Genomic DNA, 56961 nt, shown 5'->3' on the forward strand with positions numbered 1-56961 from the left:
CGCTGGCCGGCGTCTCCCCCGGCCCGGCCGCCAGTCCCGGGGGCGGCCTGGGGAACATCGCGGCGCTGGCCGCGGTGGCGCCCGGCGCCGACGGCTCCACCGGTGGTGACCGCATCGTCATCTCCCCCGGCACCTTCGGCCGGCTCAACGCGCTGGGCCGTAGGGTGGTGCTCACGCACGAACTCACCCACGTCGCCACCGGCGGCGCCCGGGACGGCACCACCCCGATCTGGCTGGTCGAGGGGCTCGCCGACTACGTCGGCTACCGGAACGTACGGATCGGCGTGCGGACCGCCGCCGGCGAACTGCGCCGGGAGGTACGGGCCGGCCGGACACCCGCCCGGCTGCCCGGTCCCGCCGACTTCGCCGGCGACTCCGGCCGGCAGGCCCGCGCGTACGAGGAGGCCTGGCTGGCCTGCCGGATGGTGGCCGACCGGTACGGCGAGGCCGCGCTGCTCCGGCTGTACCGCACGGCCGGCACCCGCTCCGAGGCGGCGGCGTTGCACGCGGAACTCGGCCTCACCCCGGCCCGCTTCACCGCCCTCTGGCGGGCCTACCTCGAAAGGGAACTCTCGTGACCTCTCCTTCGGGCCCTCCAGGCGCTCCACCGAGCGAGCCCGTCCCCCAGGGACGCCCGCGGACGGCGGCCGCGATCACGGCGGTGGCGCTGTTCGCCGGGCTGGCCCTGGTGCTGGGGCTGACCACGCCCTGGAGCCCGCTGCCCGGCGAGCCCCCCGGAGGTCCGGTGCCGGTCGATCCCGCGCTGGACTTCTCCTCCGCCGAGATCGCCCGGTCCCAGGCGTTCGACGCCGCGATCACGCCGCCCGCGTACGCGGGGCTGCTGACCGGGCTGGTGGTGGTGCTCGCCCTGGGCCTGACCCCGCTGGGCGCCCGCCTGATCGACCTGGTGACCCGGCCGGTGGGTCGCCGGCGGGCCACGGTGCTGCGGGTCGGCCTGGCCGCCATGGTGCTGACCGCCGTGCTGCGGCTGGCCGGGCTGCCCTTCGACCTGTGGGCCGAGACGGTGCTGCGGCGGCACGGCCTTTCCGTGCAGACCTGGCCCGCCTGGGCGGCCGACCAGTTCAGGTCGCTGGTGCTGACCTGGGTCATCTGGGTCCTGGCGCTGGCCCTGCTGTACCCGCTGGTCCGGCGGTTCCCCCGGTACTGGTGGACGGGTGCCGCCGCGGGCGGCTTTGCGCTGGTGGTGACCGTCTCGTTCGCCTATCCGGTGGTCGTCGAACCGGTGTTCAACTCGTTCACCTCGATGCCCGCCGGGCAGCTCCGTACGGACCTGCTGAAACTGGCCGAGCGGGACGGGGTGCCCGTCCAGGACGTGCTGGTCGCCGACGCCTCCCGGCGGACCACCGCGCTGAACGCCTATGTCTCCGGGTTCGGTTCGACCCGGCGCATCGTGGTGTACGACACGCTGCTGGAGTCGAGCCCGCCCGCCCGGGTCGAGTCCATCGTCGCCCACGAGCTCGGCCACGCCGAACGCCAGGACGTGCTGTACGGCACCTTGACTGGGGCGTTGGGCGTGGCCGGCGCGGTCTGCCTGCTCTACCTGCTGCTCACCTCGCCCCGGCTGCTGCGCCGGTCGGCGGCGGGCTCCCCCGGCGACCCCCGGTCCGTGGCCCTGCTGATCGCTCTGGTGTCGGTCCTCACCCAGCTCGGCGGCCCGGCGCAGACCCTGGTCAGCCGGCGGATCGAGGCCCGGGCGGACGTGCACGCCCTGGAGCTGACCCGTGACCCGGCGACCTTCGCCGCGATGCAACGGGAACTGTCGGTGCGCAACCTCTCGGACCTGGCCCCGGGACGGCTGGAGTACCTGCTGTGGTCCACCCACCCCAGCGGGCCGGAGCGGCTGGCGCTGGCACGCACCTGGGCCCGGCTGCGGGGAGTCCCCGAGCCGGACCCGCTGTACCGCCGGTGATCAGGGCGACGGGCTCGCCGCGCCGGCCTCCGGATGCGGCGTCGCCGAGGCGCTGCGCGAGGGCGCGGCCGGGGCGGGGGCCGGCAGCGGCGCCGGAACGGCCCCGCCCGGGCCGACCAGCAGCGTCTGCTTGAGCGCGCTGCCCCGCACCCACTTGTGCCACGGCAGCTGCCAGAAGCCCCAGCCGTTGTTCGGCTCCAGTTCCCGGGAGGTGCCGGTCACCTTGTACGGGTCGCCGCGCTGGCTGAAGTGGTAGAACCACTTGGCGTCGGCCGGGCTCATGTTGACGCAGCCGTGGCTGACGTTGCTACTGCCCTGCGAGCCCAGCGACCAGGGCGCGCTGTGGGTGTACTCGCCGCTGTTGGAGATGCGGACGGTCCAGTAGACGTCCTCGCGGTAGTAGTCGGGGCAGCCGGGCGGGCAGCCGACCGTGGCCGAGTCCATGACGACGTGGTAGGCCTTCTCCATCGTCAGGTGGTTGCCGTTGGTGGTGGTGTACTTGCGGATGCCGCCCTTGCCCATACTGATCTTGAAGGTGCGGAGCCGCTTCCCGTCCTTCCAGACCACCATGCGGTGGCTGTCCTCGCTGGCGATGCTGCTCTGGTGGGCGCCGATCTGGAAGTCGGCCTTCAGGTCCTCGCCGCCGTACACGCCCTTGGCCGCCTGTACCCCGCTCAGGTGGCCCACGAACCGGACCTTGGTGCCCGGCCGCCAGTGCCGGTCGGTACGGAAGACCAGGTGCTGGTCGTCGAACCAGTGCCAGGCTCCCCGCACCGGGGCCGACGAGCGGATCTCCATCGCCCGCTCGACCGCGGCCCGGTCGGTGACCTCGGTCTCGAAGCGCAGGATGATCGGCATCCCGACGCCGACCTTCTCCCGGTCGAACGGCCCCTCGATCCTGGCTTCCAGCGTCTTCTCCGGCTTCAACGTCGTGAACGTGCTGACCACGCTCCGGGTCTTGCCGTCGCGGCCGACCCCGGAGGCGGTGACCAGGTACCGGGCGCCCGGATCGAGCGTCCACCGCGACCGCCACCGGGTCCGGTCGGCGCTCATCATGCCGTCGACCACCTTGTTCCCGGTCCGGACGATGACGTTCTGGATCGTTCCGTCGACCGCCCGCACCTCGATCGGGCTGTCGGGCCGCACCCCGCCCGCAGCGTGCGCCGGGGTGACGGTCAGCTTGAGCGGATGCTTGGCCGCCTCCTCCTTGGAACCCGGGCCACCCGTACAGCCCGCCGCCAGTACCAGGCAGATCGCCGTCGCCCCGATCGCCTGACCCCGCCGCCCCGCCGGCGTGTAGACGCTGAACCGCACCGTCGACCTCCCCCAGGTCTTTGATGAGAGCGCGCCAGGCGGCAACCGCGCAGGCGAGCTTGTCACAGGTCGAGAGCAGACCGTTACTGATCTCACCCTTCCCCGGTTCAGGCATCGACTACCAGGGATTTCTCTCCGGGCGGTCCAATTATGAAGGGGCCGGCGCCCGCAGTTCGCGAACGCCGACCCCTTGGGCTGTGTCTTTGCCGTTTAGTGCTGCGTCTCCTGGTAGTAGTCGGAGTTGCCGCGGTAGTACTCGAACACCAGCCCGATCGAGCTCATCAGGACCAGCGCACCACCGGTCAGCGCCAGCCACCACTGGCTGAACGCCATCCCGAACGTGACCAGCGCGGCGGACCCGGCGAGGTAGAGCGGCCACCAGCTGTGCGGGCTGAAGAAGCCGAGCTCGCCCGCCGACTCGGCGATCTCGCCGGTCTTGTTGTCCTCAGGCAGCGGACCGCCGTTGTGCTTCTCCACCCGGCGGATGGTGAAGTGGATGTAGAAGGCGATCAGCAGGGCCAGCCCGGTGGACAGGGCCAGCGCCGTGGTGCCGACCCATTCCTTGGACCACAGCCAGTAGACGACGTCGACCGCGAGGAAGAACACCGCACAGCCGTAGAACATGAACGCCTGGACGCGCATGGCTCAGCCCTTCGACTCGACGATTTCGCGCTTGGCCCCGACGTGCGGGTGGTGCAGGTCGAACGCGGGCCGCTCGGAGCGGATCCGCGGGATCGACGTGAAGTTGTGCCGCGGCGGCGGGCAGGAGGTGGCCCACTCCAGCGAACCCCCGTAACCCCAGGGGTCGTCCACGGTGACCTTCCTGCCGCGCTTGGCGGTGATGTAGACGTTGTAGAAGAACGGCAGCATCGAGACCGCCAGCAGCAGCGACGACAGCGACGAGAACACGTTCAGCGCGGTGAACTGGTCCGGGTAGTCGGCGTACCGCCGGGGCATGCCCTCGGCGCCCAGCCAGTGCTGCACCAGGAAGGTGCCGTGGAAGCCGAGGAACAGCATCCAGAAGTGCACCTTGCCCAGGGTGTCGTTGAGCATCTTGCCGGTCATCTTCGGCCACCAGTAGTAGAAGCCCGCGAACATCGCGAACACCACGGTGCCGAACACCACGTAGTGGAAGTGCGCCACCACGAAGTAGGAGTCGCTGAGATGGAAGTCCATCGGCGGCGAGGCCAGGATGACGCCGGTCAGCCCGCCGAACAGGAACGTCACCAGGAAGCCCAGCGACCACAGCATCGGCGACTCGAACGTCAGTTGCCCTCGCCAGATCGTGCCGACCCAGTTGAAGAACTTCACCCCTGTGGGTACCGCGATCAGGAATGTCATGAATGCGAAGAACGGTAGGAGTACCTGTCCTGTCACGAACATGTGGTGCGCCCAGACCGTGACCGAGAGCCCGGCGATGGCGATGGTGGCGCCGACCAGGCCGACGTAGCCGAAGACCGGCTTGCGGCTGAACACCGGGAAGATCTCCGTCACGATGCCGAAGAAGGGCAACGCGATGATGTAGACCTCTGGATGCCCGAAGAACCAGAACAGGTGCTGCCAGAGCAATGCCCCGCCGTGCTCGGCGGCGAAGACGTGCGTGCCGAACTTGCGGTCGGCGGCCAGCGCCAGCAGCGCGGCGGCCAGCACCGGGAAGGCCAGCAGCACCAGGATGCTGGTGAGCAGGATGTTCCAGGTGAAGATGGGCATCCGGAACATGGTCATGCCGGGGGCGCGCATGCACAGGATGGTCGTGATGAAGTTGACGCCGCCCATGATGGTGCCGAAGCCCGACATCGCCAGGCCCAGCACCCACAGGTCGCCGCCCACGCCCGGCGAGCGCACCGAGTCCGACAGCGGGGCGTAGGCGAACCAGCCGAAGCTGGCCGCGCCGCCCGGGGTGAGGAAGCCGCTGATCACGATCAGGCTGCCGAACAGGAACAGCCAGAACGCCAGCATGTTCATCCGGGGGAACGCCACGTCGGGCGCGCCGATCTGCAACGGCATGATCACGTTGGCGAAGCCCGCGAACAGGGGCGTCGCGAACATCAGCAGCATGATCGTGCCATGCATGGTGAACATCTGGTTGTACTGCTCGTTGCTGATGAACTGCAGCCCCGGCTCGAACAGCTCCAGCCGGATCACCAGCGCCATCACGCCGCCGAACAGGAAGAACACGAACGAGGTGATCAGATAGAGGTAACCGATCACCTTGTGGTCGGTGGACGAGAGCCAGTTGGCGATCAAACGCCCCTTGCTCGTCCGGATCGCCGTCTCCCCGGCGATCGGGGGGTGGCTGAGCGTGGTCACTGGGCTCCCCCAGCCTGCTTGAGCTTGTTGATTTCCTGTTGGTACTGATCCCAGTCGACGACCTTGAGCTGGAAGAGCATCCGGCTGTGGTCGACGCCGCACAGCTCGGCGCAGCGCCCCTCGTAGGTGCCCTTCTTGGTCGCCGTCACCTCGAACTCGTTGACGTAACCCGGCATGACGTCCTTCTTGTACAGGAGGGCCGGGACCCAGAACGAGTGGATCACGTCGTTGGCCACCAGCCGGAAGCGCACCTTCTTGTTCACCGGAATGACCACGGTGGGCTTGACGGCGGCGTTGGGGTCGACCGGCGTGCCGACGTTGCTGGCCAGCGTGCGGTACTGGTCCTTCCCGGTCTGCTCCTGGTAGTTGAACTGCCAGGACCACTGGAAGCCGACGACCTCGATGGTCGCGTCGGGACGCTCACTGAGGTGCTCGACGTAGTTCTGGTCGCGGGCGGTGAAGTAGAACAGCACCGCGATGATGACGAACGGCACCGCCGTGTACAGCATCTCGATCGGCAGGTTGTACCGCACCTGCGGCGGCAGGTCGTCGGAGCGCTTGCGGTGGAACAGCACCGCCCAGATGATCAGCCCCCAGACGACGGCGCCGACGGCGAACGCGGCGATCCAGGAGCCCTGCCAGAGCGTGAGCATGCGTTCCGCCTGCTCACTGATCGGCTCGGGCATGCCAAGACGGGATGCCTCACCGCTGCACGCGGTGGCGGCCAGCGCCGTCAACGCCAGCGCGGCGGCGCCCTTCCACGCACGGCGTCCGCGCACGGGGGTACGCCGCTCCCTAGGGCGGGTCGGACTCACGGAATGCCTTCCCCAACGAATGAAGCCCGGCAAACCGGGCGGTAAGGATCAGTTGTCACACGTGTCCTGGACACATTAGCGCTAGGTCGGGCCACACCCCGGTTGGGGTGCCGGTTAGGGTGCGATTGTGGCGCGATTCGATACCCCGGACGGCTACTTCGACGCCGCCTCGTCCGAGCCGCCGCACCCGGCCGGGCGCACCGCGTTGCTCGACGCGCTGGAGACCGGCTGGGCCGATCCCGCCCGGCTGTACGGCGCCGCGCGCACCGCGCGGCTGACGCTCGACGGCGCCCGCGCTCAGGTCGCCGAGGTGCTGGGCGTGCGGCCCGACGAGGTCTCCTTCACCGGTTCCGGCACCCAGGCGGTGCATCTGGCGGTGCTGGGCGGCCTGCGTGCCCGCTGGCGCACCGGCCGGCATCTGGTGGTGAGCGCCGTGGAGCACTCCAGCGTGTTGCATGCCGCCGAACTACACGAACTCGACGGCGGCACGGTGACCACCGTCGGGGTGGACCGGGCGGGCCGGGTCGATCCGGCCGAGTTCGCCGCGGCGCTGCGTCCCGACACCGCGCTGGCCTGCCTGCAGTCGGCCAACCACGAGGTGGGCACCGTCCAGCCGGTCGAGGAGGTGGCCGCGCACTGCCGCGCGACGGGCGTGCCGCTGTTCGTCGACGCCGCCCAGTCCGCGGGCCGGGCCGACCTGCCCGGGGGGTGGTCGCTGCTGGCCGCCAGCGCGCACAAGTGGGGCGGCCCGCCGGGCGTCGGGACACTGGTGATCCGCAAGAACACCCGGTGGCGCTCGCCGCTGCCCGCCGACGAGCGGGAGGGCCGGCGGGTGCCCGGCTTCGAGAACGTGCCGGGGGCGGTGGGCGCCGCGGCCGCGCTGGCGGCGTTCCGCGCCGAGATGGCCGAGGAGGGGCCGCGGCTGGCGGCCCTGGTCGAGGAGATCCGCGCCCGGCTGCCGCACCTCGTCCCCGACGTGCAGGTCGTCGGCGATCCCGTCCGGCGACTCCCCCACCTGGTGACGTTCTCCTGCCTGTACGTGGCAGGCGAGGCGCTGCTCACCGAACTCGACCGGCTGGGTTTCGCGGTCTCCTCCGGTAGCTCGTGCACGGCCGATACGCTGCGACCCAGTCATGTACTGGAGGCGATGGGAGTGATTACCCACGGAAACGTCCGGGTATCGCTGCCGCGTGGGGCGAAATCGACCGATGTACAGCGATTTCTCGCCGTGCTTCCCGAAGCCGTCGCCCGTCTACGCCGCAGCGCCGGCATCAACGCCTGAGGAGGCAGCGCCGATGAGCCCCCGACCCGCCCCCCGTTCCTCCTGCCGGTCCGTGGCGAAGGCAGGCGTGTGATGGGTTTCCTGCGCCGCACCCGCAAGGCCGTCCCGGCCCCCGCCCCGGTGCCCGCCCCCGCTCCGGACCCCGAGTGGCCACCGGCCTACCTGGTCCTGGACGCGCTCGGCCGCAAGTGCCCGATCCCGATCATCATGGTGGCCGAACGGATCCGCGAGGTGCCGGTCGGCGAGGTCATCGCGGTCAAGGCCGACGACGTGGCGGCCCGCACCGACATCCCCGCCTGGTGCCGGATGAAATCGCAGGACTTCGTCCGGGAGGAACCGTTGCTGCACGGCTGGGCCTTCCACATCCGCCGGAACTACTGAGCCCGGCGGCGCACCGCCGGGCCCAGCGAGCGTCCGGTCAGGCCAGGTGCGGCCTGGCCTCCTCGGCGGCGACCTCGCCGTACGCGGTCCCGAGCCGGGCGCGGAAGCCCTTGGCGGTGAACGTGTACTCCTGCCCGCCGGCACTCTCCAGCACGTAGACCGCGAGCAGGTTGCCGATCTGGGCGGCGCGCTCCAGCGACAGGCCCCAGCCGGTGGCCGCCAGGAACCCGGACCGGAAGGCGTCACCGACACCGGTCGGGTCGACCTTCTCCGCCACCGGGGCCGCCGGGACGTGCAGGCCCGGCTCGCCCGCGCGGTCGATGCGCACCCCCTTGGCGCCGAGGGTGGTCACCCGGGTGCCGACCCGGGACAGGATCTCCTCGTCGGACCAGCCGGTCTTCTGCTCGGCCAGCGCCTTCTCGTACTCGTTGGTGAACAGGTAGGCGGCACCGTCGATCAGATGCCGGACCTCCTCGCCCTCCATCCGGGCGAGCTGCTGGGACGGGTCGGCGGCGAACGGGATGCCCCGCTCCCGGCACTCCTCGGTGTGCCGGGACATCGCCTCGGGGTCGTTGGGGCTGATCAGGACCAGGTCGAGGCCGCCGACCCGGTCGGCGATCGGCTGCAGCTCGATGGACCGGGCCTCGCTCATCGCCCCGGTGTAGAACGACGCGATCTGGTTGTGGTCGTCGTCGGTGGTGCACAGGAACCGCGCGGTGTGGTGCAGCTCCGAGACGTGCACCGACTGCGTGTCGACGCCGTGCCGGTCGAGCCAGGAGCGGTAGTCGGCGAAGTCGTCGCCCACCGAGCCGATCAGGATCGGGTTCAGTCCGAGGCGGCCCATGCCGAAGCAGATGTTGCCGGCGACGCCGCCCCGGCGGATCTCCAGCTCGTCTACCAGGAAGGACAGCGACACGCGATGCAGCTGGTCGGGGATGAGCTGGTCGGCAAACTTGCCCGGGAAGGTCATCAGGTGGTCGGTCGCGATGGAACCGGTCACGGCGATGCGCACGGCGTCGCACTCCTCGTCTGTGGCGTCCGGCTGTGTGCCGGCGGTCTCGCCCCGCTCGGGCGGGGGGCTCGAAAAGCCTACAGACCCTGACTCGAAGATCGAACGTGCTCAGCCGGGAGCACCGGGCGGGCGGCGGGACGAACGCTCGCCCCGCCGCCCGCCCGGCGTGCTCTGCCCCTGGGGGGGGCGGGCTCAGTTGAAGGAGTCGCCGCAGGCGCAGGAGCCCGTCGCGTTGGGGTTGTCGATCGTGAAGCCCTGCTTCTCGATCGTGTCGACGAAGTCGATGGTGGCGCCGCCGAGGTAGGGGGCGCTCATCCGGTCGACCCGGACGTGCAGCCCGCCGAAGTCCTGGATCTGGTCGCCGTCCATCTCGCGCTCGTCGAAGAAGAGCTGGTAGATCAGACCCGAGCAGCCGCCCGGCTGCACGGCGACCCGCAGCGCCAGGTCGTCGCGCCCCTCCTGCTCCAGCAGGGCCTTGGCCTTGGCAGCCGCGCCGTCGGTCAGAACGACCCCCGTGGTGGTCTCCTGCTTGGTCTCGCCCGAAACCGTCATGTGTTCAGCTCCCGGTTCAGCTCGCCGCCGTCGCGGCGACCGTCGCGTTCTCTCTGGACGGTGCGGCCCGAGGACAGTCGCTTCCTCATCCGACCCTGCCCGCCTCTTCCGTAGGACAACGTACCTCGGGCCGGCCCCATTCCTGCCACCCGGCGTTTTCCTCCGGCACCCCCGCGGGATCGGGCCATCGCACGGGTGTGCGATTATTAGTCGTCAGAGCGACGATAAGTACCGTCGCCGGAGGGAGACTCCCGTGACCACCACCCCAGACATCGGACAGCGCCTCCCCCTGCTCTTCCTGGGCAACGAGGCCGACCCGGCGAGCGAGCGAGGCGTCTCCTGCCCGGGCGAGTTGCCCCCGGCCTCGGACCCGCGGCTGGTGGAACGCGCCACCGCGGCCAAGGCCGCCCTGGGTGACCGCGTCTTCGTCCTGGGCCACCACTACCAGCGCGACGAGGTGATCCGGTTCGCCGACGTGACCGGCGACTCGTTCAAGCTCGCCCAGCAGGCGGCGGCCCGCCCGGAGGCGCCCTACATCGTCTTCTGCGGCGTTCACTTCATGGCGGAGTCGGCCGACATCCTGACCGCGGCCCACCAGCAGGTGATCCTGCCCGACCTGGCCGCGGGCTGCTCGATGGCCGACATGGCCACCTTCGACCAGGTCGAGGAGACCTGGGAGGCGCTGGAGGACGCCGGGATCGCCGCCGACGTGGTCCCCGTCACCTACATGAACTCCTCGGCCGACATCAAGGGGTTCGTCGGCCGGCACGGCGGCACCGTCTGCACCTCCTCCAACGCCCGGCGGGCGCTGGAGTGGGCCTTCTCCCGCGGCTCGAAAGTGCTGTTCCTGCCCGACCAGCACCTGGGCCGCAACACCGCGGTCCTGGAGATGGGCCTGTCGCTGGGCGACTGCGTCGTCTACAACCCACACCGCCCCAACGGCGGGTTGACCCGGCGGGAACTGGCCGACGCGAAGATGATCCTGTGGCGCGGCCACTGCTCGGTGCACGGCCGGTTCACCAAGGAGTCGGTCGACGACGTCCGGGCGCGGGTGCCCGGGGTGAACGTGCTGGTCCACCCCGAATGCAAGCACGAGGTGGTGACCGCCGCCGACCACATCGGGTCGACCGAGTACATCATCAAGAAACTCGACGCGGCGCCCGCGGGCTCGTCCTGGGCGGTCGGCACCGAACTGAACCTGGTGCGGCGGCTGGCCGCAGCCCACCCCGACAAGAACGTGATGTTCCTCGACAAGACGGTGTGCTACTGCTCCACGATGAACCGGATCGACCTGCCGCACCTGGTCCGGTCGCTCGAGACGCTGGCCGCCGGCGAGGTCGTCAACCGGATCCAGGTCGACGAGGAAACCGCGCACTACGCCCGCGCGGCCCTCGACCAGATGCTCGCGCTGCCCTGACCCGGTGCTCCGGAGCCGTCCATCGAGCGGGCCCGCTCGATGGACGGCACAGGCCGCCCAGCGTCGGCTCGGCCCTGCCGGCCGAACCTCCTCGCTCGCTACGCGGACCGCTCGTCCCGCACGGGCCGCTCCGCTCCCTCATCGACTCGGCCCTGCCGGCCACCGACCGAGCTTCCTCGCTCAGTCGGGGATCAGGCCCGTGTCGCCCAGCATCGCCCGGACCTCGTCCATCGCGGAGTCGGCGGGCGGCAGGATCAGCTCGGACGGCTCCAGGCTCTCGGCCGACAGCGGTCGGCCCGCCTTGCGCACGTTGTCGAGCAGCGAGTGCAGCGCCACGCGGAACCGCGGCTCGTCGTCCGCCTCGATCGCCGACTCCAGCTCCCCGTCCAGGGTGTTCAGCGCCGACAGGTCCTCGGCGGCGACGTCGAGCTGCCCCTCCCCCATGATCCGGACGATCACTGGGCACCCCCGGGTTGCTGCGGCCACTGGGCCTGCTGCTGGGGCTGGGACTGCTGCGGCCGGGCCTGCGGAGCGCCCGGGTCGAGTTCCTTGGGCGCGGGACCCTGGCCCAGCTCGGCCTTGAGCCGCTCCAGTTCGAGATCGACCCCGGGCCCGGCGCCCATCCGGTCGAGTTCGGCCTGAATGTCGTCGCGCGGACCGGAGAAGTCCTCCAGCGCACCCGAGGCCAGCAACTCGTCGATGGCGCCGGCGCGCGCCTTCATGTTCTCGGTCTTCTCCTCGGCGCGCTGGATCGCCAGGCCGACGTCGCCCATCTCCTCGGAGATGCCAGTGAACGCCTCGTTGATCTTGGTCTGCGCCTCGGCCGCCGTGTAGGTGGCCTTGATGGTCTCCTTGCGGGTGCGGAAGGCATCGACCTTGGCCTGGAGCCGCTGCGAGGCCAGGGTCAGCTTCTCCTCCTCGCCCTGGAGCTGGGCGTACTGCGCGCGCAGGTCGGTCAGCTGGGAATCCAGCCCGGCCCGGCGGGTCAGCGCCTCGCGGGCCAGGTCCTCGCGGCCGACCTGCAACGCCTTCTTGCCCTGCTCGGTGAGCTTGTTCTGCTGCTGTTCGAGCTGCTGGATCTGCAACTCCAGGCGCTTGCGCGAGGTCGCGACATCGGCCACGCCCCGACGCACCTTCTGCAGCATCTCAAGCTGTCGCTGGTAGGAGTAGTCAAGGGTCTCCCGAGGATCTTCCATCCTGTCCAGGGCCCTGTTCGCCTTGGACTTGAAGATCATCGACATTCGCTTCATCACGCTCATCGCGCGTGGCCGGTCCCTTCGTGAAGTGCTCGCTGACCACGGATGCTCATCCCACCCCACCGAACCCCCAGTGGGGTGTTATCACCCTACGCGTTAACGCACGAAGCAGCCACGACGTTGCATCCGGCCCGAAGGAGGACCCGCCGCGCCGGCCCCGGCTCCGGGCGCCGGGGCCGCGAGCGCACCCACAAAAAGGGTCCACCCGGTTTCCTCCACCAGAATGCAACGGCGAGCGCCCGCCCCCTCGAAGGGCAGATATGAGACAGGAAATGATTCTGTAATCTTCACTGTCACGCATGATCGACCCACCGTTCCGCCATTCGCTCTGCGTAACGCATCCCGCACCGTGACGTACATCACACCGTCATCGGCCCGGCGCGAGGAGCTATGCGGCGCCTTCACCGGACACCGTTCATCTCCCATGACCATATATTCATTCCCGTCGCGCCCACCAAAAATTCCGGCCCCGCGTCAACCGGATTCGACTCTTCCCGGCTTTTCATGAGCCGCTCCGCACGGCGGATTCAGTGGCCGCCCGCGGGCTCGGCGATCTCCTCCGCCAGCCGCAGCGCGTTCAGCGCCAGCGTGATCTCGACCAGATCGGCCGGGCGGGCGAGCAACCGGCCGGTGAGCTGCTCGATTCGGCGCAGCCGGTTGAGCACGGTGTTGCGATGGCAGTACAGCCGGCGCGCCACCTCCGCCGTCGAACCGTCGAGTTCCAGCCAGCAGGCGAGCGTCTCGATCAGGGTGTCGCGGAGCCCCGGTTCGAGGCCGGCGAACGAGCCGAAGACCTCCCGGTGCAGGTGGTGGGCGATGTCCGGCTGGGAGACGACCAGCGCGCCGGGCAGCCGCCGGTCGAGCCGGGCGACCTCCGCGCCCGCCGCGGTGCATGTGCGCAGCGCCAGTTCCGCCAGCCAGCGTGCCCGGCCGACGTCGGCGAGGTCGCCGACCACCGGACTGATCCCCGCGTTCCCCTGGATCCGCCCGCCGATCGCCGCGGCCAGCTCGTCAAGGCCGGCGCCGCCCATGCTGACCAGGCCCACCGTGCCGTCGGCACGCACCCGCCAGATGAACCGCAGACCGGTACCGGCATGCGGCAGGGACGGAGCGGGCCGGACGGGCACGTCCTCCGCCAGCACGACCACCGCGTAGCGGCCCTGCGCGGGCAGCCCCAGGACCGTCATCGCGGCGGCCGGCAGACCACCGTCGCCCCGCCCCTCCAGCAACGCGTCGAGCACGGCGTTCACCCGCTCCTCGCTGCGGCGCAGCAGGTCGTACTCGGTGCGGTGGTAGGCCTCGGTGGCCGCCGTCGACTGCTGGTCGATCGCCTCCCACGTCTGGGCGGCGTACCGCACCAGCGCCGGGACGTGCTCGGGGTCCTCCGCGCTGACGATCTCGACCACGCTCTGCCAGAACACGTAGCCGCCCACCCGGTACAGCCGCAGCAGCCAGTCGAGCGGCAGCCCCTGCTCGGCGCGCCACTGCCCCACCGCCTCGGCCCACCGCAGGTCGGCGCGCCCGTTGTCGGGGTCGAGGATCGACTGGATCCCGCGCTCCAGGCCGGACCGGCACGCCTGCCAGAGGTCCCGGCGGAGCCTGGCCGAGCACTCCCGCTCCTCGTCGTCGAGGATCTCCGCGACCAGCCGGTCGGTGACCTCCGGAAGGCGGGTGGAAAGCCTCCGCACCGCCCTTCTCATGACCTCTTTGTCTGCCCTGTCGTGCGCGAGTTCTCGGACCGTCACGGCGACCTCCGGGATCCTGCGGGGGGAGTAATGCTGCCACCGCGGCGGGGACCGTGACCAGACGGCCATTACAACTCCGTACCGGAACTGTGCCCTCTCCCAATCGAGGGGGCAGTCCATTACGATTGCGCCCTCAATCGTGATCGACATCTAGACCTACGTGGGCTCATCATGTTGAGGTGTGCCACCGATCACACTCGGGACGGCCGCCTTCGAGTAAGGAGACATGATGCGACGCGCCCTCGGCATAGCCCTGATCGCATTCGGCGTGTTCCTCATCAGTTTCGCCGCGCTCCTCAAGTTCTACGCGGCTCCGAAACTGGTCACGGCACCGAAGAACTACTATTCCAAGAGCACCCTCCAGGCGGAGAACGCCACCTACTTCGACGCGCGGGCCCTGCAACCGCGGACCGGGGTCACGCTCACCACCACGATCACCACCCGGGGTGACGTGCGCGCGGCCAAGGACGACATGGTGGTCTACGACACCTTCGTCGTCGTGGAGGACCTGGCCAACCAGGGCACGGTCGACTTCCGCTCCCTGCGCACCGGCATCAACCGCACCGACTTCACGATCCTGCGCTGCTGCACCCCCCAGGACAGCAGCCACCGGCCCGGCGGGCGCCTGAACTGGCCGATCGGCGGTATCGAGAAGACCACCTACAGGATCTTCGACCCGGTCACCCGGCTGGACTGGCCGGCCGTCTACTCCGGCGAGGCCGAGGTCAACGGGGTCAAGACCTACCGCTTCGTGATGCGGATCACCGACACCCCGCTGCTGCAGATGCCGGGGCTGCCGGGCGGCATGTTCGGCCTGGGCGAGGGCTCGGTGACCGCCAACCGCGTCTACCGGTCCGAGAACACCTACTACGTCGACCCCCGCAGCGGCATCATCGTCAACCAGGAGCAGAAGACCCAGACCACGCTGCGCACCCTGGACGGCCGCGGCCAGTTGGTCGTCGCCGACATGAACCTGAAGTCGGCGCCGACCACCCGGCAGGAAGCCGTCGACAGGGCGAACTCGACCGCCCGGGAGATCTCCATGGTCAAGACGGTCGGCCCGCTGCTGCTCCTCCTCGTCGGGGTCGCGGCGCTGGCGGGCGGGCTGCTGCTGGCCGCGGGCCCGCGCGGGACCCGGCGCCGCCGGATCGACGACGTGGACACGGCCAAGGCCGCGCCCGCCCGGTGACCCCGTACCGTCCGGACCGCCCGGTCCCGTCGCGGGGCCGGGCGGCGCGGTCCGGACGGTACCCTGATTCCGTGTTCCGACGTCGCGCACAGTCCCCCGCCGAGCAGGCCGCCGAAGTCATCGTCAAGCCCGGCGGCAAGGGCCGTCCCACGCCCAAGCGCAGCGAAGCCGAGAAGCGCCGCCGCCAGCCCATCACCGCCCCCCGGGACCGCAAGCAGGCGTACCGCCAGGTCCGCGAGCGGCAGGCCCGGGAGCGGGAGAAGCGGCGCGAGGGCATGTCCCGCGGCGACGAGAAGTACCTCCTCAAGCGCGACCAGGGCCCGGTGCGCAAGTTCGCCCGCGACTACGTCGATGCCCGGCGCACGTTCGGCTCGTACCTGATGTGGTCGATGTTCGTCATCGTGGCGGTCAGCTTCCTGCCCTTCATCTTCACCAGGCTGCTCGTGCTGTTCCTGCCGCCGGTGCTGCTGGGCAGCGTGCTCGTCGAGGGCCTGCTCATCTCCCGGCGGGTCAAGAAGCTCGCCGCCGAGCGGTTCCCGGGCGAGGACCACAAGGGCGTGGGCCTGTACGCGGCCATGCGCGCCATGCAGATCCGCCGGCTCCGCATGCCCGCCCCGCAGGTGCCCCTGGGCGGTGACAAAAGCGCCTGACCTCTACCGTTAGGGTCGAGATCATGGAATTTCGTCACCTGGGCCGTAGCGGTCTCAAGATCAGCGAGATCTCGTACGGCAACTGGCTCACCCACGGCTCCCAGATCGAGGCGGACGCCGCCCGCGCCTGCGTGCACGCGGCCCTCGACGAGGGCATCACCACGTTCGACACCGCCGACGTCTACGCCGGGACACGAGCCGAGGCGGTGCTGGGCGACGCTCTGAAGGGGCAGCGCCGCGAGGGTCTGGAGATCTTCACCAAGGTCTTCTGGCCGACCGGGCCCGGCCCCAACGACCGGGGTCTGTCGCGCAAGCACATCTTCGAGTCGATCCACGGTTCGCTGCGCCGGCTGGGCACCGACTACGTCGACCTCTACCAGGCGCACCGCTTCGACTACTCCACGCCGCTGGAGGAGACCCTGCGGGCCTTCGACGACCTGGTCCGCCAGGGCAAGGTCCTCTACATCGGGGTCTCGGAGTGGCGGGCCGAGGAGATCGCCCGGGCGCTGGAGATCGCCGAGCAGATGGGCTTCGACCGGATCGTCTCCAGCCAGCCGCAGTACTCCATGCTCTGGCGGGTGATCGAGCCCGAGGTGGTGCCCCTGTGCGAGAAGGAGGGCATCGGCCAGATCGTCTGGTCGCCGATCGCCCAGGGCGTGCTGACCGGCAAGTACCAGCCGGGGCAGCCGCCGCCGGCGGGCTCGCGCGCCACCGACGAGAAGGGCGGGGCCAACTTCGTCAAGCGCTTCCTCAACGACGACCTGCTCACCCGGGTGCAGCAGCTCAAGCCGATCGCGGACGAGGCGGGGCTGACCATGGCCCAGCTCGCGGTGGCGTGGGTGCTGCAGAACCCCAACGTCTCGTCCGCGATCGTGGGCGCGAGCCGGCCCGAGCAGGTGCACGACAACGTCAAGGCGGCGGGGGTCAAGCTCGACGCCGAGCTGATGCGGCGCATCGACGAGGTGCTCGGCGACTCCGTCGTCCGCGACCCGGCCGAGACGACCAGCCCGCGCAGCCGTCCCTGATCAGCCGGCGGGATGCAGGCTCATCGGGCCGTACACGGCCACGCCGTCCTGGAGCAGCGTCACCTGGTCGGCCCCGCCCTCGAGCAGCTCCCGCCAGTTCTCGCCCAGCCACGTCTCGGCGTCGGCCTGGGTGGTGAACGTCTCGTCTGGCAGGCCCCCCTGCTCGGCCAACGTCCCGTCCGCCTTCTCCAGGCGCCAGCTCCACGGCATGCGTCTCCTCCTCCGTCGGCTGCGAGCGTATCGGGACGGCGGGCGCGAAGGCCGGGTGGACACGTCCTAGAGTGCCGCCGGTGAAGATCGAGGTACACGGGGACGGCCCACCGGAGCCGGACTGCCGCTGCGCCGCCTGCGCCCGGGCGCGGGCGGCGGGCGGGCGGCCGGAACCCCTCCGGGTGCTGCTGGACGGCGTGCCGGCCCAGGAGTGCCCGCGCCGCCCGGTGCCCGGCGGCCACGAGGTGCGCGCGCCAGGCGGCGGGCTCGTCCTGGCCGCCGGGGGGCCGGGCGACCGGCCGGAGCCGGCGGCCGGCCCGCCCCATGGGCCCCACCAGCCCTACGACGCGGTGCTGCTGGACCTGGCCGGCGTCCCGGAGCATCTGGGCCTGCTCCGCCGCACGGGTGCGGTGGGTCCGGCCACCGCGGTGCACGCCGTGCACACCGGCCACCGCCTGCCGCCGGCCGAGCTCGCCCGCCGGCTCGGCTGGTGGCGGCGACCGGCCGCGGGGCCGTACCGCACCCTGCTGCTGGGCGGCGTCCGGTCGGGCAAGTCCGCCGAGGGCGAGTTGCGCCTGATGGCCCACCCGGACGTCACCTACGCGGCGACCGGCGGCGCGCGCCCCGGCGACGCGGAGTGGGCGGCGCGGGTCGCCGCCCACCGCGGGCGCCGCCCGGCCTGGTGGCGCACCGTGGAGACCACCGACCTGCCCGGACTGCTGGAGACCGCCCGCGGCGCCGTGCTCATCGACGGGATCGGCGGCTGGCTGACCGCGGTACTGGACGAGGCGGGCGGCTGGGACGACCCCTCGGCCGCGGCGTCCCGCATCGACGAACTCGTGGATGCATGGCGGGGCGCCCGGGCGCGGGTGGTGGCGGTGAGCGAGGAGGTCGGTCTCGCGCCGGTGGCCCTCACCCGGGCGGGCCGTATCTTCACCGACCTGCTGGGCCGGCTCAACCAGCGGCTCGCCGCCGAATCCGAGGAGGCCGCGCTCGTCGTGGCCGGGCGGGTGCTCGACCTGTGAGCGTCCCTGCTCCGCGGGGCGACGGGCTGCGACTGGCGATCAGCCTGCTGACCGTCCTCCCGGTACGCGCGGGGCGGGTCGACCGGGCCATCGCCGGCCGGGCGATGGCGCTGGCCCCGGTGGCCGGTCTGGTCGTCGGCGCGGCCGCCGCCGTGCCGCTGGCCGCGGGCGGGACGCTCGGGCCGGCCGCACCGCTGCGGGCCGTGCTCGCGGTGGCGGTGATCGCCGTACTCACCCGGGCACTGCACCTGGACGGGCTGGCCGATCTCGCCGACGGGCTGGGCTCCGGCCGGGACGCCACCCCCGCGCTGGAGATCATGAAGCGGTCCGACATCGGGCCGTTCGGCGTCGTCACGCTGATCTTCGTGCTGGCGATCCAGGTCACGGCGCTGACCGAGGCCGCGCACGCCTCGGCAACCGTGATTATCGCCACCATGACCGGGCGGCTCGCGATCACCTGGGCCTGCCGTGCGGGAGTGCCTGCCGCCCGGCCGGACGGCCTCGGCGCCCTGGTGGCCGGTTCCGTGCGGCCCCGGGCGGCGGCCGCCGCCACCGCCGCCGTGCTCGCGGTCGCGGCCGGGCTCGGCGGGCTGTTCGGTGGAGCCGGGGCCGCCCTCGCCGCCGGGTCGGCCGTCGCCGCGGGGCTCGCCGCCGCCGAGGCGCTGCGCCGCCACGCGCAGCGCCGGCTGGGCGGCGTCACCGGAGACGTCCTCGGCGCCCTCGTCGAGACCGCCACCACCGCGGCCCTTCTCGTCCTCGCCGCACTGTCCTGAGGCCGTCGATCCTGGTCGGCCCGGAAAAGACCGCCGGAAGCCCGACCGTGACGGTCCCCATACCCGAGCAAGGGCAAGGCTTGATCGAAAGGGCGAAACCGGTCATGGGAGGGGACTAGCATCGGGCTACGTGACGACCATCAGCCTTGACAGTGCCGACCCGACCACCCTGAGCGTCGACGCGATCGTGATCGGCGTCGTACCCGCCGACTCCGGAGTCCGGATCGTGGCCGCGGACCGGGTGGAGCAGTCCTTCGACAGCGGGCTCGCCCCGGCCCTCGCGGCGCTGGGGGCGACGGGCAAGGCCGGCGAGGTCACCAAGCTGCCCACCCTCGGTGCCCTGCCCGCCCCTGTCCTGGTGGCCTGCGGGCTGGGCGAGTCGCCCGACGCCGAGACGCTGCGGCGGGCCGCCGGTGCGGCCGTCCGGTCGCTGGCCGGCAGCGCCCGGGTGGCGCTGGGCCTGCCCGCCAGCACCGCCGAGGAGACCGGCGCGGTGGCGCTCGGCGCGCTGCTGGGCAACTACTCCTACACCCGGTACCGCACCGGCGAGCAGAAGCTCCCGGTCTCCGAGGTCATCGTGGCCGGCGCCGGCGAGCACGCGGCGGCGATCGACCGGGCCCGGGCGCTGGCCGGTTCGGTGACCCTGGTCCGTGACCTGGTCAACACCCCGCCCGCCGACCTCACCCCCGTCGACTTCGCCGAGATCGCGGGCAAGGTCGCCGAGGAGGAGGGCCTGGAGATCGAGGTCCTGGACGAGAAGGCGCTGGCCGAGGGCGGCTACGGCGGCCTCACCGGCGTGGGCCAGGGCTCGGTCAACCCGCCCCGGCTGGTCCGGCTGGCCTACGCCCACCCCGGTGCCACCAAGACCCTCGTCCTGGTCGGCAAGGGCATCACCTTCGACACCGGTGGCCTGTCGCTCAAGCCCGCCGAGGCCATGGACTGGATGAAGTCCGACATGGGCGGCGCGGGCGCGGTGCTCGGCGCGCTGCGCGCGATCGCCCGGCTCGCCCCGGCGGTCAACGTCGTCGGCTACATGGCGATGGCCGAGAACATGCCCAGCGGCACCGCCCAGCGCCCCTCGGACGTGATCAGCATCTACGGCGGCAAGACCGTCGAGGTCCTCAACACCGACGCCGAGGGCCGCCTGGTACTGGCCGACGCCCTCGTCCGCGCGGCCGAGGACGCCCCCGACCTCGTCGTCGACGTGGCCACGCTGACCGGCGCGCAGTTGGTCGCGCTGGGCACCCGGACCACCGGGGTGATGAGCAACGACGACGAGACCCGTGACAAGGTGGTGGCGGCGGCGGGCCTGGCCGGGGAGCCGGCCTGGCCGATGCCGCTGCCCGACGAGCTGCGCAAGGGCCTGGACTCCGCGGTCGCCGACATCGCCAACATCAGCGGTGAGCGGTGGGGCGGCATGCTGGTGGCCGGTGTCTTCCTGCGCGAGTTCGTCGCGGACGGGCTGCGCTGGGCGCACCTCGACATCGCCGGGCCCGCCTTCCACAAGGGCGAGCCGTACGGTTACACGTCCAAGGGCGGCACCGGCGCCGCGACCCGCACTCTGGTCGCGGTGGCCGAGGAATTGGCCGCCGGAACCCTGTGAGCCGGTCCTCGACCGTCCCTGACAAGTGAAAAGATGCCTGCAGGCGGGAACGAGACCCGTCCCGCCGAAGGCGCGAACCGAAAGAGCAAGGAGCGTCCAGTGGCGAACAGCGGCCCCTTCGACATCGTCGTCCTAGGTGGTGGCAGCGGCGGCTACGCCTGCGCGCTGCGGGCCGTAGAGCTAGGGAAGACGGTCGCGCTGATCGAGCGCGACAAGCTGGGTGGCACCTGCCTGAACCGCGGGTGCATCCCGACCAAGGCCCTGCTGCACGCCGCAGAGGTGGCCGACCAGACGCGCGAGGCCGCGACGTTCGGCGTCAAGGCCAGTTTCGACGGCGTCGACATCGCCGGGGTGCACGCCTACAAGGACAAGGTGGTCACCACCACGGTCAAGGGCCTCACCGGGCTGATCAAGTCCAAGGGCATCACGATCATCGAGGGTGAGGGCCGGCTGACCGGCCCGACCCAGGTGACCGTCACCGCCGCCGACGGCTCGACCGACGTGGTCGAGGGCGGGCACGTCGTGCTGGCCACCGGCTCGGCGCCCAAGTCGCTGCCCGGTCTGGAGATCGACGGCGAGCGCATCATCTCCAGCGACCACGCGCTGGTACTCGACCGCATCCCCTCCTCGGTGGTCATCCTCGGCGGCGGCGTGATCGGCGTCGAGTTCGCCAGTGTCTGGCGCTCGTTCGGCGCCGAGGTCACCATCGTCGAGGCGCTGCCGCACCTGCTGCCGCTGGAGGAGGAGAGCAGCTCCAAGCGGCTGGAGCGGGCCTTCCGCCGCCGCGGCATCAAGTACGAGCTGGGCAGCCGGTTCGAGAGCGCCAAGCCGACCGACGGCGGGGTGTCGATCACCCTGGAGGGCGGCAAGACGATCGACGCCGAACTGCTGCTGGTCGCCGTCGGCCGCGGCCCGGTCTCCGAGCAGCTGGGCTTCGAAGAGGTCGGTGTGGAGACCGAGCGCGGCTTCGTCAAGGTGGACGAGTACTGCCGTACCAGCGTCCCGACGGTCTCCGCGGTCGGTGACCTGATCCCCACCCTCCAACTCGCCCACGTGGGCTTCGCCGAGGGCATCCTGGTCGCCGAGCGGCTGGGCGGGCTGAACCCGGCGCCGATCGACTACGACGGCGTGCCGCGGATCACCTACTCCGACCCCGAGGTCGCCTCGGTCGGCATCACCAGCGCGATCGCCCGGGAGCGCGGGCACGAGACCACCGAGGTCACCTACGACCTCGCCGGCAACCCGAAGAGCAAGATCCTCAACACTCAGGGCGAGGTCAAGGTCATCGCCGAGAAGGACGGCCGGGTCCTTGGCATCCACATGGTCGGCGCCCGGGTCGGTGAGCTCATCACGGAGGGTCAGCTGATCTACAACTGGGAGGCGCTGCCGTCCGAGGTGGCGCAGCTGATCCACCCGCACCCGACCCAGTCCGAAGCCGTCGGGGAGGCACACCTCGCCCTCGCCGGCAAGCCCCTGCACGTGCACGGCTGATCGCCCGCACGGTATTCGAAGGAGTCGTTGAGAGCCATGCCGGTCTCCGTCACCATGCCCCAGCTGGGCGAGAGTGTCACCGAGGGCACTGTCACCCGGTGGCTGAAGAAGGAAGGCGAGTCCGTAGAGACGGACGAGCCGCTACTGGAAGTGTCGACCGACAAGGTCGACACCGAGATCCCCTCCCCCGCGTCGGGCGTCCTGGCCAGCATCACGGTCGCCGAGGACGAGACGGTCGAGGTCGGGGCCGAGCTCGCCGTCATCTCCCAGGAGGGTGATGGCGCGGCCCCTGCCGCTCCCGCCCAGCAGCAGGAGCAGCAGGAGCAGCCGCAGCAGGAGGAGGCGCCGGCCGCGCCGCAGCCCCCGCCGCCCGCCTCGTGGCCGCCGCCGGCCGCGCCGCAGCCGCCCGCGGCACCCGCACGGCCCGAGCCGCCCGCGCCCCAGCCGCAGCAGGCCCCGGCCCCCGCCGCCGCGCCGGCTCCCGAGCGGGCCGAGCCCGCGGGCGAGAGCCCCTATGTCACGCCGCTGGTGCGCAAGCTGGCCGCCGAGCACCAGGTCGACCTGGCGGAGGTGACCGGCACCGGCGTGGGCGGTCGCATCCGCAAGCAGGACGTGCTGGACGCGGCCCGCACCCGCCAGCAGGCCCAGCCCGTCCCCCAGGCCGCTCCGGCGGCGCCGGCCGCCGCGGCGCGCCCCGCCCCGGCTCCGGTCGCCCCGTCGGCCGAGGCCGCCCAGCTGCGCGGCACGACCGTGAAGATGTCGCGGCTGCGGCAGACCATCTCCCGCCGCATGGTCGAGTCGCTCCAGGTGTCGGCCCAGCTGACCACCGTGGTCGAGGTCGACGTCACCAAGGTCGCCCGGCTGCGGCAGCGGGCCAAGGCCGACTTCGAGGCGCGCGAGGGCGTCAAGCTGTCGTTCCTGCCGTTCTTCGCGCAGGCGGCGGTCGAGGCGTTGAAGACGCACCCGAAGCTCAACGCGGTCATCAACAGCGAGACCAACGAGGTGACCTACCACGACGCCGAGCACCTCGGCCTCGCGGTGGACGTCCCCGAGCGGGGCCTGATCGTCCCCGTCATCCGGGACGCCGGGCAGCTCAACCTGGCCGGGCTGGCGCACAAGATCGCCGACCTGGCCGAGCGCACCCGCACCAACAAGGTCAGCCCCGACGAGCTGACCGGCGGCACCTTCACGCTGACCAACACCGGCAGCCGGGGTGCCCTGTTCGACACGCCCATCCTGAACCAGCCTCAGGTGGGCATGCTGGGCACCGGTGCCGTGGTGAAGCGCCCCGCCGTGATCGACGACCCCGACCTGGGCGAGGTCATCGCGGTGCGGTCGATGGTCTACCTCGCGCTGACCTACGACCACCGGCTGGTCGACGGCGCGGACGCCGCCCGCTTCCTCACGACGATCAAGAGCCGTCTCGAAGAGGGCAACTTCGAGGCCGAACTCGGCCTCTGAGCATCGCCGAGAGCCCCGTCGCCGTACCCGGCGACGGGGCTCTCCCGTGTCCACACTCGTGGCACGGGCACCTTGGCCCGGCGCCGGACCCTCCCTAAGGTGGCAGGATGAAGATCGCGATCACCGGTTCGACCGGGCTCATCGGCTCCGCCCTGGTGCGGTCGCTGCGCACCGACGGGCACGAGATCGTGCGGCTGGTGCGCCGCCGGCCCGACGGGCCCGACGAGGCACGCTGGGACCCCTACGGAGACGTCGACGCCACCGCCCTGGCGGGTACCGACGCGGTGGTCCACCTGGCGGGAGCCGGCATCGGCGACCGGCGCTGGAGCGAGAAGCACAAGAAACAGGTCCGCGACAGCCGGGTGGTCGGCACCCGCACCCTCGCCGAGGCGCTGGCGGGCCTCGACGACCCGCCCAGAACGCTGGTGTGCGGCTCGGCGATCGGCTACTACGGGGACACCGGCGGCCGCGAGGTCGGCGAGGACGGGCCGCAGGGCGACGGTTTCCTCGCCGACCTGGTCCGCGAGTGGGAGGCCGCCACCCGGCCCGCCACCGCGGCCGGCATCCGGGTCGTGCTGCCGCGGATCGGCGTCGTCCTCACCCCCGAGGGCGGGATGCTCAAGCGACTGCTGCCGATATTCCGGCTGGGACTCGGCGGCCGGATCGGCGACGGGCGGCAGTGGATGAGCTGGATCTCGCTGCCCGACCAGATCGCCGCGCTGCGGTTCCTCATCGACCGCGAACTCGACGGCCCGGTCAACCTGACCGCCCCCGAACCGGTCACCAACGCCGAGTTCACCCGGGCGCTGGGCCGGGCCGTGCGCCGGCCGGCGTTCTTCGCCGTGCCGGGATTCGCGCTGCGCACCGCCCTCGGCGACTTCGCCGACGAGGCGCTCCTGATCGACCAGCGGGTGCTGCCGCGCCGGCTCACCGAGGCCGGGTTCGCCTTCCGGCACCCCCGGCTGGAGGAGGCCCTACGATTCCTGGCCCGGCCCGGCTGACCTGGCCGATCGTGCAGCCGGTTGTGCAGCCGGCCGTGCACCGCGCCATACCGTTGGGGATATCAGGAAAAGCACACCTGCGGTCGTTCCGTAGCCCTACGGTGACACTTAGGTGAACGAGCAGCTAGGAGCGATGTATGAGCACTGACGGGCAGCCGCACATCCTCGCGATCGGCGGCGGCAGCTTCCTCTCCGACGGCCGCTACGGGCTGTCGCCCAGCCCGCTGCTGCGGTACGCGCTGGACCTCACCGGCCAAGATCGCCCACGGGTGTGCTTCCTGGCCACCGCGCTCGGCGACGGCGCCGAGTACATCGCCCGGGGGTACGCCGCGCTGTCCGGGCTCGACGCGGAGGTCAGCCACCTGGCCCTGTTCCCGATGCCCAACGTCCCCGATCCGCGGGCGCACCTGCTGGCCCAGGACCTGGTGTACGTCTTCGGCGGAAGCGTCGCCAACCTGCTGGCGCTGTGGCGGCTGCACAGCCTGGACGAGATCCTCCGCGACGCGTGGCTGCAGGGGGTCGTGCTGACCGGGCAGAGCGCCGGCGCGCTGTGCTGGCACGTCGGCGGCAACACCGACTCCTTCGGCCCCGAGCTGCGCCCGCTGACCGACGGGCTGGGGCTGCTCCCCTACTCGTGCGGGGTGCACTACGACAGCGAGCCCACCCGCCGGCCGCTGCTCCAGCGGCTCATCGGGGAGGGCACGCTGCCCGGCGGGTACGCGGCCGACGAGGGGGTCGGGCTGCACTACGTGGGCACCGAGTTCGTCCAGGCGGTGTCCTACCGCCGCGAGTCCGGCGCGACCGGCGGCGCCTACCGGGTCGAGCCCGACGGCACGGGCCACGCCAAGGAGACCCCGATCGAGCCCCGGCTGCTGACCCTGCCCTGACACCGGGCCCTGGCACCGGCTCCGGCACCGCCCGGTCGAAACCGCTGGCCGGGGCCTAAGCTGGACATCGTGACTGACGTGCGCGAAGCGGACCTGGGCGTCCGTGAACTGATCTACGTCCATGCCGGGTTCGGCGAGCGCGCCGTCCCCTACCCGGCCGGCTGGGAGCTGCAGCGCCGCACCCACGCGCGGCGGGCGGCCGACGAGCTTCCCGACACGGTACTGCTGCTGGAACACGAGCCCGTCTACACCGCGGGCAAGCGCACCGGGGCGCTGGACCGGCCGTTCACCGACCCGGGGGCGCCGGTGATCGACGTCGACCGGGGCGGGAAGATCACCTGGCACGGGCCGGGCCAGCTCACCGGCTACCCGATCGTCAAGCTCCCCGACCCCATCGACGTGCTCGACTACGTCCACCGGCTCGAAGAGATGATGATGCAGGTCTGCGCCGAGTTCGGCCTCCAGACCGTGCGGGTCGAGGGGCGCAGCGGGCTCTGGGTGCCCGGCACTCCGGACCGCAAGATCGGGTCCATCGGCGTGCGGGTCTCCCGCGGGGTCACGATGCACGGCTTCATGCTCAACTGCGACTGTGACATGAGCTGGTTCGACCGCATCGTCCCCTGCGGGATCAGCGATGCCGGCTCGACCTCGCTCACCCGCGAGCTCGGCCGCCAGGTGACCGTCGCCGAGACGGTGCCCCTGGTCGAACGGCACCTCGCCAAGGCGCTGGGCGCCGCCGAGACCTTCCATCGCACCCGCGCCCAGATCGACCCGGCCGGCCGACCCCGGTAAGGCGGGTCAGCCCATCACCTTGTAGATCGCCTGGCCCTCCGCGGCGGCGGCCGCGTAGAAGTCGCTGACGGCGTGGTAAGCGGGCTTGAACACCTCGTCGCGGGCCGACTGGGTGAGGGCGCCGGCGTCCTGCACGTCCGCCTCCATCATCGTGGCGACGTCGAACCGGCCGGTCTGGAACGGGGTGGTCGCCAGGTGGTCGGCGGCCTGCTTGACCCGGTGGGGGTCCAGGTAGATGACGTCCATGCCGAGCTTGTCGGCACCGTCCTCGGTCAGCAGCCTGCCGCCGCACACGACGTCGGCGGCGGGCAGCCTGCCGTCCCACGGGTCGCCGGTGATCAGGTAGTGCAGGATCTGCCAGTTGCGGCCGAGGTTGAGGATCCGGTCGGCGGGCTGGCGCCGCCGCCAGTCGGGCGTGCCGAACACTGCCTGGGCGATCCGGCTCGGATCATCCGGCTCACCGCCGCCTTGGCCCCCGACGCCCTCGATCGTCGGCGGCAGCCTGAGGTAGGACAGTTCCAGGCTCACGGGTGATCCCTCTCTGGGTACGGCTACGACAGCCTGTCACCCTAGAGAGATCCTGGGCCACGATGGGCGGAAACACGGTAATCGGGCCGTTCAAGACCGAGTATCCGCTCTGATCGTTACGGGCCCGGCGCCGTACCGTGACCGGGCCGCCACCGGCCGGGCGCGGGGTGCTCACCATCACGTCGGCGACCCCGACCGCGGGGGGCGGACGGCTCTGCCTGCGGCGTAACCTGGACGGGTGACTGCAGTGACCCCGCAGGGCCGCAAGCTGCTCAGGCTCGAGGCCCGCAACAGCCAGACCCCGATCGAGCGCAAGCCTCCATGGATCAAGACCAAGTTGAAGATGGGCCCCCAGTACCAGGAGCTCACCAAACTGGTCAAGGGCGAGGGGCTGCACACGGTCTGTCAGGAGGCCGGCTGCCCCAACATCTACGAATGCTGGGAAGACCGCGAGGCCACCTTCCTGATCGGCGGCGACCAGTGCACCCGGCGCTGTGACTTCTGCCAGATCGACACCGGCCGGCCCGCCGAGTACGACCCCGACGAGCCGCGCCGGGTGGCCGAGTCGGTGGCCGCGATGGAGCTGCGCTACGCCACGGTGACCGGGGTGGCCCGCGACGACCTGCCCGACCAGGGCGCCTGGCTGTACGCCGAGACCGTGCGCAAGATCCATGAGGCGGTGCCGGGCTGCGGCGTGGAACTGCTGATCCCCGACTTCAACGGGGTGCCGTCCCTGCTGGCCCAGGTCTTCGACGCGCGGCCCGAGGTGCTGGCGCACAACGTCGAGACGGTGCCGCGGATCTTCAAGCGCATCCGCCCGGCGTTCCGGTACGACCGGTCGCTGCAGGTACTGACCGACGCCCGGGCCGCCGGGCTGGTCACCAAGTCCAACCTCATCCTGGGGCTGGGCGAGACCCGCGAGGAGATCTCGCAGGCGCTGCGCGACCTGCACGAGGCGGGCTGCGAGCTGGTGACGATCACGCAGTACCTGCGGCCCACCCCGCGGCACCACCCGGTGGAGCGCTGGGTGAAGCCCGAGGAGTTCGTCGAGTTGGCCGCCGAGGCCGAGGAGATCGGGTTCGCCGGGGTCATGTCGGGCCCGCTGGTGCGGTCGAGCTACCGCGCCGGGCGGCTGTACCAGCAGGCGATCGCCGCCCGCGAGACGCTGTAACCCCCCTGATCGGACTATTGTGAGAGCCATGGCGAACAACCCCGCTCCCGGCTCTCAGGGCAACCCCGGTCGTCTCCAGCAGATCCGTATGGTCGCCCGGGTGCTGCACCAGGCCGACCGCAAGGCGCTCCCCATCGTCTTCGGGTCCGCGCTGGCCGCCCTGGTGCTCTGTGTCGTGCTGGGGTTGGTGTTCGGCGGGCTGTGGTTCTGGATTCCGCTGGGTGTGATGATGGCGCTCGCGGTCGGCCTGATCGTCTTCGGTCAGCTCGCGCAGCGCACGCAGTTCAAGCTGATCGCCGGCCAGCCCGGGGCCGGCGCCGCGGTGCTCAAGCAGATGCGCGGCAACTGGACGGTGACCGAGGCGGTCGGCGGCAACCGCAACCTCGACATGGTGCACCGGGTGGTGGGCCGGCCCGGCGTGATCCTCGTTTCCGAGGGTCCGTCCTCCCGGGTCGGTCCGCTGCTGGGCGCGGAGAAGAAGCGCATCGCCCGGGCCGCCCAGCAGGTGCCCATCTACGACGTCCAGGTCGGCGAGGAGGAGGGCCAGGTCCCGGTCGGCAAGCTCCAGCGGCACCTGATGAAGCTGCCTCGCAACCTCACCAAGGCCCAGGTCATCGAGCTCAACGACCGGCTGCGCGCGCTCCCGGCCACGATGAAGATGCCGAAGGGCCCCATCCCCAAGGGCACCCGGATGCCCAAGGCCCCCAAGCCCCGCCCCCGCTAGCCACCGCATCCGGCGGGGTCGTCGCTCTCGCCCACCGGTGACGGTGCCGGGCTGTACGGTCCCGGCATGGGCGATTTCTACGACTTCTTCCTGACGCTGAACCTCCGCCCCGTCCTCTCGGCGGCCGAGCTCGCCGAGCTGCGCTGGCACCTGGGCCTCGGCCCGCAGCCGGCGGAACTGACGATCCTCACCGACTTCCCCGAAGTCGTCCTGGACGAGAACGGGAAGGCCGAGGTGGACGACAACGGCGACTGGCGGGTGGAAAACGCGCCACGCCCGGTCCTGGCCCGGCGAGGTGCGGCCTGGAGGCTCGGCGGAGCGCTGTTCTCCCTCCTGGAGCCCCGCACCGAGGGCTGGGCCCTGACGACCCGCCAGGAACTACACCCCGACGAGTACCAGCACGTGGACCGGCTACTCGACTGGCTGGGTTCCCGGGCCAACAGCGACTTCGGCTGCTACGCCGGCTACGAACGCTTCTACGAAGAGGACACGATCACCCGACGTTTGGTGATCGAAGACTCCACAATCCGCAGACGCGAACCCTGAAACGTTCTAAACACTGTTGATCACGACGGTGTTGGCGGCCCGGTCGTGGAGGCCGCGGCTGTCGCGGTCCCACAGCAGGGCGGGGACGATCAGCAGCAGCAGGAACGTCCGTACCAGCGACCAGCCCAGGCCGACCGGGCGCCCGTCGAGCCGGGCCACCCGGATGCCGCACAGCCGCTTGCCGATGCTCATTCCCAGCAGCCCGGTGAGCAGCCACACCTCCAGGGCGAACACTCCGGTGGACGTCCAACTCCGGATCTGGCCGCTCCACTCGAAGGTGCGGGCCAGGAAGGCGGCCACGACCGCGGCGAGCAGCAGGTCGACCAGCAGCGCGACGAGCCGCCGCCCGTACCCGGCCACGGAGCCCGGGCCCTTCTCGGGTAGGCCGAGCCGCTCCCCCGGATATCCCAGGTCGACTCCGGCCGAGCGCACTCCGCCCAGCCACGATCCGGTCCAGCGCGACCGCTCGGCCTCTCGCCGTTCGCCACCACTACCCATGGGACCACGGTATCGGCCCGCACCGGACGGTAGAGTCCGGGTGAGGGACTCCCCGGGCCGCGACACCGCCGAACAGGTGGGTGAACGCTCCGTTTGCCCACGAAAAACGCCTCGTAACACAGGCGAAACACATGGGACACGGCAGAGAAACGGCCACCTCATAGCGTCCTATACGCCAAAAAAGCGCCCCAAGGAGGTTGGATGTTCAGCAGCGCCGGAGAGGTCCTGAGCTATATCGAGAGCGAGGGAGTGCGGTTCGTCGATTGCAGGTTCGTGGACCTGCCGGGCACCGTGCAGCACTTCACGTTCCCGGCCGAGAACTTCGGTGAGAACGTCTTCACCGACGGTCTCATGTTCGACGGCTCGTCGATCCGCGGCTTCCAGGAGATCCACGAGTCCGACATGCTTCTGCTGCCGGACCCGACCACCGCGGTGCTCGACCCGTTCCGTCAGCACAAGACCCTGAACATCTCGTTCTTCGTGCACGACCCGCTGACCGGCGAGCCGTACAGCCGCGACCCGCGCAACGTCGCCAAGAAGGCGCAGGACTACCTGCGCAGCACCGGCATCGCCGACACGGTGTACTTCGGCCCGGAGGCCGAGTTCTACATCTTCGACGACGTGCGCTTCGAGACCAAGCAGAACGCCGGCTACTACTACCTCGACTCGATCGAGGGCGCGTGGAACACCGGTCGCGAGGAGCAGGGCGGCAACCTGGGCTCCAAGACCCCGTACAAGGGCGGCTACTTCCCCGTCCCGCCGGCCGACCACTACACCGACCTGCGGTCGGAGATGGTCGAGAAGCTGATCGAGGTCGGCATCACCGTCGAGATGCAGCACCACGAGGTGGGCACCGCCGGCCAGGCCGAGATCGACTTCCGCTTCGGCGAGATGCTCACCACCGCCGACCAGCTCATGCTGTACAAGTACGTGGTCAAGAGCGTCGCCCGGGCGGCCGGCAAGACCGTCACCTTCATGCCGAAGCCCATCTTCGGTGACAACGGCTCGGGCATGCACTGCCACCAGTCGCTGTGGAAGGACGGCTCGCCGCTGTTCTACGACGAGGTCGGCTACGCCGGGCTCTCGGACACGGCCCGCTGGTACATCGGCGGCCTGCTCAAGCACGCCCCGGCGCTGCTGGCCTTCACCAACCCGACCGTCAACTCCTACCACCGGCTGGTGCCGGGGTACGAGGCGCCGGTCAACCTGGTGTACTCGCAGCGGAACCGCTCGGCCTGCATCCGGATCCCGCTGACGGGCTCCAACCCCAAGGCCAAGCGCATCGAGTTCCGGGTGCCGGACCCGTCCTGCAACCCGTACTTCGCCTTCTCGGCGATGCTGATGGCCGGCATCGACGGCATCAAGAACAAGATCGAGCCGGTCGAGCCGGTCGACAAGGACCTCTACGAGCTGCCGCCCGAGGAGGCCCGCAACATCCCGCAGGTGCCGGGCTCGCTGGAGGCCGTGCTCAACGCGCTGGAGGCCGACCACGACTTCCTGCTCGAGGGCGGCGTCTTCACCCAGGACCTGATCGACACCTGGATCAGCTACAAGCGCGAGAACGAGCTGGACCCGATCCGGCTCCGCCCGCACCCGCACGAGTTCGAGCTCTACTACGACGTGTGATCGACGGCGCGCCCCGGGCGGGGCGCGCCGCTCGTGAGGCTCGTGAGGAAGGCCGTCGGCCGTTCGTCCGTTCAGGGCGCGGTCGGCGGCCTTCTTCGTGCGATCGGCGCCGTGGCGGGCGGGGAACGGCCGGGCGCTCGGACGAAGGTCTCTCGCAAGATCTGAGGCGGCGATCCTCCTGTGGTAGGAGGTCACCGCGGGCGAAGGCGCGGGCGTCCCATCCCCGGAGTGGGGGCGTCCCTGAGCAGGTCCGCGCAGCTCAGCGGGCACTCAGATACCCCAGACCCCGAGTCGTATCCCCCGTAAGGCCCCCTTTTTACCCCAGGGTCGTACTACTCAGGTCTGAGGTGAAGACCGTCCGCCCCGGTGATCACACGGAGGTGAATGCGGGGCAAAGATAAAGGTCATGCCCGTACAAGCCGCCGTCGTCGCCGCGGACCACGGCACAGCCGGCGCTCCACCCATCTCGCCCGCGACCCGCCCCGTACCGCGCGGGCCGATCTCCGCGCCGCCGCTGCGGCGGGAGATCCTGCTGATCGCGGCCTTCTACATCGCCTACTCCCTGATCCGGGTGGCGATCAACCGGATGGGCACCTCCTCGGCGTTCGGCCACGCCCACCAGATCCTCGCCCTGGAGCGGTCGGTCGGTATCGACGTCGAACTCGGGCTCAACCAGGCGCTGCTCGGGATGCCCTGGCTGGCCCGCGGCGCCAACCTCTTCTACGCCACGGCCCACTTCGCCGTCACGCTGGCCCTGCTCGTCTGGGTCCACCGGCACCGCCCCGCGCACTACCGGTGGTTGCGCACGGCGCTGATGGCCGCCACCGCGCTGGCGCTGCTGGGCTTCTGGCTCTACCCGCTGGCCCCGCCGCGCTTCCTGTCCGGCGAGGGGTACGTCGATCCGGTGGTGGTCCTGCACTCGGTGGGCCTGTACTCCAGCGACGCCTCCGGGGCACTCGCCAACCAGTACGCGGCCATGCCCTCCATGCACGCGGGATGGGCACTGTGGTGCGGGCTCGTCCTGGTGCTCCTCGCCGGACGCCGCTGGGTCAAGGTGCTCGGCGCGCTCTACCCGGTGGTGACGGTGCTCGTCATCCTGTCGACCGCCAACCACTACGTGCTGGACGCCGCCGCCGGATTCGCCCTGGTCGGGTTGGCACTTATCGGAGCGTTCTTGCTGTACCGGAAAAAGGCCGTAATACCCAATACACCCGGGCGGATTGTGACCGACTCGGCATCTTCTCCCAGCGTTCACCCCCTTCACGTCTGAGAGTCTATGGATCATGGTCAGGTCCGCGGTCGCCCCCGCCGCCAAGACGAGCGTCACCACACCGGTCGGAGGCGCCGGACGTCCCCGCTGGTGGGCTGAGATCCTGCTCATCGCCGTCTGTTACGTGGCGTACTCGTTCGTCCGCAACCTGGTCCCCTCCGACCACGCCGGGTCGGTGCAGCGGGCCTACCAGTTGCTGGAAGCGCAGCGGGCCCTGCACCTGGACATCGAGCTCGCCGTCAACCGGTTCTTCGTCGACGTGCACTGGCTGGGCGTCGCGGCCAACTACTACTACGCCACGCTGCACTTCGGGGTGACCGCCGGCGTGCTGCTCTGGCTGTACGTCCGGCACCCGAGCCGGTACGTCACCTACCGCTGGCTGCTGTTCTCCACCACCGTGACGGCGCTGATCGGGTTCTGGTTCTTCCCACTCGCCCCGCCGCGGATGCTGCCCGGCTACGTCGACACGGTGATCGCCTTCAACACCTGGGGACTGTACGACTCCTCGCCGGTGGCGACCGTATCCAACCAGTACGCGGCCATGCCGTCCCTGCACACGGCGTGGTCGCTGTGGTGCTGCCTGGCCGTGCTGGCGATCGTCCGGCGCACCTGGGTCAAGGTCCTGGCCGTGGCGTACCCGGTGGTCACCGTCGTGGTCATCCTGGGCACCGCCAACCACTTCATCCTCGACGCCGTCGCCGGGGCGGGACTGCTGGTGGCCTGCCAGGCGACGGGGATCGCCGGGCTCGTCGTCTACCGGAGGCGGGCGGCCGCGCCGGCGGCCGCCGGCTGACGGGCGTACAGCACGCTGCCGTCCACGACCTCCACCGGCCGGTACCCCGCCAGGAGGTACCGGTGGAACCGGCCGATCCGGTCGGGCGCGTAGGGGGCGCCGCGCGAGTCGTCAACCACCAGCGCGGGCGGACGGCGGCGCAGGTCGGCCTCGAAGTCCCGCCACACCCCCTCGGGCGCGAACCGCTCCCCCACCCGGGACGCGTCGCGGCCCCCGCCGAAGTTGGTCATGAATCCCGCCGACAGGAACCGGGTCGCCGCCGGCCGCCGGGACCACCAGTAGATCCGCGGGTCCATCCCCCAGACGAGAATGGCCGCCCCCGGCTCCGTACGGGCCCGTACCCGCTCGGCGACCAACTCGGCATGCCGGTCCTTACCCGCCGGCCACACCAGCGCCAGCGCCACGAAGACGGCCGCGGCGGTGAGCCCGTAACCCAGCGGGGCCAGGGGCAGCCGCGGGCGCGTCGCCGCGGCGCGGGCCGCCAGCAGCACCACCGGCGGCAGCAGCAACAGGAAGTAGTGGCCGAAGAAGTGCAGGCTGGTGCAGACCCCCGCCACGGCGACCACCAGCCAGAGCCAGAGATCCCCCCGGCCGCGCCGGGCACGATCCGCTCCCGCGAGCAGCACCGCGCCGAGGTTGGCCAGCAGGAAGATGCCCAGGCCGCCCAGGCCGCGGAGCGCCACCCGGTCCCACGCGCCGGACACGTTCGTGTAGCCCCCGTTGCCGAACACCACCCAGAACCAGAAGTCCGCCCAGCCCACCCGCGCCGCCGCCGCCCCGACGACCGCCAGGAACACCCCGCCGGCCGAGAGCACGCCCCGCCGCCCCGCCGCCCGCCAGGCCAGCCAGAGCACCGGCAGCAGCACACCACCCGCCGCCTGCAGGGTGAGGGCGGCGACCGCGGCCGCGCCACCCGCCGCGGCGAACCGGCGCCGGTCGGCCAGCAGCACCGCCGCCGCGACGGCCGGCAACGCGAAGACCTCGAAGTTGGCGGCCTGCGCGTCCTCCGGCGACAGGCCGGCGCTGCCCACCACGTAGAGCAGCCCGGCCACCAGACCCGCCCGGCCGCCCCAGCGGCCCCGGGCCGCGGCCGCCAGCAGCAGCGCGGTGGCCAGGTGCGCGGCCAGCGCCAGGCCGTGCATCACCCAGACGGTGGCGTTCCCGGCCAGCTGGTGCACCAGCAGGTAGAGCGCGGGCAGCAACGGCGGCTTGCGGTCGGCGACGATCTCGTAGAACCCGCCGGCTCCCCCGTCCAAGGCCCGCGCCTGGACGGCGACGAACGCCTCGTCGGCGTTCCAGACCTCCCGCAGGAACACCGGCAGATGCACGACCAGGACCAAAGCCAGGAAGAGCGGGAGCTGTGTTTGCCTGGCGCGCTGTGTTGGCTTGGCGCTCGTTCCTCGCGCTTGTCGCGGCGCCCTGTTTGCTTGGCTCGCTTCGCTCGCGAGTCGCGGCGCCTTCGGCGCGCCGTCTTCCCTCGTCGCGGTGAAGATCGCTCGTTCCTCACGATCTTCACCGCTCCTCAGTCCAGACGGCGCGGGCGCCGCTCCCTTTTCGCCTCGCTGCGCATCGGCACCCGTCTCGTCCTTGGCTTCGTGATCCGGATGAGGGGGCGCTGGTGGGGTGGGGAGGGTATCCCCGTCCTGCTGCGCGTCGGCGTCCTGGTCCGCCTCGCGGGACATCGGCTGAGGTCTCCAGGATGGTCGGCGGGAACAGTGGGCAAGGCCGGCAAAATGGGCAGGGTGGGGCTGGTGATCACTCCTGGGCAGGATATGCGGGATATGTCGTGCTACGCGGCGAAATCAGGGGGTTGCGCCGTAGAAGACCCGCTCGACCACCGCGCGGGCGCGGCGGGCGTGCCGCCGGTAGTCCTCCAGTAGATCACCGGTGCCTGGGTAGCCGAGCACCCGGGTCACCGCCGACCGCTCCTTGTGGTGGTCGGTGGGCAGCAGGTCGGAGGCCCGGCCGCGGACCAGCATGATCGACCCGCGGATCCGGGTGGCCAGGCACCAGGCGTCCGACAGCACCTTGGCGTCGGCGGCGTCCAGCAGGTCCGCCGCCACCGCCGCGTCGAGCGCGGCGAGGGTGCGGGTGGTGCGCAGCCCTGGCACCTCGTGGGCGTGCTGCAACTGGAGCAACTGCGCGACCCACTCCACGTCCGACAGGCCGCCCGGGCCGAGCTTGGTGTGCAGCCGGCGCTCGACACCGCGGGGCAGCCGTTCGGACTCCATCCGGGCCTTCAGCCGCCGGATCTCGCGGACGGCCCGGTCGTCGATGCCATCCTCCGGCCAGCGGATCGGGTCGATCAGGGTGCGGAACCGCCCGCTCAGGTCCGGGTCCCCGATGATCGGGTCGGCCCGCAGCAGGGCCTGGCTCTCCCACGGCGCCGACCAGCGCGCGTAGTAGGCGGCGTACGACGCCAGCGTGCGCACCAGCGGGCCCTGGCGGCCCTCCGGGCGCAGGTTGGGGTCGATCTCCAGCGGCGGGTCGGCGGCGGGCAGGGCGAGCAGCCGGCGCAGTTCCTCGGCGACCGCGTGCGCGGCCGTGGCGGCCTCCCGGTCGTCGGCGCCGGGCAGCGGGTCGTGCACGAACATCACGTCGGCGTCGCTGCCGTAGCCGAGCTCGTGGCCGCCGAACCGGCCCATCGCCACGATCGCCAGCCGGGTCGGCAGCGGGTTCCCGCGGTCCAGCTCGATCCTGTGCGTGGCGGCCCGCAGCGCCGCCTCGATCGTGACCGTCGCGATGTCGGTCAGCGCCTCGCCCACGGTGGGCACATCCACCAGGTCCAGCAGGTCGGCCACCGCCACCCGGAACAGCTCGCGGCGGCGCAGCGCGCGGACCGCGGACACGGCATCCTCGGCCGACGCCCCGGCCCCCTTGCCGGCGTCGACGTTCCGGCGCACCTTGTCCAGCGCCTCGGTGCGCAGCGTGCCGAACGGGCGCGGCACCAGCTCGGCTCCGGGGGTGGTGGTGCGCTCCACCGGCTCGCCGGGGCCGGCCTGCTCACCGCTGAGCATGGCCACCGCCTCGGGTGCGCGCAGCAGCAGGTCGGTGGCGTACCGGCTGGAGGCCAGCACCCAGGCCATCCGCTCGGCCACGGTGACCTCGTCGCGCAGCAGCCGCAGGTACCAGGGGGTGGTGCCGAGCTCGTCGCTGACCTTCCGGAAGCCGAGCAGCCCGGCGTCGGGGTCGGGGGCGTCGGCGAACCAGCCGAGCATGACCGGCAGCAGCGTGCGCTGGATCGCGGCCCGCCGGGAGACCCCGGCGGTCAGCGCCTCGATGTGCCGCAGCGCCCCGGCCGGGTCGTTGAACCCCAGCGCCGTCAACCGGGTGCGGGCCGCCTCGGGGCTGAGCCGCGCCTCGTCCTCGGGCAGCCGGGCCACCGCGCGCAGCAGCGGCCGGTAGAACAGCTTCTCGTGGATGCGGCGCACCTCGCGGGCGTGCCGCCGCCAGAGCGCGCTGAACTCGCCCACCGGGTCGGTGCGCAGCCCGAGCGCCCGGCCCAGCCGGCGCAGCCCCTCGTCGTCGTCGGGCACCAGGTGGGTGCGGCGCAGCCGGTGCAGCTGGACCAGGTGCTCCACCTTGCGCAGGAAGCGGTAGGCGGACGTGAGCACCGCGGCGTCGTCGCGCCCCACGTACCCGCCCTGGGAGAGGGCGGTCAGCGCGTCCAGGGTGCCGGCCTGGCGCAGCAGGTCATCGCCCCGGCCGTGCACCAGTTGCAGGAGCTGGACGGCGAACTCCACGTCGCGCAGCCCGCCGGGGCCCAGCTTGAGCTGGCGGTCGGCCTCGCCGGTGCGCTGGTGCAGGTGCGCCTCGACCCGGCGGCGCATCGCCTGGACGTCCTCGACGAAGTCCTCCCCCGCGGCGGCCTTCCACACCAGGGGGGTCAGCGCGTCGAGGTAGGCCTGGCCCAGCTCCGCGTCGCCGGCGACCGGGCGCGCCTTCAGCAGCGCCTGGTACTCCCAGGTCTTGGCCCAGCGCTCGTAGTAGGCCCGGTGGCTGGCGAGGGTACGGACGAGGGGGCCGGCCTTGCCCTCGGGGCGCAGGGCCGCGTCGACCTCCCACAGCGCCCCCTCGGGGGTGCTGGCCGAGCACGCCCGCATCACCGCCGAGGCCAGCCGGGTGGCGGTGCGCAGGGCGCGGTCCTCGGCCTGGCCGGGCGCCGCCTCGGCCACGAAGATCACGTCGACGTCGCTGACGTAGTTGAGTTCCCGGCCGCCGCACTTGCCCATGCCGATCACCGCCAGCCGGCAGCTGTCGGACTCGGGGACCTCGGCGCGGGCCACGGCCAGCCCGGCCTCCAGCGCCGCGGCGGCCAGGTCGGCGAGTTCGGCGGCGACCTCGCTCACGTCGGCGACGCCGATCAGGTCCCGGCCGGCCAGGCGCAGCAGGTGCCGGCGGTACTCCACCCGCAGCGCCACCAGCGTGTCGGTGCCGGGCTCGGCCGCCCGGGGACCGGGGTCGGCCGGATCGGCGCCCACGGCCCGCAGCAGGTCACCGCGCAGGGATTCGGCCGACGGACGTTGGACCGCTCCACCGACGGACCAGACCCGCCAGTGCTCGGGATGGCGCACCAGGTGATCGCCCAGCGCCTCGCTCACCCCGAGCACGGCCAGCAGGTGCGCCCGGGCCTCGCCGTCGCCGGCCAGGGCGGCCCGTTCGGCGGCGTCCAGCCGGGACAGCAGGCGCAGCAGCCCCCGGAGGGCCAGATCGGGGTCGGCGGTGGCGCCCAGCGCGTCGAACAGGTCGTCGTCGAGGACGACCTGTGACTCGCGCTCGGCGTCGGCCAGCAGGCTCTCGGCCCGTGCGGTGTCGGTGAAGCCCAGCCGGGCGAGTCGCCCGGCCAGAGATGGACGGCGGTTCGGTGTCCACTCGCTCACGGCCCCACCGTAACCGGACAACCCGCCGACGGTGGGTTAACCGGGACTCAGAAGGATCTCTATTTCGTGGACGTTGCACCGCCACCGGGCCGCCCCGGGCGCTTTGTGGCTTTTTGTCATCGAACACCCGACTCCCCGGTGAATTCGAGGAGTCGGCGCGATGACCGCACGGCTACAGCACCGGCAGGTGGCGCTTGCGCTCGTACTCGGTGACCTGACGGCGGTAGTCCTCCCACTCCGCCCGCTTGTTGCGCAGGAAGAAGTCGAAGACGTGCTCGCCGAGGACGTCCGCCATCAGCTCGCTGCGTTCCATCGCGTGGATCGCCTCGTCCAGGCTCTGCGGCAGCGGCTCGATGCCGAGCGCCCGCCGCTCGGCGGAGGTCAGCGCCCACACGTCGTCCTCGGCACCGGGGGGCAGCTCGTAGCCCTCCTCGATGCCCTTGAGGCCCGCGCCCAGGATGGCGGCGAACGCCAGGTACGGGTTGCACGCGGTGTCCAGCGACCGGAACTCGATGCGGGTCGCGTGCCCCTTCTGCGGCTTGTACATCGGCACCCGGATCAGCGCCGACCGGTTGTTGTGGCCCCAGCACACGTACGAGGGGGCCTCGCCGCCGGCGCCCGCGGAGGCGCCCACGCCGCCCCACAGCCGCTTGTAGGAGTTGACCCACTGGTTGGTCACCGCGGTGATCTCGGGGGCGTGCCGCAGCAGCCCGGCGATGAAGGCCCGGCCCACCTTAGAGAGCTGGAACTCCGCGCCCGGCTCGTAGAAGGCGTTGCGGTCGCCCTCGAACAGCGACATGTGGGTGTGCATGCCCGAGCCGGGGTGGTCGGTGAAGGGCTTGGGCATGAACGAGGCCCACACCCCCTGCTCCAGCGCGACCTCCTTCATGACCAGCCGGAACGTCATGATGTTGTCGGCCGTGGTGAGCGCGTCGGCGTAGCGCAGGTCGATCTCCTGCTGGCCGGGAGCGCCCTCGTGGTGGCTGTACTCCACCGAGATGCCCATCGACTCCAGCATCATGATCGCGTTGCGCCGGAAGTCGTGCGCGGTGCTGTGCGGGGTGTGGTCGAAGTAGCCGCCCGCGTCCACCGGCTCGGGCTCGCTGCCGTCGTCGGGCAGGTTCTTCATCAGGAAGAACTCGATCTCGGGGTGGGTGTAGAAGGTGAAGCCGAGATCGGCAGCCTTGCTCAGGGCCCGCTTGAGCACGTAGCGGGGGTCGGCGAAACTGGGCGTCCCGTCAGGCATCAGGATGTCGCAGAACATCCGGGCCACCCCGGGCGCCTCGGCCCGCCACGGCAGCACCTGGAAGGTCGCGGGATCGGGCTTGGCCAGCATGTCGGCCTCGAAGATCCGCGCAAAACCCTGGATGGCCGAGCCGTCGAAGCCGATACCCTCGGCGAACGCGCCCTCCAGCTCGGCGGGAGCGACGGCGACCGACTTCAGGACACCCACGACATCGGTGAACCACAGCCGGATGAACCGGATGTCACGCTCCTCGAGTGTGCGCAGCACGAACTCCTGCTGACGGTCCAAAGCCATCTCCCTCGATGCCTCATCGACGTTCCCGCAGCGCAGACACGTCTGGTTACCTTGCAGTATGCCCGGCAGCTGTTTCCTTGACGTTACAGACCTACCGGCCGGATGGACTAAGCGTTCTACCCCAAAAGTAGCTTTTCGGACCACCCGCTCCGACTCTGCCATAACGTGACGATCCCCTGCCCCCAGATCGGTCCCGCAATCCCCCGCGGGGGATCCGGACGTCCGCCCGAGTCATATGGGCAGAACTTGACGCTTCCATCACCTGGGCCACGCCGAAAGATCCTTAACGTTGAAGCGTCGTGGATGCCTCACTTCTCTCCCTCGCCGACCGGGTCGCCGCGCTGGCCACCCCGTCCGCCGTGCACCCCGCCGCCGACCAGATCGGCGAGCGGGTCGAAGCCTGGGCCCGTGACCAGGGACTGGTCCTCGGCGACCGGGACACCTCGCCGCTGGCCCGGGGCCGGTTCGACCGGCTGGCCGTCCGGCTGTTCCCCGAGTCCGCACCGGAGCGGGTCGAACTGGTGGCGCGCTGGCTGGTCTGGGTGTTCGCCTTCGACGACGCGCTCGACGACGGGCCGCTGGGCGGCTCCGCTACCGCCGTGGACGGCCTGTACGCCGACCTGCTGCGGGCCATGCGCCGCGGCCACGCCCGGCCCGAGGGACGGCCGCTGGAACTCGCGGTCGTCGGGCTCTGGCACGACACCGCACCCCAGATGAGCCTCACCTGGCGGCGCCGGTTCTTCGAGCACATGGAGGACCACCGGTCCGGCTGCGCCGAGGAGGCCGTGAACCGCCGCACCGGCCGCATCCCCGCGCTGAACCGGTACCCGGGACTGCGCCGGCGGGCCGCCGCGCCGTTCCTGTTCGACCTGGCCGAACCGGCGCTGGGCGTCGAACTGCCGTCCGACGTGGTCGCGGTCCCGGCCTGGCACACGGTGCTGAACGGCACCGCCGACCTGATCACCTGGTGCAACGACGTGGTCTCCTATCCCAAGGAGGCCGGGCACGGCGACATCCACAACCACGTGGTCCTCGCCCGCGGCATGTACGGTTTCGACCGGCACGAGGCCACCGGCTGGGTGCTCGACGCCATCGTCCACCGGGCGGCCGAGATCGAGGCCGCCGTCCGCACGCTGCACGCCGGGCTGGAGCGGCTGCGGCTCGAACCGCAGCGCCGGGCGGGCGTCACCGCAGTGCTCGACCGGCTGCTGGCCGCGCCCCGCGCCCACTTCGACTGGCTGATGGAGTCCGGCCGGTACACGTCCCTGTCCTGAGGACGTCCTACGCTGAGGGCGTGGCACAGCTTCGCATCGCGCTCGCTCAGGTGAACCCGACCGTCGGTGACCTCGACGGCAACACCGAACTGATCATCGAGTGGACCCGTCGCGCCGCCGACCGCGGCGCCCATCTGGCGGCGTTCCCCGAGATGGTCCTGACCGGCTATCCCGTCGAAGACCTCGCCCTGCGCACCTCGTTCACCGAGGCGTCCCGGCGCGTCCTGGAACGGACCGCCCGGCGGCTCGCCGAGGAAGGACTCGGCGAGCTGCCCGTGGTGGTCGGCTTCCTCGACCGCCGGGCCGACGGGCGCCCGCTGAACGCGCTGGCCTGGCTGCACGGCGGCCAGGTGCTCGTCCGCTCCGCCAAGCACCACCTGCCCAACTACGGGGTGTTCGACGAGTTCCGCTACTTCGTGCGCGGCGACCGGCTGCCGGTGGTGCGGGTACGCGGCGTCGACGTGGCCACCGTGATCTGCGAGGACCTCTGGCAGGACGGCGGCCCGGTCGCGGTGACCCGCGCGGCGCGCGCCGGGCTGCTCCTGGTGGTCAACGGGTCGCCCTACGAGCGCAGCAAGGACGACGTCCGGCTCGAACTGTGCGCCCGGCGCGCCCGCGAGGCGGGATGCCCGCTCGCGTACGTCAACATGGTCGGCGGCCAGGACGAGCTGGTCTTCGACGGCGACTCGCTGGTCGTGGGCGCCGCGGGCGAGCTGCTGGCCCGCGCCCCCCAGTTCGCCGACCACCTGCTGGTCGCCGACCTGGACCTGCCCGCGGCCGACCCGGCGCTGCCGGCCGGCACGGCCGAGGTCGAGGCGAGCGACGGCACGACCGTCACCGTCGACCGGCGGGTGCTGACCGCCGAGCCGGTGCCGCCCTACACCCCCGAGCCGCCGGAGGTCGCCCCCCTGCTGGACGATTCCGGCGAGGTGTACGACGCGCTGGTGCTGGGCGTGCGCGACTACGTCCGTAAGAACGGGTTCCGGACGGTGATCCTCGGCCTGTCCGGCGGGATCGACTCGGCGCTGGTCGCCACCATCGCCGCCGACGCCATCGGCCCCGACCGGGTGCACGTGGTGCTGATGCCGAGCCGGTACTCCAGCGACCACTCGGTCACCGACGCCGAGGAACTGGTCAAGCGGCAGGGGCTGGTCGCCCGGACGGTGCCGATCCGCGGCATGGTGGACGCGTTCGAGGCCGAGCTGGAGCTGACCGGGCTGGCCGCGGAGAACCTCCAGGCCCGGGTGCGCGGCATGATCCTGATGGGGCTGTCGAACGAGCACGGCCACCTGGTGCTGACCACCGGCAACAAGAGCGAGCTGGCCACCGGCTACTCGACGCTGTACGGCGACTCGGCGGGCGGTTTCGGCCCGATCAAGGACCTCACCAAGACGCTGGTGTGGGACCTGTCGCGGTGGCGCAACGCCCAGGCGGGTTCCGGCCGCGGCGGGCTCTTCCCGTTCGAGACCGAGCCGATCCCGGTCGCGATCATCGAGAAGGCACCGTCCGCGGAGCTGCGCCCCGGCCAGCTCGACACCGACTCGCTGCCCGACTACGCGGTGCTGGACGCGCTGCTCGTCGACTACGTGGAGCGCGACCTGGGCCGCGACGCCCTGATCGCGGCCGGGCACGACGCGGAGCTGGTGGAGCGGGTGATCCGCCTGGTCGACCGCGCCGAGTACAAGCGCCGCCAGTACCCGCCAGGCCCGAAGATCACCCCGAAGAACTTCGGCCGCGACCGTCGCCTGCCCATCACCAGCCGCTGGCGCGAACCCTCCGCCGACTGACGGCTCCGGGACCGTCAGGGTCGCACGCCGGCCCTTCGGCTTCCGGGGTGCCGTACGCCCCGGAAGCCGAAGGACCGGCTTGGTGTGAGATGTCGCGGTGGTATTCCGTCCAGACGGTGGTGCGCGGGCCGTCTTCGCGGTAGCCCAGCGGGAGGAGAGGTCCGCCAATAAGCGGAGGCGAGCGCCGTCGGAGCCGTCGTTCACGGCGAGCCCTTCCGTTTCGGTGGTCACAGACAGGCTCGTCGCGCGATGCGCCCGAACGTGCGGGTTCGGGCGCCCGATGAAAAATCTTGCGGGTGAAGGATCGGCGGCCCGAAGTTTCAGGCCGCGCCCGTTTCGGAGTCATTCAGCCACTGAGTGTGAGATCGTACGGTCGGAGCAGCTCGCCGGGCGCAGCGAGGCCGAGGTGCCGGCGCCGCACGACGGGGTGGGGCCGAAGGCGATGGGCCTGCTCCGCACGGCCCTTGGCGAGCGCAGCCTGTCGTTCCGCGACATCTGAACGGCAGGCTGACCCATCACACCACCCGACCAAGCTGTATGACCCGAACGGTGGGGAGTATGGTGCAAAGTATGGCGACCAAGAAGGTGACTGTGACGATCCCCGAAGATCTCCTCGAAGAGATCCGGGCGGACGCCGCCGAGCGCGGCCTGTCCGCCTACGTGGCCGAGGCGCTCCGCGCCAAGCTGGCCCGGAACAGGCTTCGGGAACTGGTCGACTGGCTCCAGGAGGAGTACGGGCCACTGACCGATGAGGAACGAGCGGCGGCCCGAGCCAAGCTGGAGGAAATCAACGCTGAGCATGCCCGTCTCAGGGCCGAGCACGGCAGCGGTTCAGGTGAGGCGGCTTGACCAAGCATGACCCGAAGGCGGGGATCTTGAACACCTTCGTCTTGGACTCCGAAGCCCTCTCACAGGCTGTGAAAGGCAACCGACTTATGCTCGGTCTACTCGAACTGGCCGCCGACGGTGAGGCGGAGGTTGTCACTTCACCGATGACTTTGATCGAGGCATATGACGGCAGAATCACCGAACGCCGCTGGGACTGGGTGCTCTCCCGGGTGGAGGTGGTTCCTCTCTGCAAGGAACAAGCCCGCGCGGCCCGCCGACTGCTGGCCAACGCCGGACTGCATGGTCACAAGTACGCGATTGACGCCGCCTTGGCCGCCCTCGTACGGGAGCAAAAGGGCCAGGTGACCGTCCTCACCTCCGACGTAGGGGATCTGAAACGGCTCGTACCACCTGTGGTGGCCATCCAGGAGGTGTAGGGACCCACGACTGCCCGGTACCCGGCATGGCGGATTTCGACCGGCGGCCCGCTTCGTCGTACCAGCGGGGGCAGGCCGCCGGTCAGGTGGAGATCGCTTCGTAGGTGGCCAGGAGGATGCCGAGGGCGCGGTCGTCGCCGGTGCCCTGGTCGAGCATCTGGTTCATGACGTAGGAGACCGTCATGCGGGCGTCGAGGTCGACCAGGACCAGGGAGCCGCCCCAGCCGCCCCAGAAACACGTGCGCGGGTTGGGGAGCTGGTGGCCGAGCAGGCCGTAGCCCATGCCGTAGCGCATCCGCATGCCCAGGTAGCGGTCCATGCCGCTGTACTGCTCCTCCAGGGCGCGTTCGCAGCCCGCCTCCGACAGCAGCCGGACGTTCCCCACCGCTCCACCGCAGGCCAGGACCGACTGCACGGCGCCGACCGAGCGGGCGTTGCCGTGGCCGCCCGCGGCCGGGACCTCGGCGCGGCGCCAGGCCCGGGTGTTCGCGTCCTCGGGACGGACCAGGAACTCGGCGGGGGTGTCGGAGCCGGCGGGCAGGGTCGGGCCGCCGGGAGGCGGGATGACGAGGGCGACGCGGTGGTCGTGTTCGGCGGGCAGGCCGATGTGGAAGTCGGCGCCCAGCGGGCCGGCCACCTCCTCGGCGAAGAAGGCACCCAGGGTACGTCCGGTGACGCGGCGGACGACCTCGCCGACCAGGTGTCCCTGGGTGAGCGAGTGGTAGCCGGCGTCGGTGCCCGGTTCCCAGTGCGGGGCCTGCGCGGCCAGCCGCGCCGTGGCGGCCGGCCAGTCGTAGAGGTCCTCGACCGTGGTCGGGCCGTCCCAGACGGGCAGGCCGGCGGTGTGGGAGAGCAGGTGCCGCACCCGCACGTTCTCCTTGCCCGCGGCGGCGAACTCGGGCCAGTACTCGGCGACCGGGGCGTCGAGGTCGAGGGCGCCGCGGTCGGCGAGGATCAGCGCGCAGAGCGCAGTCATCGTCTTGGTGGTGGACCAGACGTTGGTGATGGTGTCGCGCTCCCAGGGGACGGTGCGCGCCGCATCGGCGTACCCGCCCCATAGGTCGACCACCGGCTCGCCGTCCACGTGCACCGCCACCGCGGCGCCCACGTCGTCGTTGTCCAGCGAGGTGGCCAGCATCTCGCCCAGTTCGGCGAACCGGTCGTCGCACCTGCCGTGGATCTCGGCCATGGGCGGAACCTAGCCCGGCCCCGCCGGACGGGCCACCGAATTAACCGGTGATCGATACGGCTGCGCACCACGTTCTGAAATGGTCAGTGAGACGTGCCGCGCAGCCGGAGTTCGCGGCCCGGCCAGCGGGAGCGCAGCCACCGGTCGTGGCTGGCGAGCACGATGGCGCCGGGGCCCGGGCCCAGTGCCTCCTCCAGTTCGTCGCAGAGGCGGGGCGAGAGGTGGTTGGTGGGTTCGTCGAGCAGGAGCAGCGCGGGCGGGTTCGCCACGAGCAGGGCCAGGGCGAGGCGGCGGCGCTGGCCGACCGACAGTTCACCGACCCGGGTGTCCAGGTCCCGGGGGGCGAGCAGGCCGAGGGAGTGCAGGGGGACGGATTCGGCGCGGTCGGGACCGAGGGTCAGCGTGTAGGTCTCCCGGGCGGTGCGGTCGGGGCGGTCGAAGGCCGTGTCCTGGGCCAGCAGGCCGACCGTCAGGCCGCGGCGGCGCCGGACCCGGCCGGAGGAGGTTTCCAGGTGTCCGGCCAGGATCGCCAGGAGGGTCGACTTTCCGGCGCCGTTCGGTCCGGTGACCAGCAGCCGGTCGGTGGCCGGCACGTCGAGGCGGTCGAGTTCCAGGCGGCCGGGCACCCGGACGTCCCGCAGCGCCAGCAGGGTGCCCTCGGGGGACTCGGTGGCGAGGGCGGCGGCGCGGAAGCGCAGCGGTTCCGGGGGTTCGGGGACCTGGTCGCGTTCCAGTTCGGCGAGCCTGCGGGCGGCGTTGCGCACCCGCCGCGAGATCTGCTTCTGCACCCGGCCGCCGGAGTGGCCGTAGCCCATCTTCTCGTTGTCGCGCTTCTCCCGGTCCGGCGCGACCCGGCGCGCGGTCACGGTGACGGAGCCGCGCAGTTCGGCGAGTTCCTCCTGTTCCTCGGTGAAGCGCCGCTGCCAGCGCTCCCGCTCCGCGCGTTTCTCGGCCTGATACGCGGTGTAGTTACCGCCGTAGCGGGTGGGGCCGTCCACCGCCGGGTCGAGGTCGACCAGGTGGGTGCAGACGGCGTCGAGGAACGCCCGGTCGTGGCTCGCCGCCACGACGGCCCCGGGCAGGCCGCGCAACTGCTCCTCCAGGAAGGTCGCGGCGGCGTCGTCGAGATGGTTGGTGGGCTCGTCCAGCAGCAGCGCGGCGGGCCGCCGCACCAGCAGCGCGGCCAGGGCGAGCCGGCCGCGCTGGCCGCCGGACAGGGACGCGAGCGCCCGGTCGTGCGGGATCCCGCCGAGGCCGAGGCCGGTGAGGACGATTCCGGCGCGCCGGTCGGCATCCCAGGAGTCGTGTTCCTGCGCGCGGTCGAGCCGGGCGCCGTACTCGGCGAGCAGGCCGGCGTGGTCGGGCGCGTCGGCGAGCGCCCGGGTGAGCCGGTCGAGTTCGGCGAGGTCCTCGCGGGCCTCACGCAGGGCGTCGTCGAGAACGTCGGCGATCGTGGCCGCGGGGTCGAACGGCATCTCCTGGTGCAGGAAGCCGAGATCCCGCGGGCGGACGACGGTGCCGGCGTCGGGTTCGTCCGTCCCGGCGAGCAACCGCAACAGGGTGGACTTCCCCGCGCCGTTCTCGCCGAGCAGCCCGATCCGGTGGCCGGGGGCGGCGGTGAGGGAGACGCCGTCGAGCACCCGCCGGGCGCCGAGCGTGCGGACGAGGTCATGGGCGAGCAGGGCCGGTTCTGGCATGTCACATCCCCAAGGAGTCGGGACGTCCGCCCGCCGGGCGGCGCCTCGGTCAGGGTCACGGTCGTGGGCACGGATTCGGGTTCACGTTCGGGCCACAGGCTTGATCACGGCACGGGCCTGGTCAGGGGCACGGGCGCGGCGGTGGCCCGTTCGGTCGCGGGCTCAGCGGATCGCGCGGTCGCGGCGGGCGGCGGCCCGTACGCCGCTTCGTGGCCCGGAGCCGTCCAGGCGGGTCTCATTCATCGGCCGGGGCTCGCGTCTCCAGCAGCCGGCCCGCGGAGAGCCGCAGCCAGCGGGTCACCCCGATCTCCGCGAGGAACCGTTCGTCGTGGCTGACCACCATGAACGCGCCCTGGTAGGCGTTGAGCGCGCTCTCCAACTGGCCGACGCTGACCAGGTCGAGGTTGTTGGTCGGCTCGTCCAGCAGCAGCAGTTGGGGGGCCGGTTCGGCGTACAGCACGCAGGCCAGGGTGGCGCGCAGCCGCTCGCCGCCGGACAGCACCCCGACCGGGAGGTGGGCGCGGGAGCCGCGGAACAGGAAGCGGGCCAGCAGGTTCATCCGCTCGGCCTGCGGCATCGCGGGGGCGGACGCGGCCATGTTCTCGGCCACGGTGCGGTCGAGGTCGAGCAGGTCCAGGCGCTGGGACAGGTAGGCGACCCGGCCGTCGGCCCGCCTGGTCTGCCCGCCCTCCGGTTCCAGGTCACCGTTGACCACCCGGAGCAGGGTGGACTTGCCGGCCCCGTTGGGGCCGGTCAGCGCGATCCGTTCCGGTCCCCGGACCTCCAGGTCGGTGCCGTCCCCGGCGAAGAGCGCCCGCTCGCCATAGCGGACCTGCATCCGCTCGCCGGAGAAGACCGTGCGGCCGACCGGGACGGCCGTTCCGGGAAGTTCCAGCGCGATCTTCTGCTCGTCGCGCAGGGCGCGCTCGGCCTCGTCGAGCCTGGCCTTGGCGTCGCCGAGCCGGGCGGCGTGCATCTCGTTGGCCTTCCCCGCCGACTCCTGGGCACGGCGCTGCAACCCCCCAGCGATGATCTTCGGCAGGCCGGCGTCCTTGAGGTTGCGGGAGGCGTTGCTCGCCCGGCGCGCGGCCCGCTCGCGGGCCTGCTGCATCTCCCGCTTCTCCCGCTTGACCTCCTGTTCGGCGTTGCGGACGTTCTTCTCGGCGACCTCCTGCTCGGCGCGCACGGTCTCCTCATAGGCGGTGAAGTTCCCGCCGTAGGAGCGGACCTCGCCGCGGGCGAGCTCGGCGATGCGGTCCATCCGGTCGAGCAGCGCCCGGTCGTGGCTGACCAGCAGCAGGCAGCCGTTCCACTCCTCGATGACGCCGTAGAGCTTGCGGCGCGCGTCCAGGTCGAGGTTGTTGGTCGGCTCGTCCAGCAGCAGGACGTCGGGGCGTTTCAGCAGTTGCGCCGCCAGGCCGAGGGAGACGACCTGGCCGCCGCTGAGGGTGTGCAGCCGCCGGGTGAGGGAGAGGTCCCCGAGGCCGAGCCGGTCCAGCTGGGCGCGGGTGCGCTCCTCGATGTCCCAGTCGTCGCCGATCGTGGTGAAGTGTTCCTCGCCGGCGTCGCCGGACTCGATGGCGTCCAGCGCCCTGATCACCGGGGCGATCCCCAGCACCTCGGCCACGGTCAGGTCGCCGGTGAGGGGCAGGTTCTGCGGGAGGTAGCCGAGCACTCCCTGGACGGACACGGTCCCGCCGGCGGGCCGGTGCTCGCCGGCGATCAGCTTGAGCAGGGTGCTCTTGCCGGCACCGTTCGGGGCGACCAGGCCAGTGCGGCCGGCGCCCACGGAGAAGGACAGCTCCTGGAAGACCGGAGTGCCGTCGGGCCAGGAGAAGGAAAGGTTCGAGCAGACGATGAACGCGTCGGACATGTGAAAGGCCTCGTGAGGTGACGCGGGCGGGCCGGGGCCGCCCGGCGGGGAACATGGGTCATGGAACGACGGCATGGCCACGGGAGCGCCGCGCGCTCTACCTGTGGCCGATCACCCCGGTATCACCCGGAGATGTCGTCGTCCACCACCACGTACGTCTCCCTCGCTCACGATCACTTGCGCCCCTCACTATATAAGGGGTTCTCCGGGGTCCGGCCGGAAGCGCTCGCCCCGGCCCGCGGACCTCAGGCGGGCGGGCCGGGGAAGTCCGCCGGGACCGGGGATGATGCAGGAGGTCAGCCTTCCCCGCCCTCTTGGCGGGCCTCGGCGAGCTTGGCGCGCAGCCAGTCGGGGATGTTGTGCTCCTCCCGGGGGAAGTGCTCCAGGTCCAGGGCGAAGCTCTCGGCGGCCGGCGGGACGTCGAAACGGGGCTCGTTGTCGTAGTCAAAGTCCACGTTGTACCGGCCGGGCGGTGTGATGACGTAGAGCGCGGTGTACCACGCGCCCTTGCCCGTCTGGTACATCCCCGAGCGCAGCTCGCGCATCAGCTTGGAAGCGTCACGCGGTGGGCGAACCCGTTCGACCTCCCCGCCGGGACGCACCGCCTCCAGCCGGGCCGTGGAGATGCTGATCAGACCGCGGTAGTTGAACCGGATCTCTTCCCATTCACCGGCGACGGCGTCCAGCAGGGCGCTTCCGATCTCCCGGAACAACGCGTCCTGCTCGATGGGGCTGATCCGATTCTCTTCGGTCATATCGGTGTCCAGCTTTCGGAGTCGTCACGAGGTTCTACGCGGTGGGACGTTCTCGTAGGTGATGGGGTCCTGGAGCACCCCATCAATGGAGTACTCGACCGTAATGGACTGCGGGGCGCTGGTCCCCGGCCGGTACTCCACGTCGATGGTGGCATAGACCTTCTTGCCGCTCTTCAACAGAGCGCGCCAGTGTTCCTCGAGCCGCCGGTAGTTGGTCAGGTGGTCGGTGTTCCGCTGGCCCTGGTTGAGCTTCTCGAGCATCGGGACCATGTTGAACCGCTCGCCGGCGCCACCGCTCTCGGTGCCGAACAGGTGGCCGCCGTTCCAGCGCACGTCCTCGTACAGGACGAGGTCGTTGGGGTTGAACGGCCTGTTGCGCAGGTTCTCGTACGCGTCCCGGAGCGCCGGGTCGGTGGAGCCGAAAGGATCGGAGTCGGCGAGTGGTTGGCGGAGCCGGGCCTCGTAGGCGGCGCGAACCGCCGGGTCGTTGGAGAAGTCGAACTCGCCGGGGCCGGGACGGCGCCCGTAGACGTCTTCGAACGCGCGCCCGACCAGTTCGTTGTGCGCCCGGTACTCGTTGCGGCCGTCCCAGCCCACGTTGCTCTGGTCGGTGCCCATCCGGCGGGCGTTGTCCGACCCGGTGTGGTGCAGTTCGCCCTCGGCGTGGACCGTCCGGGCGTCGGCGTCGGTGCGGTAGTGGTATCTGCCGTCGATGTGGTACGTGACGTTCGGCAGCGGGTTCCGCAGGTCCGGGTTCCACTCGCCGGAGCGGCCGGAGTTGGTGTGGATCTCGATGATCCTGCCGTTGGGGCCGGTGATGAACACGCCCCGGTCCCGGCCGTCGGCGTCGGTGACCTCGTACCGGGTGTTGGGGTCCAGGCGGTGCCCTTCGCCGAAGGGCCGGTCAACGTCCGGGGACAGGGGGTCGCCCTGCCCGATCGGGCGGTCCACCGGTTCGGGCCGGGTACCCGGGCCGTCGGTGCCGTCCCCCGGCGGGTTCGGAGTGTCGCCACCGGGGGGCTGGTTGCCGCCGCGGGGCGGCAGCTCCCCGTCGAAGCCGCCGGTACCGCCGGAACCGCCGCGGGGTGGCAACTCGCCGCCGAAGCCCCCGTTACCGCCGTTACCGCCGCGCGGGGGCAGTTCGCCGCCGTTGCCGCCGTTGCCCCCGATCTCGTCCACCCGTGCGGGGGCGCCGGACAGGGCGGGCACCCTGCCGTCCTCGCCGGGGACGTCGGCGTTGCCGTTGATCTCGCCGGGGCGGGGGTCGGCGCCGACCAGGGCGGGTTCCCTGGGTGGGGGGCGCTCGTCGGCGGGGCGGTCGTTACCGGGCTGGTCGATGTTGTCGGGGTGGTTGCCGGGCAGGTCGTCGAAGCGGCCGGCGTCGTTGAGGGCGTTGTTGAAGTCGCCCAGGTCGAAGTCGTCGAGTTCCAGATCGCCGACGAGGTCCTGCAGGTCCCCGACGGTGGGGATCCGGTTGGGGTCGGTGTGGTAGTCGGGCAGGTCGCTGGAGTCCACCGGGTCGTCGGGGGCGTCCGCGTCGGGCGCGTCGGAGTCGCCCCTGCGGCCGATTCGCTTGCCCGCGGTGACGATGCCCTTCACCAGGCCGGCGCCGCCGACGAAGATGCTGCCAATGTTGAGGACGCTCTGGGTGAGCACGTAACCGGGCCGGTCACCCCACTCGCGCCACGGGACGAAGGAGTGGCCCAGTTCCTTCCAGTTGTTCCAGAGGTTGCCCCAGCCCTGCCAGCCCCAGCCGTCGGGGCCGTAGAAGCCGACCATGCCGGCGAAGCCCTGGAACATGCCGCCCCAGCCGTCCTTGACGTTGCCCCACCAGTCGCCCCACTCGCCGCCGGCCCAGACCCAGCCGTTCTCGCCGTAGAGGCCGACCAGCGAGCCCACGTCCTCCAGCAGGCCGGCGCCGAAGTCCCAAACTCCGTCCCAGACGTCCTGGTACCAGGGCTTGTCGTGTTCCTGGGGCTTGCCCCACGGGGTCTCGACGTTCTGCGGGGCCTCGGTGAAGCCGTGCGCGACCTGGCCGCGGCCGAGGGTGGCGTCCTCGCCGGGCTTGGTGGCCACGAAGGTGGTGCCGCCGAACAGGGCAGTGATCTTGTTGGCGCACTCGCGCTCGGCCGCCATGTACCGGGTGATCTCCACCAGCACCTGGTTGTTGATCCGGTTGTTCTCGTCGACGTCGTCCTCGTCCTTGCGCCAGTCGTCGTCGCCCCGGGTCTTGTCCTGGAGGCGCTGGGCGTCGCCCTTGAGCGTCCGCAGCCGGGACAGGATCGGGCCCGCCTCGGTGGCGAACTGGGTGAGGGCGTCCCCGGCGGTGTGCAGCGCCGTCTTGAAGTTGTCGCCCGCGGTGGCGACCGGCCGGGTGGCCGCCAGCAGCAGGTTCGCCTCGGGGGATATGTAGAAGGGCGACAGGCCCTGCCAGTCAGAATGGATGTCATTGCCGGTCTGGGCGATGTTCGTGCCGTCGGTCTTCAGCGCGAGGCCGGCGGTGTAGACCTCCGGTGTCCGCGCCTGCGGAACCGGGATCTTCGACGGATCGACCACATCTCCCACGTCACACCCACCTGTCCATCACGGCCCGGACCTCTCCTCTCGGAGGTTCCGGCCATTTGACGCATATGCCAATAGAACGGATCCATGCCCTACGCGTTCGGGGAACCGTTACCTGCCGATCCTGGGAGCCGGCGCGTTGATCGCGTTGCGCTGCGCCTCCTCAGCCATCTCCCGGTTCGCCTCCAGGTACGCCATGGTCGCCTTGACGGCTCCGGTGACCACGCTTCCGGTCTTGTTCACCATGGCCTTGAGGCCCGGCGAGTAGTGCTCGACGAACTCCTTCAGCGCGGTGCCGATGGGCATGCTGGCGGCCGCCACCGCGGCGTCCTCGACATGCCCGCCGAAGCTCTCCAGCTCCTTGATCAGGCCGCCCTCGCCGGTGACGTGGCCGCCGAGCTTGGCCACCACACTGCCCACGCCGGGTGGGTCGATGTCCCATCCCTCTATCACGCGCCGCTCCCCTCGTCGTCCCGTCCGCCGAACAGCGCGGGGCGGAAGCTCACCGGCGGGTCCCCCGCCGGGAGCTGGGCCGCCCGCCTCCGGGCCAGCAGCTCGGTGAGCCCGTTGACGCTGTCGTCGATCCGCGTGGCGGTGTCGCGCACCTCGGCGACCAACCGGGCCGTCGAGGCCGCCAGGGCCTTGCCCGGGTCGGCCGGAACCTGCTCCCCGTCGGGTCGGTCCAGGTCGGATCGCTCTTCGGTCGCCGCGGGCTCCTCACCCGGGTCCACCAACTCGAACTTCACGACCTCACCCCACGACACCCCGCGAATACCGGCATTATGCACGACTCGCACACATGCACCAAGCGCCATTAAATGCTAGAAAAAACACCCAAGTTCCGTGGAACCTGGGGAGCCGGCCGTACGTCCGAGCCCCTTGAACGGCGCAATCTCCGTGGACTGACATTCTTCGCCAGTTTTCAGTACTGTCAGGAGAAGTCCTCTGATAGCGGGGACGCTCGCCAGGCCGAACGACAGGTGGGTGCAGATGGGACGTTGGGATTTCGGTGACCAGACGCTGGTCACCCTCGCCAAGAACACCGGGGGCTCTACCCAGGAGTTGGCGACGCTGCTCAAGCAGCTGATCGCCGCCGCCGAGCCCCTGTCCGGCCGTTTCAGCGGTCCTGGGAAGGCGGCCTTCGACAGCTTCAAGGCCCGCTCCGACCAGATCACCGCCGACCTCACGGCGGGGCTGGGGTCGGTGAACCAGGGTCAGCACGGCATGCACGTCGCGTTCGCCACCGGTGGCCAGACCATGGCCGACGACGCCGGCCGCAACATGGCCGCGGCCAACTTCGACGGAGCCAAGTTCCGCACCGCCTGAGCCGAGGAGTGAGCGGAGTGGATCGCGAGGAACGAGTGATCCGCATAGCGAACGACGAGGCGAAGGCGGCAGCCAACACCGCCTGAGCCGAGGAGTGAGCGGAGTGGATCGCGAGGAACGAGTGATCCGCATAGCGAACGACGAGGCGAAGGCGGCAGCCAACACCGCCTGAGCCGAGGAGTGAGCGGAGTGGATCGCGAGGAACGAGTGATCCGCATAGCGAACGACGAGGCGAAGGCGGCAGCCAACACCGCCTGAGCCGAGGAGTGAGCGGAGTGGATCGCGAGGAACGAGTGATCCGCGCAGCGAACGACGAGGCGGAGCGACGGCAGACACGCTTGAGCCAGCAAGGGAGAGAAGAACCATGGGCGACGGACGACAGGGCTACGACACCGGCGCCTCGCAGGAGGCCCAGATCAACATCCACAGCGTCATCACGCGACTCGAGGCGCTGATCGGCCAGCACGACACCGACGTGTCCGCCGCGCTCGCCGACTTCACCGCCACGGGGGTCGAGGACGAGTACTCCGCCAAGGAGCTCAAGTGGCACCAGGCGGCCAACGAGACCCGCGAGATCATCCGGCTCGTCAAGACCACCCTGGAGAACAACGACAACACGGCTCACACCGCGCTGAGCCGGGCCAGCGCGGCCGTCCAGGCCATCTGATCGGCCCCAGCCGGGAGGGGTGCGCGCGAACCGCACCCCTCCCGCTACCGTGTGTCCACCCGCAGGGTCGCGGCGAGAGGAGGTATGGGTGGCCCGCGATTACGACACCCAGCTCCTTGAGTCGGTGGCCGTGCGCCGCCGCCGGCTGCGTGAGGCCCTGCTGTTCGGCCCCGAGCGCTCCCGCCGCACCCTCGACGAGAACATCACCAAGATCCTCGCCGGGCTCTGCGTGGCGGCGGTCGTGTGCGCCGGCACCCTCGGCTGGTCCTTCCTGCGCAACCAGCTCGACACCCAGCGCAAGGCCCGTGCCCAGCAGTCCCAGGGGCCCGCACCGGACACCGGCGCCGCGCCCGTCCCGGCCGAGTGGGTGGGCGTGCAGGTCACCCTGCCGATGCTGCAGAACGCGCTGGACCAGGCGCAGGTGCCGCGCGACCTCTATGTGCTGCCCGGCCGGCAGCGGCCGCCGGCCGACCGGACGTCCAGCTACTACGTGCTCGCCCGCGGCCAGAACGGTTTCTCCGTCGGCATCGTCGAGTACCGGCAGGGCCGGACCGGCGCCGAGTTCGCCACCGAGGACGAGGCGTACCGTTGGCTGTACGGCGAGCTCGTGGTGAAGGAGAACCCGCCGCGCGCCCTCACCCCCGCCCAGGAGGCCGGGCTCCCCGGGCAGAGCGCCGCCCTCACCGCGGACGTCCGGGCCAAGATCGCGGCGGGCGGCGGCAGCACCGTCACCTACCCGCTCACCCAGGGGCGGCTGGTCGACCTGTTCGGTCAGGAGAGCGGGTCGACACTCTTCCCGGCGGGCGTCCCGTTCACCGGGCGCGGGCTGCCCGAGTCGGCCCGCGCCACCGTGGACCCGGGGGTGCCGTCGGGCTACCGCCGCTACCGGGTGGCCCGGCCGTTCCAGGTGGCCGCCTCGATCCCGGCCACCGGCGGCGCCGCGCGGCTCACCGTCAGCCCCGGACTGTTCCCCCGCCCGCCCGTGCTGCCGAGCGTCCGCTGGCTGCTACGGAACGGTTACCTTGAACGCGTCACGGCGCCCACCGTCCCCCGATGAGCACGGCGCCAGACCTCCCGAAAACCCACCGAAACCAACAACGAAGGGACACCATGGCCGCGTGGAGCCGGGTCACTCTCGTGGGCGAACAGCGCCGGGTCGACGTGGTGCTCCCCGCACGAGAACCGGTCGGCGCCCTCATGCCCGACGTCCTGCAACTGCTCGGTGACCCGGTCCAGCAGCCGCCCCGGCTGCGCCACCTCGCCACCGCCACCGGCGAGGTGCTGGACGGTGACAGCACCCTCGCCGACCGCGGGATCGCCGACGGCGCCGTCCTCCGGCTGGTCCGGTCGGACGAACCGCTGCCCGCCCCGGTGGTGCACGAGGTCCCCGAGGCCGTCGGCGACGCGCTGGACGGACGGGCGTGGCGCTGGGGCCCCGGCGCGGCCCGGTGGAGCGCGACCGGCACCCTGGTGGTCCTGCTCGCCGCGATGGGCGTTCTGGTCCGTTCCGGGCTGCCGCACGCGGGCGGGCTCGCCGCCGTCGGCGCCGCCGCCGCACTGCTGCTGATCGCGGGCCCGGCGCTCGGCATACTCGGCCGCGAACCGCTCGGCACCGCGCTCACGCTCGGCGGGGGCGCGCTGGCGGGGCTCGCCCTGTGGTTCGCCGGAGATCTGTACGAGTGGCCCGGCTGGACGGGCTGGGCCGGCCCGGCGCTCGTCGCGGGGCTGCTGGTCACCGGTCTCGGAGCGACCTCCCCGCTGGGTCGCGGCGGGCTGATCGGTGGTGTGCTGACGCTGGTGCTCGCCCTGGCCGCGGCACTGTGCGCCGCGTTCGGGCTGGCGGCCGAGCACACCGCGGCGGTCCTGGCGCTGACCTGCGTGGTCCTGCTCAGCCTGCTGCTGCGCACCGCGCTGACCCTGTCGGGGCTGACGTCGCTGGACGACCGGCGCAGCACGGGCGCCACGGTGGCCCGGGGGGACGTGCTGAGCGCGCTGGCCGGAGCGCACCACAGCATGGTGATCGCCACCGTGGCCGTGGCGGTGGCCGCCGCCGCCGCCGGGGTGGCGGCCACCGAACGGTTCGGCGGGTGGACCGCCGCGCTGTCCGCGCTGCTCGCCCTGGTGGTGGCCGGGCGGGCCCGGATGTTCCCGCTGGTGCTGGAGAAGGCCGCGCTGTTCGCCGCGGCGCTGCTGATCGTGGTGCGGGTGGCCTGGGCGTGGGCCGAGCACGCGTCCTGGGCGCTCGGCCCGGCGCTGGCCGTGCTGCTGGCCGGCCTGGTGATCCCGGTCGTCGTGCTCGCCACCGAGCAGCCCGAGCATGTCCGGGCCCGGCTTCGACGGATCATGAACCGGATCGAGGCCATGGCGGTGGTGGCAATCGTGCCGGTGGCGATCGGGACCTTCGGGGTCTTCGAGCGCCTGCTCGGCACCTTCTGAGGGGAGCGCAGTGGCTGATCCCCGCCCGGACGGATCGGACGGCGAGCGCCGGCCCGACCCCGACGCCACCCGGATCGACCCACCCCGGGTGCCGCTCCGCAAGAAGCCCTCCCCCGATCCCGAGGCGACCCGCAACGACCCGCCCGCCCAGCCGGCCGCGCAGCCGATGTCCCCCGCCGCCGCGCAGTGGTACGCCGAGCCCGCCCCGCCGCAGGCCCCCACGACTCCACCGCCGGGAGCCCGCGTCCCCACCCAGGACATGCGGGTCACCCCCGGGTCCGGTACCCCCGCGCGCCCACCCCGGAAGCCCTCCGCCGCTCCCCCACGACCGCCGGAGACCGCCCGCCCCCAGGCACCCTCGCCCCGGCCGGCGGAGACCGTTTCCTTCCGGCCGCCGGAGACCGCCCTCCCCGCGCCGACCCCTCCCGCGTCA

53 protein-coding genes (2 of these 53 only partly in view) are annotated in these 56961 nt (G+C 71.5%); 31 read left to right on the forward strand and 22 right to left on the reverse strand.

What is annotated here, in order from left to right; genetic code table 11:
* Together DPM19_RS21805 and DPM19_RS21810 are read left to right on the forward strand one after the other, a co-directional pair.
* On the forward strand, window positions 1–578 hold the 3' end of the coding sequence (locus DPM19_RS21805; RefSeq protein WP_111869821.1) for a gluzincin family metallopeptidase. It extends 718 nt beyond the left edge of the window; 578 of the gene's 1296 nt are visible here — the last part of the coding sequence; the start codon falls outside the window, past its left edge; its stop codon occupies window positions 576–578.
* On the forward strand, window positions 575–1930 hold the full coding sequence (locus DPM19_RS21810; protein ID WP_111869822.1) for a M48 family metallopeptidase: 1356 nt from the start codon (window positions 575–577) through the stop codon (window positions 1928–1930). The genes DPM19_RS21805 and DPM19_RS21810 overlap by 4 nt, the downstream gene beginning before the upstream one ends.
* On the opposite strand, the gene DPM19_RS21815 is transcribed toward DPM19_RS21810, so the two are convergent.
* The 4 genes from DPM19_RS21815 to ctaC all read right to left on the reverse strand — a co-directional run bounded on the left by DPM19_RS21815 (window position 1931) and on the right by ctaC (window position 6333).
* Complete coding sequence (locus DPM19_RS21815; RefSeq protein WP_111869823.1) at window positions 1931–3244, reverse strand: L,D-transpeptidase; 1314 nt, start codon at window positions 3242–3244, stop codon at window positions 1931–1933.
* Window positions 3245–3454: 210 nt separating this feature from the next.
* On the reverse strand, window positions 3455–3886 hold the full coding sequence (locus DPM19_RS21820) for a cytochrome c oxidase subunit 4 (protein WP_111869824.1): 432 nt from the start codon (window positions 3884–3886) through the stop codon (window positions 3455–3457).
* Between the two features lie 3 nt (window positions 3887–3889).
* Window positions 3890–5554 carry an aa3-type cytochrome oxidase subunit I gene (gene ctaD, locus DPM19_RS21825; RefSeq protein WP_111869825.1) on the reverse strand — a complete coding sequence of 555 codons (1665 nt, stop codon included), beginning with the start codon at window positions 5552–5554 and terminating at the stop codon, window positions 3890–3892.
* The gene (gene ctaC, locus DPM19_RS21830) at window positions 5551–6333 is read right to left on the reverse strand and encodes an aa3-type cytochrome oxidase subunit II (protein ID WP_111869826.1); all 783 of its coding nucleotides are present in this window, start codon (window positions 6331–6333) and stop codon (window positions 5551–5553) included. The genes ctaD and ctaC overlap by 4 nt, the downstream gene beginning before the upstream one ends.
* Before the next feature lie 163 nt (window positions 6334–6496).
* Between ctaC and DPM19_RS21835 the strand changes: the two genes are divergently transcribed.
* Together DPM19_RS21835 and DPM19_RS21840 are read left to right on the forward strand one after the other, a co-directional pair.
* Entirely contained in the window at window positions 6497–7651 is a 1155-nt protein-coding gene (locus DPM19_RS21835) for a cysteine desulfurase family protein (protein ID WP_111869827.1), read from the forward strand.
* A 162-nt stretch (window positions 7652–7813) separates the two neighbouring features.
* Complete coding sequence (locus tag DPM19_RS21840) at window positions 7814–8032, forward strand: sulfurtransferase TusA family protein (RefSeq protein WP_407642568.1); 219 nt, start codon at window positions 7814–7816, stop codon at window positions 8030–8032.
* A gap of 37 nt (window positions 8033–8069) precedes the next feature.
* Here DPM19_RS21840 and DPM19_RS21845 read toward each other — a convergent pair whose 3' ends face one another.
* Window positions 8070–9044, reverse strand: coding sequence for a carbohydrate kinase family protein (locus DPM19_RS21845; protein WP_111869829.1), 975 nt, complete (start codon window positions 9042–9044; stop codon window positions 8070–8072).
* 192 nt (window positions 9045–9236) lie between these two features.
* Entirely contained in the window at window positions 9237–9596 is a 360-nt protein-coding gene (locus tag DPM19_RS21850; RefSeq protein WP_111869830.1) for a HesB/IscA family protein, read from the reverse strand.
* A 253-nt stretch (window positions 9597–9849) separates the two neighbouring features.
* Between DPM19_RS21850 and nadA the strand changes: the two genes are divergently transcribed.
* Window positions 9850–11013, forward strand: coding sequence for a quinolinate synthase NadA (gene nadA, locus DPM19_RS21855; RefSeq protein WP_111869831.1), 1164 nt, complete (start codon window positions 9850–9852; stop codon window positions 11011–11013).
* A 180-nt stretch (window positions 11014–11193) separates the two neighbouring features.
* Here nadA and pspAA read toward each other — a convergent pair whose 3' ends face one another.
* The 3 genes from pspAA to DPM19_RS21870 all read right to left on the reverse strand — a co-directional run bounded on the left by pspAA (window position 11194) and on the right by DPM19_RS21870 (window position 13957).
* Complete coding sequence (gene pspAA, locus DPM19_RS21860; RefSeq protein WP_111869832.1) at window positions 11194–11472, reverse strand: PspA-associated protein PspAA; 279 nt, start codon at window positions 11470–11472, stop codon at window positions 11194–11196.
* The gene (locus tag DPM19_RS21865) at window positions 11469–12272 is read right to left on the reverse strand and encodes a PspA/IM30 family protein (protein ID WP_111869833.1); all 804 of its coding nucleotides are present in this window, start codon (window positions 12270–12272) and stop codon (window positions 11469–11471) included. The genes pspAA and DPM19_RS21865 overlap by 4 nt, the downstream gene beginning before the upstream one ends.
* 524 nt (window positions 12273–12796) lie before the next feature.
* Complete coding sequence (locus DPM19_RS21870; RefSeq protein WP_233510627.1) at window positions 12797–13957, reverse strand: PucR family transcriptional regulator; 1161 nt, start codon at window positions 13955–13957, stop codon at window positions 12797–12799.
* A gap of 283 nt (window positions 13958–14240) precedes the next feature.
* On the opposite strand from DPM19_RS21870, the gene DPM19_RS21875 reads away from it, so the two are divergent.
* The 3 genes from DPM19_RS21875 (at window position 14241) to DPM19_RS21885 (ending at window position 16878) form a co-directional block, all read left to right on the forward strand.
* Window positions 14241–15203, forward strand: a complete 963-nt coding sequence (locus DPM19_RS21875) for a DUF3068 domain-containing protein (RefSeq protein ID WP_111869835.1) — start codon at window positions 14241–14243, stop codon at window positions 15201–15203.
* A 71-nt stretch (window positions 15204–15274) separates the two neighbouring features.
* Window positions 15275–15853 (forward strand): DUF3043 domain-containing protein, encoded by a 579-nt coding sequence (locus DPM19_RS21880; RefSeq protein ID WP_111869836.1) that lies wholly within the window; start codon window positions 15275–15277, stop codon window positions 15851–15853.
* 23 nt (window positions 15854–15876) lie between these two features.
* Window positions 15877–16878 (forward strand): aldo/keto reductase family protein, encoded by a 1002-nt coding sequence (locus DPM19_RS21885; protein ID WP_111869837.1) that lies wholly within the window; start codon window positions 15877–15879, stop codon window positions 16876–16878.
* Here DPM19_RS21885 and DPM19_RS21890 read toward each other — a convergent pair whose 3' ends face one another.
* A complete protein-coding gene (locus DPM19_RS21890; protein ID WP_111869838.1) occupies window positions 16879–17088 on the reverse strand; it encodes a hypothetical protein in 210 nt (69 codons plus the stop codon).
* A gap of 80 nt (window positions 17089–17168) precedes the next feature.
* On the opposite strand from DPM19_RS21890, the gene DPM19_RS21895 reads away from it, so the two are divergent.
* The 8 genes from DPM19_RS21895 to lipB all read left to right on the forward strand — a co-directional run bounded on the left by DPM19_RS21895 (window position 17169) and on the right by lipB (window position 26121).
* Window positions 17169–18113: a bifunctional adenosylcobinamide kinase/adenosylcobinamide-phosphate guanylyltransferase gene (locus tag DPM19_RS21895; RefSeq protein ID WP_233510628.1), complete on the forward strand. Its 945-nt coding sequence runs from the start codon at window positions 17169–17171 to the stop codon at window positions 18111–18113.
* Window positions 18110–18886, forward strand: coding sequence for an adenosylcobinamide-GDP ribazoletransferase (cobS, locus tag DPM19_RS21900; RefSeq protein WP_233510629.1), 777 nt, complete (start codon window positions 18110–18112; stop codon window positions 18884–18886). The genes DPM19_RS21895 and cobS overlap by 4 nt, the downstream gene beginning before the upstream one ends.
* Before the next feature lie 130 nt (window positions 18887–19016).
* Window positions 19017–20489 (forward strand): leucyl aminopeptidase, encoded by a 1473-nt coding sequence (locus DPM19_RS21905; protein WP_111869840.1) that lies wholly within the window; start codon window positions 19017–19019, stop codon window positions 20487–20489.
* Between the two features lie 99 nt (window positions 20490–20588).
* Window positions 20589–21980: a dihydrolipoyl dehydrogenase gene (lpdA, locus tag DPM19_RS21910; RefSeq protein WP_199485214.1), complete on the forward strand. Its 1392-nt coding sequence runs from the start codon at window positions 20589–20591 to the stop codon at window positions 21978–21980.
* A 36-nt stretch (window positions 21981–22016) separates the two neighbouring features.
* Window positions 22017–23441 (forward strand): 2-oxoglutarate dehydrogenase, E2 component, dihydrolipoamide succinyltransferase, encoded by a 1425-nt coding sequence (gene sucB / locus DPM19_RS21915; RefSeq protein ID WP_111869842.1) that lies wholly within the window; start codon window positions 22017–22019, stop codon window positions 23439–23441.
* A gap of 107 nt (window positions 23442–23548) precedes the next feature.
* The gene (locus DPM19_RS21920) at window positions 23549–24442 is read left to right on the forward strand and encodes a TIGR01777 family oxidoreductase (protein WP_111869843.1); all 894 of its coding nucleotides are present in this window, start codon (window positions 23549–23551) and stop codon (window positions 24440–24442) included.
* Window positions 24443–24579: 137 nt separating this feature from the next.
* The gene (locus DPM19_RS21925) at window positions 24580–25329 is read left to right on the forward strand and encodes a Type 1 glutamine amidotransferase-like domain-containing protein (protein ID WP_111869844.1); all 750 of its coding nucleotides are present in this window, start codon (window positions 24580–24582) and stop codon (window positions 25327–25329) included.
* Window positions 25330–25398: 69 nt separating this feature from the next.
* On the forward strand, window positions 25399–26121 hold the full coding sequence (gene lipB, locus DPM19_RS21930; protein WP_407642565.1) for a lipoyl(octanoyl) transferase LipB: 723 nt from the start codon (window positions 25399–25401) through the stop codon (window positions 26119–26121).
* A 6-nt stretch (window positions 26122–26127) separates the two neighbouring features.
* Here the strand turns inward: lipB and DPM19_RS21935 are convergent, their stop codons facing one another.
* Window positions 26128–26649, reverse strand: coding sequence for a DUF1877 family protein (locus DPM19_RS21935; RefSeq protein WP_111869845.1), 522 nt, complete (start codon window positions 26647–26649; stop codon window positions 26128–26130).
* Between the two features lie 238 nt (window positions 26650–26887).
* Here DPM19_RS21935 and lipA point away from each other — a divergent pair, with 238 nt between their 5' ends.
* From lipA to DPM19_RS21950, 3 genes are all read left to right on the forward strand, one after another.
* Window positions 26888–27820 (forward strand): lipoyl synthase, encoded by a 933-nt coding sequence (lipA, locus tag DPM19_RS21940; protein WP_199485215.1) that lies wholly within the window; start codon window positions 26888–26890, stop codon window positions 27818–27820.
* A gap of 28 nt (window positions 27821–27848) precedes the next feature.
* The gene (locus DPM19_RS21945) at window positions 27849–28544 is read left to right on the forward strand and encodes a DUF4191 domain-containing protein (protein ID WP_111869847.1); all 696 of its coding nucleotides are present in this window, start codon (window positions 27849–27851) and stop codon (window positions 28542–28544) included.
* Window positions 28545–28610: 66 nt separating this feature from the next.
* On the forward strand, window positions 28611–29090 hold the full coding sequence (locus DPM19_RS21950) for a hypothetical protein (RefSeq protein WP_111869848.1): 480 nt from the start codon (window positions 28611–28613) through the stop codon (window positions 29088–29090).
* A 6-nt stretch (window positions 29091–29096) separates the two neighbouring features.
* On the opposite strand, the gene DPM19_RS21955 is transcribed toward DPM19_RS21950, so the two are convergent.
* On the reverse strand, window positions 29097–29588 hold the full coding sequence (locus DPM19_RS21955) for an RDD family protein (protein WP_111869849.1): 492 nt from the start codon (window positions 29586–29588) through the stop codon (window positions 29097–29099).
* A gap of 201 nt (window positions 29589–29789) precedes the next feature.
* Here DPM19_RS21955 and glnA point away from each other — a divergent pair, with 201 nt between their 5' ends.
* The 3 genes from glnA to DPM19_RS21970 all read left to right on the forward strand — a co-directional run bounded on the left by glnA (window position 29790) and on the right by DPM19_RS21970 (window position 33277).
* Entirely contained in the window at window positions 29790–31214 is a 1425-nt protein-coding gene (glnA, locus tag DPM19_RS21960; RefSeq protein WP_111869850.1) for a type I glutamate--ammonia ligase, read from the forward strand.
* 406 nt (window positions 31215–31620) lie between these two features.
* Entirely contained in the window at window positions 31621–32484 is an 864-nt protein-coding gene (locus tag DPM19_RS21965; protein ID WP_233510630.1) for a phosphatase PAP2 family protein, read from the forward strand.
* 13 nt (window positions 32485–32497) lie between these two features.
* Window positions 32498–33277 (forward strand): phosphatase PAP2 family protein, encoded by a 780-nt coding sequence (locus tag DPM19_RS21970; RefSeq protein ID WP_111869851.1) that lies wholly within the window; start codon window positions 32498–32500, stop codon window positions 33275–33277.
* Here DPM19_RS21970 and DPM19_RS21975 read toward each other — a convergent pair.
* From DPM19_RS21975 to DPM19_RS21990, 3 genes are all read right to left on the reverse strand, one after another.
* The gene (locus tag DPM19_RS21975; protein WP_111869852.1) at window positions 33238–34605 is read right to left on the reverse strand and encodes a glycosyltransferase; all 1368 of its coding nucleotides are present in this window, start codon (window positions 34603–34605) and stop codon (window positions 33238–33240) included. The genes DPM19_RS21970 and DPM19_RS21975 overlap by 40 nt on opposite strands.
* A 474-nt stretch (window positions 34606–35079) precedes the next feature.
* Window positions 35080–38157 (reverse strand): bifunctional [glutamine synthetase] adenylyltransferase/[glutamine synthetase]-adenylyl-L-tyrosine phosphorylase, encoded by a 3078-nt coding sequence (locus DPM19_RS21985; protein ID WP_111869854.1) that lies wholly within the window; start codon window positions 38155–38157, stop codon window positions 35080–35082.
* A gap of 172 nt (window positions 38158–38329) precedes the next feature.
* A complete protein-coding gene (locus tag DPM19_RS21990; protein ID WP_111869855.1) occupies window positions 38330–39691 on the reverse strand; it encodes a glutamine synthetase family protein in 1362 nt (453 codons plus the stop codon).
* Between the two features lie 305 nt (window positions 39692–39996).
* Here DPM19_RS21990 and DPM19_RS21995 point away from each other — a divergent pair, with 305 nt between their 5' ends.
* The 4 genes from DPM19_RS21995 to DPM19_RS22010 all read left to right on the forward strand — a co-directional run bounded on the left by DPM19_RS21995 (window position 39997) and on the right by DPM19_RS22010 (window position 44023).
* Window positions 39997–40971 carry a terpene synthase family protein gene (locus DPM19_RS21995; protein ID WP_111869856.1) on the forward strand — a complete coding sequence of 325 codons (975 nt, stop codon included), beginning with the start codon at window positions 39997–39999 and terminating at the stop codon, window positions 40969–40971.
* Between the two features lie 20 nt (window positions 40972–40991).
* Complete coding sequence (locus tag DPM19_RS22000) at window positions 40992–42758, forward strand: NAD+ synthase (RefSeq protein WP_111869857.1); 1767 nt, start codon at window positions 40992–40994, stop codon at window positions 42756–42758.
* A gap of 570 nt (window positions 42759–43328) precedes the next feature.
* Window positions 43329–43607 (forward strand): ribbon-helix-helix domain-containing protein, encoded by a 279-nt coding sequence (locus DPM19_RS22005; protein WP_111869954.1) that lies wholly within the window; start codon window positions 43329–43331, stop codon window positions 43605–43607.
* On the forward strand, window positions 43604–44023 hold the full coding sequence (locus DPM19_RS22010; protein ID WP_111869858.1) for a PIN domain-containing protein: 420 nt from the start codon (window positions 43604–43606) through the stop codon (window positions 44021–44023). Before DPM19_RS22005 ends, DPM19_RS22010 begins: the two co-directional genes overlap by 4 nt.
* An 82-nt stretch (window positions 44024–44105) precedes the next feature.
* Here the strand turns inward: DPM19_RS22010 and DPM19_RS22015 are convergent, their stop codons facing one another.
* The 7 genes from DPM19_RS22015 to DPM19_RS22045 form a co-directional block, all read right to left on the reverse strand.
* Window positions 44106–45212: a serine hydrolase domain-containing protein gene (locus tag DPM19_RS22015; protein ID WP_111869859.1), complete on the reverse strand. Its 1107-nt coding sequence runs from the start codon at window positions 45210–45212 to the stop codon at window positions 44106–44108.
* Between the two features lie 83 nt (window positions 45213–45295).
* A complete protein-coding gene (locus DPM19_RS22020) occupies window positions 45296–46909 on the reverse strand; it encodes an ABC-F family ATP-binding cassette domain-containing protein (RefSeq protein ID WP_111869860.1) in 1614 nt (537 codons plus the stop codon).
* Between the two features lie 235 nt (window positions 46910–47144).
* A complete protein-coding gene (gene abc-f / locus DPM19_RS22025; RefSeq protein WP_111869861.1) occupies window positions 47145–48782 on the reverse strand; it encodes a ribosomal protection-like ABC-F family protein in 1638 nt (545 codons plus the stop codon).
* Window positions 48783–49078: 296 nt separating this feature from the next.
* On the reverse strand, window positions 49079–49537 hold the full coding sequence (locus tag DPM19_RS22030; RefSeq protein WP_111869862.1) for a hypothetical protein: 459 nt from the start codon (window positions 49535–49537) through the stop codon (window positions 49079–49081).
* A 24-nt stretch (window positions 49538–49561) separates the two neighbouring features.
* Window positions 49562–52102: a DNA/RNA non-specific endonuclease gene (locus DPM19_RS22035; RefSeq protein WP_111869863.1), complete on the reverse strand. Its 2541-nt coding sequence runs from the start codon at window positions 52100–52102 to the stop codon at window positions 49562–49564.
* Window positions 52103–52210: 108 nt separating this feature from the next.
* Window positions 52211–52552, reverse strand: a complete 342-nt coding sequence (locus DPM19_RS22040) for a DUF6507 family protein (protein WP_146778942.1) — start codon at window positions 52550–52552, stop codon at window positions 52211–52213.
* The gene (locus DPM19_RS22045) at window positions 52549–52845 is read right to left on the reverse strand and encodes a hypothetical protein (RefSeq protein WP_146778943.1); all 297 of its coding nucleotides are present in this window, start codon (window positions 52843–52845) and stop codon (window positions 52549–52551) included. The genes DPM19_RS22040 and DPM19_RS22045 overlap by 4 nt, the downstream gene beginning before the upstream one ends.
* Before the next feature lie 244 nt (window positions 52846–53089).
* On the opposite strand from DPM19_RS22045, the gene DPM19_RS22050 reads away from it, so the two are divergent.
* From DPM19_RS22050 to DPM19_RS35385, 5 genes are all read left to right on the forward strand, one after another.
* A complete protein-coding gene (locus DPM19_RS22050) occupies window positions 53090–53425 on the forward strand; it encodes a hypothetical protein (protein ID WP_111869866.1) in 336 nt (111 codons plus the stop codon).
* Between the two features lie 364 nt (window positions 53426–53789).
* Window positions 53790–54092: a pore-forming ESAT-6 family protein gene (locus tag DPM19_RS22055; RefSeq protein WP_111869867.1), complete on the forward strand. Its 303-nt coding sequence runs from the start codon at window positions 53790–53792 to the stop codon at window positions 54090–54092.
* 88 nt (window positions 54093–54180) lie between these two features.
* Window positions 54181–55149, forward strand: coding sequence for a TNT domain-containing protein (locus DPM19_RS22060; protein ID WP_111869868.1), 969 nt, complete (start codon window positions 54181–54183; stop codon window positions 55147–55149).
* Window positions 55150–55202: 53 nt separating this feature from the next.
* Entirely contained in the window at window positions 55203–56528 is a 1326-nt protein-coding gene (locus DPM19_RS22065) for an EsaB/YukD family protein (RefSeq protein ID WP_111869869.1), read from the forward strand.
* A gap of 10 nt (window positions 56529–56538) precedes the next feature.
* Window positions 56539–56961: the beginning of a MinD/ParA family ATP-binding protein gene (locus tag DPM19_RS35385; RefSeq protein ID WP_158566849.1), read on the forward strand. The gene runs 1227 nt beyond the window's last position; only the first 423 of its 1650 coding nucleotides appear in the window; it begins with the start codon at window positions 56539–56541; the stop codon falls past the right edge of the window.

Origin of the sequence: Actinomadura craniellae, from assembly GCF_003289645.1 — a bacterium.
In the GTDB taxonomy this organism is placed as follows: Bacteria; Actinomycetota; Actinomycetes; order Streptosporangiales; family Streptosporangiaceae; genus Actinomadura_D; species Actinomadura_D craniellae.

Excerpts from the sequence above, each read along its gene's own strand:
- DPM19_RS21945 (WP_111869847.1), top strand. The coding sequence starts at position 27,849 with ATGGCGAACAACCCCGCTCCCGGCTCTCAGGGCAACCCCGGTCGTCTC.
- DPM19_RS22015 (WP_111869859.1), bottom strand. The coding sequence starts at position 45,212 with ATGGCCGAGATCCACGGCAGGTGCGACGACCGGTTCGCCGAACTGGGC.
- DPM19_RS22030 (WP_111869862.1), bottom strand. The coding sequence starts at position 49,537 with ATGACCGAAGAGAATCGGATCAGCCCCATCGAGCAGGACGCGTTGTTC.
- DPM19_RS21965 (WP_233510630.1), top strand. The coding sequence starts at position 31,621 with ATGCCCGTACAAGCCGCCGTCGTCGCCGCGGACCACGGCACAGCCGGC.
- sucB (WP_111869842.1), top strand. The coding sequence starts at position 22,017 with ATGCCGGTCTCCGTCACCATGCCCCAGCTGGGCGAGAGTGTCACCGAG.
- DPM19_RS21920 (WP_111869843.1), top strand. The coding sequence starts at position 23,549 with ATGAAGATCGCGATCACCGGTTCGACCGGGCTCATCGGCTCCGCCCTG.
- DPM19_RS21865 (WP_111869833.1), bottom strand. The coding sequence starts at position 12,272 with ATGAGCGTGATGAAGCGAATGTCGATGATCTTCAAGTCCAAGGCGAAC.
- DPM19_RS22005 (WP_111869954.1), top strand. The coding sequence starts at position 43,329 with ATGGCGACCAAGAAGGTGACTGTGACGATCCCCGAAGATCTCCTCGAA.
- DPM19_RS21925 (WP_111869844.1), top strand. The coding sequence starts at position 24,580 with ATGAGCACTGACGGGCAGCCGCACATCCTCGCGATCGGCGGCGGCAGC.
- DPM19_RS22065 (WP_111869869.1), top strand. The coding sequence starts at position 55,203 with ATGGCCGCGTGGAGCCGGGTCACTCTCGTGGGCGAACAGCGCCGGGTC.
- DPM19_RS21885 (WP_111869837.1), top strand. The coding sequence starts at position 15,877 with ATGGAATTTCGTCACCTGGGCCGTAGCGGTCTCAAGATCAGCGAGATC.
- DPM19_RS21950 (WP_111869848.1), top strand. The coding sequence starts at position 28,611 with ATGGGCGATTTCTACGACTTCTTCCTGACGCTGAACCTCCGCCCCGTC.
- DPM19_RS22050 (WP_111869866.1), top strand. The coding sequence starts at position 53,090 with ATGGGACGTTGGGATTTCGGTGACCAGACGCTGGTCACCCTCGCCAAG.
- DPM19_RS21890 (WP_111869838.1), bottom strand. The coding sequence starts at position 17,088 with ATGCCGTGGAGCTGGCGCCTGGAGAAGGCGGACGGGACGTTGGCCGAG.
- DPM19_RS21850 (WP_111869830.1), bottom strand. The coding sequence starts at position 9,596 with ATGACGGTTTCGGGCGAGACCAAGCAGGAGACCACCACGGGGGTCGTT.
- glnA (WP_111869850.1), top strand. The coding sequence starts at position 29,790 with ATGTTCAGCAGCGCCGGAGAGGTCCTGAGCTATATCGAGAGCGAGGGA.
- DPM19_RS21970 (WP_111869851.1), top strand. The coding sequence starts at position 32,498 with ATGGTCAGGTCCGCGGTCGCCCCCGCCGCCAAGACGAGCGTCACCACA.
- DPM19_RS21875 (WP_111869835.1), top strand. The coding sequence starts at position 14,241 with ATGATGCGACGCGCCCTCGGCATAGCCCTGATCGCATTCGGCGTGTTC.
- DPM19_RS21820 (WP_111869824.1), bottom strand. The coding sequence starts at position 3,886 with ATGCGCGTCCAGGCGTTCATGTTCTACGGCTGTGCGGTGTTCTTCCTC.
- DPM19_RS22055 (WP_111869867.1), top strand. The coding sequence starts at position 53,790 with ATGGGCGACGGACGACAGGGCTACGACACCGGCGCCTCGCAGGAGGCC.
- abc-f (WP_111869861.1), bottom strand. The coding sequence starts at position 48,782 with ATGTCCGACGCGTTCATCGTCTGCTCGAACCTTTCCTTCTCCTGGCCC.
- DPM19_RS22020 (WP_111869860.1), bottom strand. The coding sequence starts at position 46,909 with ATGCCAGAACCGGCCCTGCTCGCCCATGACCTCGTCCGCACGCTCGGC.
- DPM19_RS21955 (WP_111869849.1), bottom strand. The coding sequence starts at position 29,588 with ATGGGTAGTGGTGGCGAACGGCGAGAGGCCGAGCGGTCGCGCTGGACC.